Origin of the sequence: Mycobacterium sp. 1165196.3, from assembly GCF_001673415.1 — a bacterium.
GTDB classification, from domain to species: Bacteria; Actinomycetota; Actinomycetes; order Mycobacteriales; family Mycobacteriaceae; genus Mycobacterium; species Mycobacterium europaeum_A.
Genome location: NZ_LZLU01000110.1, coordinates 1 through 47,669, shown reverse-complemented (window position 1 = coordinate 47,669; position 47,669 = coordinate 1). Strand labels below are relative to the sequence as shown.

At 65.0% G+C, this 47,669-nt stretch carries 54 protein-coding genes, 4 tRNA genes and 1 pseudogene; 31 read left to right on the top strand and 28 right to left on the bottom strand.

Annotation, left to right across the window (positions count from 1 at the left end; genetic code table 11):
- The 3 genes from A5659_RS12170 to A5659_RS12160 form a co-directional block, all read right to left on the bottom strand.
- The coding region (locus tag A5659_RS12170; protein WP_156749162.1) for a sulfite exporter TauE/SafE family protein at nucleotides 1-743 on the bottom strand (743 nt) is incomplete at its 3' end.
- 79 nt (nucleotides 744-822) lie between these two features.
- The gene (locus A5659_RS12165; RefSeq protein ID WP_067181314.1) at nucleotides 823-1,764 is read right to left on the bottom strand and encodes a catalase family peroxidase; all 942 of its coding nucleotides are present in this window, start codon (nucleotides 1,762-1,764) and stop codon (nucleotides 823-825) included.
- An 18-nt stretch (nucleotides 1,765-1,782) separates the two neighbouring features.
- A complete protein-coding gene (locus A5659_RS12160; protein WP_067137509.1) occupies nucleotides 1,783-2,574 on the bottom strand; it encodes an SDR family NAD(P)-dependent oxidoreductase in 792 nt (263 codons plus the stop codon).
- Nucleotides 2,575-2,732: 158 nt separating this feature from the next.
- Between A5659_RS12160 and A5659_RS12155 the strand changes: the two genes are divergently transcribed.
- From A5659_RS12155 to A5659_RS12145, 3 genes are all read left to right on the top strand, one after another.
- The gene (locus tag A5659_RS12155; RefSeq protein WP_067137499.1) at nucleotides 2,733-3,335 is read left to right on the top strand and encodes a hypothetical protein; all 603 of its coding nucleotides are present in this window, start codon (nucleotides 2,733-2,735) and stop codon (nucleotides 3,333-3,335) included.
- A gap of 93 nt (nucleotides 3,336-3,428) precedes the next feature.
- A complete protein-coding gene (locus A5659_RS12150) occupies nucleotides 3,429-4,988 on the top strand; it encodes a long-chain-fatty-acid--CoA ligase (RefSeq protein WP_067181311.1) in 1,560 nt (519 codons plus the stop codon).
- Nucleotides 4,989-4,996: 8 nt separating this feature from the next.
- Nucleotides 4,997-5,782, top strand: a complete 786-nt coding sequence (locus tag A5659_RS12145) for an MBL fold metallo-hydrolase (RefSeq protein ID WP_067181332.1) — start codon at nucleotides 4,997-4,999, stop codon at nucleotides 5,780-5,782.
- On the opposite strand, the gene A5659_RS12140 is transcribed toward A5659_RS12145, so the two are convergent.
- The 3 genes from A5659_RS12140 to A5659_RS12130 form a co-directional block, all read right to left on the bottom strand.
- A complete protein-coding gene (locus A5659_RS12140) occupies nucleotides 5,777-6,607 on the bottom strand; it encodes an enoyl-CoA hydratase/isomerase family protein (protein ID WP_066862327.1) in 831 nt (276 codons plus the stop codon). The two genes, A5659_RS12145 and A5659_RS12140, sit on opposite strands and share 6 nt — an antisense overlap.
- 77 nt (nucleotides 6,608-6,684) lie before the next feature.
- Nucleotides 6,685-6,978, bottom strand: coding sequence for a hypothetical protein (locus A5659_RS12135; protein WP_066862324.1), 294 nt, complete (start codon nucleotides 6,976-6,978; stop codon nucleotides 6,685-6,687).
- A 30-nt stretch (nucleotides 6,979-7,008) separates the two neighbouring features.
- Complete coding sequence (locus tag A5659_RS12130; RefSeq protein WP_066862321.1) at nucleotides 7,009-7,455, bottom strand: hypothetical protein; 447 nt, start codon at nucleotides 7,453-7,455, stop codon at nucleotides 7,009-7,011.
- A 122-nt stretch (nucleotides 7,456-7,577) separates the two neighbouring features.
- Here A5659_RS12130 and A5659_RS12125 point away from each other — a divergent pair, with 122 nt between their 5' ends.
- A complete protein-coding gene (locus tag A5659_RS12125; RefSeq protein WP_082971993.1) occupies nucleotides 7,578-7,871 on the top strand; it encodes a hypothetical protein in 294 nt (97 codons plus the stop codon).
- Between the two features lie 96 nt (nucleotides 7,872-7,967).
- On the opposite strand, the gene A5659_RS28960 is transcribed toward A5659_RS12125, so the two are convergent.
- From A5659_RS28960 to A5659_RS12105, 4 genes are all read right to left on the bottom strand, one after another.
- Entirely contained in the window at nucleotides 7,968-9,029 is a 1,062-nt protein-coding gene (locus A5659_RS28960) for an MAP_0585 family protein (protein ID WP_369829376.1), read from the bottom strand.
- Nucleotides 9,030-9,044: 15 nt separating this feature from the next.
- Complete coding sequence (locus A5659_RS12115) at nucleotides 9,045-9,503, bottom strand: lipoprotein LpqH (RefSeq protein WP_197497985.1); 459 nt, start codon at nucleotides 9,501-9,503, stop codon at nucleotides 9,045-9,047.
- 40 nt (nucleotides 9,504-9,543) lie between these two features.
- Nucleotides 9,544-9,933, bottom strand: a complete 390-nt coding sequence (locus A5659_RS12110; RefSeq protein ID WP_156749160.1) for a hypothetical protein — start codon at nucleotides 9,931-9,933, stop codon at nucleotides 9,544-9,546.
- A 158-nt stretch (nucleotides 9,934-10,091) separates the two neighbouring features.
- Nucleotides 10,092-12,860 carry an AAA family ATPase gene (locus A5659_RS12105; protein ID WP_369829375.1) on the bottom strand — a complete coding sequence of 923 codons (2,769 nt, stop codon included), beginning with the start codon at nucleotides 12,858-12,860 and terminating at the stop codon, nucleotides 10,092-10,094.
- A 549-nt stretch (nucleotides 12,861-13,409) separates the two neighbouring features.
- On the opposite strand from A5659_RS12105, the gene A5659_RS12100 reads away from it, so the two are divergent.
- Nucleotides 13,410-14,582, top strand: a complete 1,173-nt coding sequence (locus A5659_RS12100) for a site-specific integrase (protein WP_067181328.1) — start codon at nucleotides 13,410-13,412, stop codon at nucleotides 14,580-14,582.
- Complete coding sequence (locus tag A5659_RS27720) at nucleotides 14,582-15,562, top strand: hypothetical protein (RefSeq protein ID WP_156749158.1); 981 nt, start codon at nucleotides 14,582-14,584, stop codon at nucleotides 15,560-15,562. Before A5659_RS12100 ends, A5659_RS27720 begins: the two co-directional genes overlap by 1 nt.
- Before the next feature lie 114 nt (nucleotides 15,563-15,676).
- Here A5659_RS27720 and A5659_RS27715 read toward each other — a convergent pair whose 3' ends face one another.
- The 5 genes from A5659_RS27715 to A5659_RS26940 all read right to left on the bottom strand — a co-directional run bounded on the left by A5659_RS27715 (nucleotide 15,677) and on the right by A5659_RS26940 (nucleotide 20,777).
- Entirely contained in the window at nucleotides 15,677-16,411 is a 735-nt protein-coding gene (locus tag A5659_RS27715; RefSeq protein ID WP_156749156.1) for a hypothetical protein, read from the bottom strand.
- Entirely contained in the window at nucleotides 16,383-16,754 is a 372-nt protein-coding gene (locus tag A5659_RS27710; protein WP_156749154.1) for a hypothetical protein, read from the bottom strand. Before A5659_RS27710 ends, A5659_RS27715 begins: the two co-directional genes overlap by 29 nt.
- Nucleotides 16,755-17,009: 255 nt before the next feature.
- Nucleotides 17,010-19,310 carry a bifunctional DNA primase/polymerase gene (locus A5659_RS12090; protein WP_082976038.1) on the bottom strand — a complete coding sequence of 767 codons (2,301 nt, stop codon included), beginning with the start codon at nucleotides 19,308-19,310 and terminating at the stop codon, nucleotides 17,010-17,012.
- A gap of 174 nt (nucleotides 19,311-19,484) precedes the next feature.
- Complete coding sequence (locus A5659_RS27705; RefSeq protein ID WP_156749152.1) at nucleotides 19,485-20,486, bottom strand: hypothetical protein; 1,002 nt, start codon at nucleotides 20,484-20,486, stop codon at nucleotides 19,485-19,487.
- Between the two features lie 48 nt (nucleotides 20,487-20,534).
- On the bottom strand, nucleotides 20,535-20,777 hold the full coding sequence (locus A5659_RS26940; RefSeq protein WP_082976037.1) for a helix-turn-helix domain-containing protein: 243 nt from the start codon (nucleotides 20,775-20,777) through the stop codon (nucleotides 20,535-20,537).
- 266 nt (nucleotides 20,778-21,043) lie between these two features.
- On the opposite strand from A5659_RS26940, the gene A5659_RS12080 reads away from it, so the two are divergent.
- A complete protein-coding gene (locus tag A5659_RS12080) occupies nucleotides 21,044-21,472 on the top strand; it encodes an LppP/LprE family lipoprotein (RefSeq protein WP_067181279.1) in 429 nt (142 codons plus the stop codon).
- A 173-nt stretch (nucleotides 21,473-21,645) separates the two neighbouring features.
- Nucleotides 21,646-21,960 carry a hypothetical protein gene (locus A5659_RS12075; protein ID WP_067181265.1) on the top strand — a complete coding sequence of 105 codons (315 nt, stop codon included), beginning with the start codon at nucleotides 21,646-21,648 and terminating at the stop codon, nucleotides 21,958-21,960.
- Between the two features lie 941 nt (nucleotides 21,961-22,901).
- Here the strand turns inward: A5659_RS12075 and A5659_RS12070 are convergent.
- From A5659_RS12070 to A5659_RS12065, 3 genes are all read right to left on the bottom strand, one after another.
- Nucleotides 22,902-24,122, bottom strand: coding sequence for a hypothetical protein (locus tag A5659_RS12070; protein ID WP_067181263.1), 1,221 nt, complete (start codon nucleotides 24,120-24,122; stop codon nucleotides 22,902-22,904).
- 252 nt (nucleotides 24,123-24,374) lie between these two features.
- Complete coding sequence (locus A5659_RS26935; protein ID WP_231997813.1) at nucleotides 24,375-24,788, bottom strand: NUDIX domain-containing protein; 414 nt, start codon at nucleotides 24,786-24,788, stop codon at nucleotides 24,375-24,377.
- A gap of 153 nt (nucleotides 24,789-24,941) precedes the next feature.
- Nucleotides 24,942-25,013: transfer RNA gene (locus A5659_RS12065), tRNA-Val, on the bottom strand.
- 180 nt (nucleotides 25,014-25,193) lie between these two features.
- Between A5659_RS12065 and A5659_RS12060 the strand changes: the two genes are divergently transcribed.
- The 5 genes from A5659_RS12060 to A5659_RS12045 all read left to right on the top strand — a co-directional run bounded on the left by A5659_RS12060 (nucleotide 25,194) and on the right by A5659_RS12045 (nucleotide 27,382).
- Nucleotides 25,194-25,266 (top strand) — tRNA-Gly (locus A5659_RS12060).
- A 28-nt stretch (nucleotides 25,267-25,294) separates the two neighbouring features.
- Nucleotides 25,295-25,368: transfer RNA gene (locus A5659_RS12055), tRNA-Cys, on the top strand.
- A 16-nt stretch (nucleotides 25,369-25,384) separates the two neighbouring features.
- Nucleotides 25,385-25,459, top strand: a tRNA-Val gene (locus A5659_RS12050).
- 489 nt (nucleotides 25,460-25,948) lie between these two features.
- On the top strand, nucleotides 25,949-26,635 hold the full coding sequence (locus A5659_RS26930) for a class I SAM-dependent methyltransferase (protein ID WP_082972070.1): 687 nt from the start codon (nucleotides 25,949-25,951) through the stop codon (nucleotides 26,633-26,635).
- 462 nt (nucleotides 26,636-27,097) lie between these two features.
- Nucleotides 27,098-27,382 carry a hypothetical protein gene (locus A5659_RS12045; protein ID WP_066870377.1) on the top strand — a complete coding sequence of 95 codons (285 nt, stop codon included), beginning with the start codon at nucleotides 27,098-27,100 and terminating at the stop codon, nucleotides 27,380-27,382.
- Between the two features lie 58 nt (nucleotides 27,383-27,440).
- Here the strand turns inward: A5659_RS12045 and A5659_RS12040 are convergent, their stop codons facing one another.
- Complete coding sequence (locus A5659_RS12040) at nucleotides 27,441-27,899, bottom strand: universal stress protein (protein WP_066870379.1); 459 nt, start codon at nucleotides 27,897-27,899, stop codon at nucleotides 27,441-27,443.
- Nucleotides 27,900-27,999: 100 nt separating this feature from the next.
- On the opposite strand from A5659_RS12040, the gene A5659_RS12035 reads away from it, so the two are divergent.
- Together A5659_RS12035 and A5659_RS12030 are read left to right on the top strand one after the other, a co-directional pair.
- Nucleotides 28,000-28,299, top strand: a complete 300-nt coding sequence (locus A5659_RS12035) for a hypothetical protein (RefSeq protein WP_066870382.1) — start codon at nucleotides 28,000-28,002, stop codon at nucleotides 28,297-28,299.
- Between the two features lie 140 nt (nucleotides 28,300-28,439).
- Nucleotides 28,440-28,961 (top strand): hypothetical protein, encoded by a 522-nt coding sequence (locus tag A5659_RS12030; RefSeq protein WP_066870387.1) that lies wholly within the window; start codon nucleotides 28,440-28,442, stop codon nucleotides 28,959-28,961.
- A 60-nt stretch (nucleotides 28,962-29,021) separates the two neighbouring features.
- On the opposite strand, the gene A5659_RS27700 is transcribed toward A5659_RS12030, so the two are convergent.
- The 3 genes from A5659_RS27700 to A5659_RS12015 all read right to left on the bottom strand — a co-directional run bounded on the left by A5659_RS27700 (nucleotide 29,022) and on the right by A5659_RS12015 (nucleotide 30,465).
- Entirely contained in the window at nucleotides 29,022-29,519 is a 498-nt protein-coding gene (locus A5659_RS27700) for a hypothetical protein (protein WP_156749149.1), read from the bottom strand.
- Nucleotides 29,520-29,615: 96 nt separating this feature from the next.
- Nucleotides 29,616-30,122: a hypothetical protein gene (locus tag A5659_RS12020; RefSeq protein ID WP_066870393.1), complete on the bottom strand. Its 507-nt coding sequence runs from the start codon at nucleotides 30,120-30,122 to the stop codon at nucleotides 29,616-29,618.
- An 88-nt stretch (nucleotides 30,123-30,210) separates the two neighbouring features.
- A complete protein-coding gene (locus tag A5659_RS12015) occupies nucleotides 30,211-30,465 on the bottom strand; it encodes a hypothetical protein (protein WP_067138514.1) in 255 nt (84 codons plus the stop codon).
- A 134-nt stretch (nucleotides 30,466-30,599) separates the two neighbouring features.
- Between A5659_RS12015 and A5659_RS12010 the strand changes: the two genes are divergently transcribed.
- The 3 genes from A5659_RS12010 (at nucleotide 30,600) to A5659_RS12000 (ending at nucleotide 31,679) form a co-directional block, all read left to right on the top strand.
- The gene (locus tag A5659_RS12010) at nucleotides 30,600-30,818 is read left to right on the top strand and encodes a hypothetical protein (protein ID WP_066870399.1); all 219 of its coding nucleotides are present in this window, start codon (nucleotides 30,600-30,602) and stop codon (nucleotides 30,816-30,818) included.
- Between the two features lie 19 nt (nucleotides 30,819-30,837).
- A complete protein-coding gene (locus tag A5659_RS12005) occupies nucleotides 30,838-31,212 on the top strand; it encodes a DUF4189 domain-containing protein (protein ID WP_066880439.1) in 375 nt (124 codons plus the stop codon).
- A gap of 101 nt (nucleotides 31,213-31,313) precedes the next feature.
- Nucleotides 31,314-31,679: a DUF732 domain-containing protein gene (locus A5659_RS12000; protein WP_067019824.1), complete on the top strand. Its 366-nt coding sequence runs from the start codon at nucleotides 31,314-31,316 to the stop codon at nucleotides 31,677-31,679.
- 33 nt (nucleotides 31,680-31,712) lie between these two features.
- On the opposite strand, the gene A5659_RS11995 is transcribed toward A5659_RS12000, so the two are convergent.
- Both A5659_RS11995 and A5659_RS11990 read right to left on the bottom strand, forming a co-directional pair.
- Nucleotides 31,713-32,063 carry a DUF732 domain-containing protein gene (locus A5659_RS11995; protein ID WP_082976035.1) on the bottom strand — a complete coding sequence of 117 codons (351 nt, stop codon included), beginning with the start codon at nucleotides 32,061-32,063 and terminating at the stop codon, nucleotides 31,713-31,715.
- A 134-nt stretch (nucleotides 32,064-32,197) separates the two neighbouring features.
- Entirely contained in the window at nucleotides 32,198-32,815 is a 618-nt protein-coding gene (locus A5659_RS11990) for a TetR family transcriptional regulator (RefSeq protein ID WP_067181257.1), read from the bottom strand.
- 82 nt (nucleotides 32,816-32,897) lie between these two features.
- Here A5659_RS11990 and A5659_RS11985 point away from each other — a divergent pair, with 82 nt between their 5' ends.
- From A5659_RS11985 to A5659_RS11960, 6 genes are all read left to right on the top strand, one after another.
- Nucleotides 32,898-33,728 (top strand): mycofactocin-coupled SDR family oxidoreductase, encoded by an 831-nt coding sequence (locus tag A5659_RS11985; protein WP_066880428.1) that lies wholly within the window; start codon nucleotides 32,898-32,900, stop codon nucleotides 33,726-33,728.
- Nucleotides 33,729-33,735: 7 nt separating this feature from the next.
- Nucleotides 33,736-34,557, top strand: coding sequence for a mycofactocin-coupled SDR family oxidoreductase (locus A5659_RS11980; protein ID WP_066870410.1), 822 nt, complete (start codon nucleotides 33,736-33,738; stop codon nucleotides 34,555-34,557).
- 37 nt (nucleotides 34,558-34,594) lie between these two features.
- Nucleotides 34,595-35,371: a carboxymuconolactone decarboxylase family protein gene (locus A5659_RS11975; RefSeq protein ID WP_067181321.1), complete on the top strand. Its 777-nt coding sequence runs from the start codon at nucleotides 34,595-34,597 to the stop codon at nucleotides 35,369-35,371.
- A gap of 24 nt (nucleotides 35,372-35,395) precedes the next feature.
- Complete coding sequence (locus tag A5659_RS11970) at nucleotides 35,396-36,859, top strand: aldehyde dehydrogenase (RefSeq protein ID WP_067181254.1); 1,464 nt, start codon at nucleotides 35,396-35,398, stop codon at nucleotides 36,857-36,859.
- Between the two features lie 126 nt (nucleotides 36,860-36,985).
- Nucleotides 36,986-37,198 carry a hypothetical protein gene (locus tag A5659_RS11965; RefSeq protein WP_066870416.1) on the top strand — a complete coding sequence of 71 codons (213 nt, stop codon included), beginning with the start codon at nucleotides 36,986-36,988 and terminating at the stop codon, nucleotides 37,196-37,198.
- Nucleotides 37,199-37,249: 51 nt separating this feature from the next.
- Nucleotides 37,250-38,170: a cation diffusion facilitator family transporter gene (locus tag A5659_RS11960; protein WP_067181250.1), complete on the top strand. Its 921-nt coding sequence runs from the start codon at nucleotides 37,250-37,252 to the stop codon at nucleotides 38,168-38,170.
- Nucleotides 38,171-38,182: 12 nt separating this feature from the next.
- On the opposite strand, the gene A5659_RS11955 is transcribed toward A5659_RS11960, so the two are convergent.
- From A5659_RS11955 to A5659_RS11945, 3 genes are all read right to left on the bottom strand, one after another.
- The gene (locus A5659_RS11955) at nucleotides 38,183-39,136 is read right to left on the bottom strand and encodes a cytochrome c oxidase assembly protein (RefSeq protein WP_067181318.1); all 954 of its coding nucleotides are present in this window, start codon (nucleotides 39,134-39,136) and stop codon (nucleotides 38,183-38,185) included.
- 30 nt (nucleotides 39,137-39,166) lie between these two features.
- Nucleotides 39,167-39,511, bottom strand: a complete 345-nt coding sequence (locus A5659_RS11950) for a DUF732 domain-containing protein (protein WP_066870422.1) — start codon at nucleotides 39,509-39,511, stop codon at nucleotides 39,167-39,169.
- A 306-nt stretch (nucleotides 39,512-39,817) separates the two neighbouring features.
- A complete protein-coding gene (locus tag A5659_RS11945; protein ID WP_066870425.1) occupies nucleotides 39,818-40,165 on the bottom strand; it encodes a DUF732 domain-containing protein in 348 nt (115 codons plus the stop codon).
- 153 nt (nucleotides 40,166-40,318) lie between these two features.
- On the opposite strand from A5659_RS11945, the gene A5659_RS11940 reads away from it, so the two are divergent.
- The 3 genes from A5659_RS11940 to A5659_RS11930 all read left to right on the top strand — a co-directional run bounded on the left by A5659_RS11940 (nucleotide 40,319) and on the right by A5659_RS11930 (nucleotide 42,191).
- The gene (locus A5659_RS11940) at nucleotides 40,319-41,065 is read left to right on the top strand and encodes a Clp protease N-terminal domain-containing protein (RefSeq protein ID WP_067138502.1); all 747 of its coding nucleotides are present in this window, start codon (nucleotides 40,319-40,321) and stop codon (nucleotides 41,063-41,065) included.
- A 92-nt stretch (nucleotides 41,066-41,157) separates the two neighbouring features.
- Complete coding sequence (locus A5659_RS11935) at nucleotides 41,158-41,688, top strand: hypothetical protein (RefSeq protein ID WP_231997812.1); 531 nt, start codon at nucleotides 41,158-41,160, stop codon at nucleotides 41,686-41,688.
- On the top strand, nucleotides 41,676-42,191 hold the full coding sequence (locus A5659_RS11930; RefSeq protein ID WP_067181246.1) for an N-acetyltransferase: 516 nt from the start codon (nucleotides 41,676-41,678) through the stop codon (nucleotides 42,189-42,191). Before A5659_RS11935 ends, A5659_RS11930 begins: the two co-directional genes overlap by 13 nt.
- On the opposite strand, the gene zapE is transcribed toward A5659_RS11930, so the two are convergent.
- Nucleotides 42,169-43,290 (bottom strand): cell division protein ZapE, encoded by a 1,122-nt coding sequence (gene zapE, locus A5659_RS11925; protein WP_156749109.1) that lies wholly within the window; start codon nucleotides 43,288-43,290, stop codon nucleotides 42,169-42,171. The genes A5659_RS11930 and zapE overlap by 23 nt on opposite strands.
- On the opposite strand from zapE, the gene A5659_RS11920 reads away from it, so the two are divergent.
- From A5659_RS11920 to msrB, 4 genes and pseudogenes are all read left to right on the top strand, one after another.
- Complete coding sequence (locus tag A5659_RS11920; RefSeq protein WP_066870440.1) at nucleotides 43,289-44,050, top strand: pyrimidine reductase family protein; 762 nt, start codon at nucleotides 43,289-43,291, stop codon at nucleotides 44,048-44,050. The genes zapE and A5659_RS11920 overlap by 2 nt on opposite strands.
- A gap of 14 nt (nucleotides 44,051-44,064) precedes the next feature.
- Nucleotides 44,065-45,630, top strand: a complete 1,566-nt coding sequence (locus A5659_RS11915) for an alpha/beta hydrolase (RefSeq protein ID WP_067181228.1) — start codon at nucleotides 44,065-44,067, stop codon at nucleotides 45,628-45,630.
- A gap of 28 nt (nucleotides 45,631-45,658) precedes the next feature.
- Nucleotides 45,659-47,010 (top strand): annotated as a pseudogene (gene aftC, locus A5659_RS11910) (arabinofuranan 3-O-arabinosyltransferase).
- Between the two features lie 9 nt (nucleotides 47,011-47,019).
- Nucleotides 47,020-47,442 (top strand): peptide-methionine (R)-S-oxide reductase MsrB, encoded by a 423-nt coding sequence (gene msrB, locus A5659_RS11905; protein ID WP_066870449.1) that lies wholly within the window; start codon nucleotides 47,020-47,022, stop codon nucleotides 47,440-47,442.
- Nucleotides 47,443-47,669 lie beyond the last annotated feature (227 nt).

Here is a 47,669-nt window from a genome sequence, read left to right as displayed (position 1 = left end):
CCGATCAGTCCCACGGCCACGATGATCGCCCGCAGCGCATTGCCCGACAACCGCCGCCCGTAGCGCGCGCCGAGCAGCCCGCCGACCAGTGAGCCCGCCGCGATCAGCCCGGCGGCCGGCCAGCTGATCCGATCGAACGCCACCGCCGTATAGGCAATGGCGGCAACCACATTCACCATCAACGCCAATAAGTTCTTGGCCGCGTTGGTGCGCTGCACCGATTCCGGAAGCAGGGCGCCCATCAGGCCGACCAGCAGAATCCCTTGCGCCGCTGTGAAATAGCCGCCGTAGACGCCGACGGCGAACGTGCCGAACACCAGCGTCGCCATCCGGCGCGGGCTGACGTGGTCGGGCGAGCGACCCGCCTGCTCGGCGCGCCGGGCCGTCCACGCCTGGATCCGCGGCCCGACGACCACCAACACCAGCGCCAGCACCAGCAGCACCGGCACGATGTCGGCGAACACCTTCTCGGGCAGATGCAGCAGCAGGTACGCGCCCAGCGCCGCGCCGGCCAACGATGCCGGGAGCTGCCACCGCAGCCGATCCCACTGGCCGCGCAGCTCGGCGCGATAGCCCCAGGTCCCCGAGACGCTGCCGGCGACCAGACCCGTTGCGTTCGACATGGTGGCCGTCACCGGCGGATAGCCGAGCGCGACCAGCGTCGGGAAGGTGATCAGGGTGCCGGACCCGACCAGCGCGTTGATCGCACCGGCACCCAGCCCGGCCAGGCATATGAGGAACATCTGAAATGGCGACACCGGAGAAAAACCTTAGCGTGCCGCCGATTTCGGCGCGAGGCGAGCGTCGGCCCGGGTCGGCCGGTCAGACGGGCGGGGCTTGCGCGCCGCGTTCCACGCCGGTCCGCAGCTTGACCGAGGCCGAATACGCCAGCGTCCGAAAGTGCAGCACCGGATCGTCGGACGGCTCGATGCCGTCGGTCACCCGCATCGGATCGAACACCACGATGTCGCCGCCGTGCTCGCGCTCGGTGTCCAGACCGGTGATGGCCAGGGTGCCCACGGTGACGATCTGGGTGCTCTGCCAGGCCGCCGACGGGTCCACGGTCGAGTCGGTGGGACCGGCGATCTGCACCCGGAAGTCGAACCGCACCGGCCCGCCGTCCAGCCGCGTCTGCAGTTCGTCGGTGAGGAAGTCCCGATCCTTGTCGTGGGCGTCCGACCCCGACAAGTACTCCTCGGCCGCGGTCGGAACCAGGTGGTAGCGAACGAATCTGGCGCTGCCGTCGGCGGCGATCCAGCGGAAGGCGTGCAGGCCGTGGTATTCGGTGGTGGCATAGCTGGCCGGGATCCGGTTCGCCTCACGCAGCAGGGGCAACGCGCCGAGCAGCCGCGGATGGGTGAGTAGGTGTTTGGCCATGCGCAGCGGCGTGGTGAGACCGGGCCGCATCGCCTTGAGCAGATCGATGAATCCGTCGGGCGTGCTGGAGACGAACAACCGGGCGGTCTGCGTCGAAACGTCGGTGGTGGAGCCGTCGGGCAGGGTGAATTTCACCGCCATCCCGCGCACCCCGGGTGCGCCGTCGCGCTGCTCAGGGTTGCCCGATCCGTTGGAGAAGCGGATCAGCGCCGGGACCGTAGAACCATCGAGATGCTGTGCGCGCGAGAGCATGAGCGCGTCGGGGGTCGCGGTGAACGTGCCGCGGTACAGGGTGCCCTTGGCGTGCAGCGCGCGGCATCCAGGCTGTGCTCCGCCGGCGCCCCGGATCGCCTCGATCGCCTGGTCAGGAGTAAGTGCACCGCTCATGGACGAATCTTAGTTGGATCAGTCGGGAAAGCCGAAGAGTTCGACCACACCGTGATCGCGTCCGGCGGTGTAGCCGCCGTCGACGGCGAGCGCCTGGCCGCTGACGAAGGAGGCGTCGGGCGAGAGCAGGAAGGCGGCCATGGCGGCGATCTCCTCGGGCTGCCCCAGGCGCTGCAGGGCGTGCTCCTTGGTGATGGAGGCCAGCGGTCCCTCCATGCCGGGAATGCTGAAGACGCTGTGTGCCATGGGTGTTTCGATGAAGCCGGGGCAGATGACGTTGGCCCGGATGCCGCTCGGCCCGTAGTCGAGGGCGATGTTCTTGGTGAGCAGCACGACGCCGCCCTTGGCCGCGTTGTACGAGCTGCCCCCGGCGGTGCCCTCCAGGCCTTCGACGCTAGCGACCGTCACGATCGAGCCGCGTTCGCCGTCGGCCCGGGGCTGGTCGATCATCTTCGCCAGGGCCGCCTTGGCCACCAGGAAGGTGCCGGTGAGGTTGATCCCGATCACCCGATCCCATTCGGCGCGCTCGAGCAGGTGCACCGGGCCTCCCCCGGCGACCCCGGCGGCGTGGAAGAGGCCGTCGAGGCGGCCCGGCACGGCGGCCAGCACCGCGGCGATCGCGGCTTCGTCGGTCACGTCGGCGGAGACGAAGGTGAACCGCGCGCCCAGGTCGTCGGGCGGGGCGGCCACGTCGGCGCCGATCACGGTGCCGCCCTCGGCCAACAACCGTCGCGCGGTGGCCAACCCGATTCCGGACGCGGCGCCGGTCACGACGAAGGTGCGGGAACGGGCGCGGTCGGGGTTCACCATGTCGCATCCTTCACGGGTGGTGGGCGGTTCGGCCCCGTCATGGTGACACACGTTCGCGCCGTTGGCTTTACCAATGCAGGCGTTCGATAGGCCGGCTGTATCGAGCCATAGCAAACCCGTCTTGGACATAGCCGTGCCAGCTGGAGGACGATAGGCCGATGTCAATACCTCAGCAGCGGGCGCGGTCGCGCCGGACCGGATGGCGTTTCGGGGCGATCGGCGCGGCCGCCGTCACCGCGGTGGTCTTGCTCGGCTCCCCCGTCGACCGGGCCGCGCCAACCGCCGCGGTCGCGCTGTTGTCCGATGACGCCGTCGCCATCGCGCCGGGCGTCTCGGTCACCCCGGCCCCCGGCTGGACCGTCGGAAACCGCGGCCCGAACTGGGTGGCGCTGAACAACGCCGACACCACCGCGCAGCTGCGGATCACGGTCAAAGCCGCGGGCGGCGCGGACGCCGCCGGGCTGCTGCAGGCCGACATCGACCAGTTCACCGGCGGCGCATCGGCCATCCTGACCGACGTGAACCGCCTGACCGCGCCCGAGACCAAGCCCCTGCCCGGCCCCAACTTCCAGCAGGAAGCCTCCGTCGACTACACCGCGACTGTGGTGAACCCGCAGGGCGCGATCCCGGTGATCGGCACGTTCACCGAGCTGCTGAACGCCTCGAACGGCCGATCGGCGTTCATCGACTTCCGCCAGGACAGCAGCGCGACCAGTCAGGCCGCCGGCGAGGGCGGAATGATGATCAGCTCCCTGCAATGAGCCGCTAGCGACCCGCGCGGGCGAAGGTCGGCGTCGCACGCGTGCAACCGACCGCGTATTACAAACTGGTACGAATCGACCGCGGAGGGGTTCATGCCATCAGCCGAGACGGCGACCAGCACGGCGGAGACGCTCGCCGGCATCGTCGAACGACACGCACAGCACCGGCCCGACGCGGTCGCCATCCGGTACGGCGAACGCCAGTGGTCCTGGGCCGAGTGGAGCTCGCGGATCCGTCGCGCCGCCGGTGCGCTGCGCGCCGCCGGCCTCGAGCGGGGCCAGTGCGTGGCCTTCCTGGACAAGAACCACCCCGCCTGTCTCGAGGTCCTCATCGCCGGCGCCTCGATCGGCGTCGTGACCACGGTCGTCAACTGGCGAGTGGTCGGCGACGAACTCGTCCACGTCCTCACCGACAGCGGCGCCCGCGTGCTGCTCGTCGGCGCCGAGCTGCGTGCGGCGGCCGTGTCCGCCGCCGAGCGGGTCCCGGGTGTGGAACGCATCATCGAGGTCGGTGAAGAATACGAATCGTTGCTCGCCGCGGCGCCCCCGACGCAGGCCGACGCGAGCGTCGACGAAAACGAGACGGCGTTGGTGATTTACAGCTCCGGCACCACCGGACGCCCCAAGGGCGTGCTGCTCAGCCAGCGCGCGCTGGTCAATCACGCGTCCAACCTGGCTCCGGCGTTTCCCTTCGACGAGGGCGACGCCAACTTGGTGGCGATGCCGTTGTTCCACGTCGGCGGGATCGGCTATGCGCTATTCGGAATCCGTTCGGGTGCACCGACATTCATGACCCGTGAGCCCGACGCGGCAACGCTTATCGGCGCGGTGCGGGCCGGCGCCACGCACGCGTTCTTCGTCCCGCCGGTGATCGCCCGGTTCCTGGACGCGGGTGAGGCGGCGACCGCGGCCCTCGCCGGCCTGCGCTACATCGTCTACGGCGCCGCACCGATGCCGCTACCGCTGCTGCATCGCGCGCTGTCCACCTGGCCCAACACGAAATTCGTGCAGGTGTACGGGCAGACGGAACTGTGCGGGGCGGTCACCGCGCTGTCCGACGACGATCACCGCGACGCGGCGCGGCCCGAGCTGCAACTGGCGGCCGGAAAGGCCGTGCTGGGTTGCGAGATTCGCATCGCCGACCCCGAGACCGGTAACCCGTTGGCGACCGGCGAGTCCGGTGAGGTCTGGGTGCGCAGCAACCAGAACATGACGGGCTACCTCAACCGGCCGGACGCGACGGCCGAGACGATTACCGCCGACGATTGGGTGCGCACCGGCGACATCGGTCGGCTGGACGCCGACGGCTACGTCTACATCGAGGACCGCATCAAGGACATGATCATCACCGGCGGCGAGAACGTGTACGGCCCAGAGGTGGAAAGCGTGCTCATCGAGCATCCCGCCGTCGAGGACGCCGCGGTGATCGGGGTGCCCGACGACTTCTGGGGCGAATCGGTCAAGGCGATCGTGGTGGCCGACGGCGAGGTCGACGAGAAAGGCATCATCGAATTCTGCCGCGAGCATCTGGCCGGCTTCAAATGTCCGCGCACGGTCGACTTCGTGCCCGAACTCCCCCGCAACGCGAGCGGGAAGATCCTGAAAACCGAGCTGCGGGAACCGTTTTGGCGCGATAGGGCGCGGGGCATATGAGCACCCGCCTGGATGCCGCGCGCCGCGACTGCGCGATCAGCGTGCTGGGCGGTCCCACGACAGTCATCGACATCGCCGGCCGCAGGATCGTCATGGACCCCACGTTCGACCCGCCGGGCGTACACGCCTACCTGACCAAGCTCACCGGTCCCGCGGTGAGCGTCGAGGCCCTCGGGCCGGTGGATGTGGTGCTGGTCAGCCACGACCAGCATCCCGACAACTTCGACGACGAGGGCCGCCGCATGGCGCTGGCCGCGCCCCTGCTGCTCACCCATCCCGGCGCCGCGGGCCGGTTGGGTCCGCCGGCGGTCGGCGTGGCGCCCTGGCAGTCCCACGAACTCAACGGCGCATCCACGTCGCTTACCGTGCAAGCGGTTCCGGCGGTCCACGGTCCGGCCGACGGCCGGCGCGACGCCGGCGGCCACATCAACTGCGAGGTGACGGGTTTCGTGCTGTCCGGGCCGGGCCTGCCGACGGTGTACCTCAGCGGCGACAACGCCTCCATGACCGCGGTCAAAGACGTCGCCGATCGCGTCGGTCGGGTCGACATCGCCGTGCTGTTCGCCGGTGCGGCGAGCGTGCCCACCAAGGAGCGTGGGCGACCGTTGACGCTGACCGCGGCGCGCGCGGCGGCCGCGGCCGAGTTGCTTGGCGCCAGGACGGTAATCCCCGCCCACGTCGACGGCTGGGCCCATTTCGCCGAGGGCGTCGACGAATTCGTCGCGGCGTTCGATCAGGCCGGCATCAGCGACGTGCTCAGGGTCGCCCCGCACGGCGAGTGGATCGACTTATAGGCGTCCCTGCACGCGCAGCTCTGGATGCACCCAGTCGGGCGAGCGGCGCTCCTTGAACGAGCGGAAGCCTTCGATGGCCTCGGCGTCGGACAGGCTGGCGGTCATGCCGATGCGGTCATAGAGGCCCAGGTAACCGTCGATGCTGGACTTGATGACGCCGCGGGCACGCGGTGCGGTTCGACAGCACTGCGCCAGTAGCTCGTTCGCCGCGTCAAGCAGGCCCTCGTGCGGCACCACCCTGGTGACCAGGCCCCAGTCGAGGGCTTCGACCGCGGTCAGCACCCGACCGGTGAACATCAGGTCGCGGGTGCGCACCGGCCCGATGACGCGGGTGAGCATCTGGCTGTAGTAGGTGTCGGCGTAGCCGCGGAACAACTCGGGCACCCGGAAGGTCGCCCGATCACTGACCACCGACAGGTCGCTGCACAACGCGATCTGGAACCCGCCGCCCTGGCACAGCCCGTTGACCGCGGAGACGATGGGCTTGGCCGAGGTGCGCACGGCGTCGAACGGCGTCACGTCCATGCCGAGCGCCGAACCGAAGGTGATCCAGTTGTCCTCGCCTCCCCCGCCGCCCATGTCGCCGCCGGGGGCGAAGACGTCGCCGGTTCCGGTGAGCACCAGCCCGGCCAGATCCGGGTCCTCGTTGAGACGTCCCACCGCATAACGGATTCCGAAGTACATGGCCGGGCTCAGCGCGTTGCGCGCTTCGGGCCGGTCGATGGTGCACACGGCGATCGGTCCGTGGCGCTCGAAGCGCAGGTACGGCGTGCCCAACCAGTCGCCGTCGGGCGGACGGGGGGTGTTCTGCGGTGTCTGCGCCACGGGACTCCTCTCGGGTCGGCTCCGCGGATGCGTCGCGCCGCTACTGTAGCTCTTACAGTATCCGGGCGACCCGCCGCCTACACGTAAGGCAGCGTCGCCGTCTCCGCCGTCGCGGACGCGTCGGCGATCACCGAGGAGAGCTTGGACTGCAGGGTCGACGTGGCGTCCCCCACCGGCTTGTCGCAGAACCTGCAGAGCGCCTTGAAGTTTGGTTGTTCGTCTTCGTCCGGCCAGAACCGCCGCGGCCCGACCTGAGCCCCGGGGTCGAACTGCACGGATTGATGCGGGGCGTCTTTGAGGATTCTGCCGACGGGATGGCGTTGCGGGCATTCGAGTTTCAGCATGCCGACGCCTTCTTGATTTCCGACCATGGTTCGCCGTCCTCTCTCGGGTGTGCGCTGTCAGTGCAGGATCCGCGCGAGCTTGCGCCATCGCCGATGCCGGTGTCGAAACATCACCCGGACGAAGGCGCGGGTGAGCAGCCCGTGCAGGCCGTCGTCGGTTTCGATCTCGTCGGTGTAACGGCAGCTGCGCTCGTCGATGGGTTCGAACGTCAGGCGGTGATTCCAGGTCCGGACGGGTCCGCCGTGCTCGTTGGTGTAGATCTCGGTCGGCTCGAGTCGCTTGATGGTGAGGTGATGCGTCCAGGCCGGGATCACGCCGAACCACCAGAACCGCGCCGATCCTTGGGTGCCCACCTCGATGCGCTCGGGGACGTCGAGCCGGTACACCCGCAGCACCGGGCTCAACACGTGCCGCATCAGCTCGGGCTTGCGCGCCAGTGCGGACGCCGTCTCGACCGGGATCGGCAGCTCGGTAGTTAGGGTTACCTTACTCATGCAGTTCATGGTCGCTCAGCGAGCACGATCAGGCAATAGCGCGCGAGCCTACGTTGGGGCGTCGTCGCGAGGGCCAAAGAGTAGGAATATCCCTGATATCGGCGGGCCGTGCAGCGCAATAGCGTGGGGCAATGGTGATCGCCGGCGCGGGCTTGGAACGCTTCCTGGTCGAGTGGTACGGCCCTGACGCGCACGCGCATTCCATCAATGAGACGGCCGGACATCTCAACGACAGCGCGACATCCATGGCGGCGAGCGGCAGCCAGATCCGACTGCTGATGGCGTTGGCGGTTCCCGCGGATGAGTATGCCTTCGGCATCTTCGCCGCCGAATCGGCGGAAACCGTCGCGCGGGTCTGCGTCGACGCGGGCGCACCCGCGGAACGGATCAGCGCCGTCATCGGATGGTCGCTCGCCTTCGACTGAAGTGGTCGCCGAATTCGCTTGGCCCAGTGAGTATCTAGCCGATTCTTCTTGAGAATGTCTGTGCCTGAGGCGAATTCGACAGCCACCCGCAGTGGCTCAGTACAACGGGGTCCAGATGCCGTCGAACCAGTAACCCCAACCGCCGTACTGCCAGTTGAAGATCGGCAGGACCGTGTAGGTGTTGTAGGTGAACGGCGCGAAATAGCGCTGCCCATAGGACGCGTCAACCGGTGGCCCGGTCCACGGGCGGTTCCAACCGCCGGCCGGCGGTGGCCCGTTCCAGCCACCGGCAGGCGGCGGACCCTCCCAGTTGGGTGGGGGCTGGCCCGGAGCGGGGCCATCATTCCAGCCGTAGCCGTTCGGCCGCGGCGGAGGCGGCGCCCCCTGACCCGGAATCCAGAAGCCGCCGGGCAGGTCGACGGGGCCGCCGACTTGCGGAGCGCCGCGCAAGATCGGACCACGCGGCGGGTAGTACGGCTCGTGTGGCGGCTGATAGTTCGGCGCGTTGAGGATCGGGCGGTTGGGGGTCGGTTGCGGCGAGCCGCCCCACGGCGCCGAGGGTGACGGCGGCGTCGAGCCGGCGCCCCCGTATCCGGGGCCGGCGCTGGGGCTGGGACCCGGGTTTTGGTTTGCAGGGGTGCAGTCCGGATGCCAGGCGGGGCACGAGAACGGTATCGAGGTCGTGGGCGCCGGAGTGCTCCACTGCGACGGTGTCGGTCCCGAAGTGCTCCACGGCGCAGACGTGGTCGGCGGCGGAGTGGTGCTCCACGGCGCAGACGTGGTCGGCGGCGGAGTGGTGCTCCACGGCTTCGAGGTGGTCGGCGGCGGAGTGGTACTCCACGGCTTCGAGGTGGTCGGCGGCGGAGTGGTACTCCACGGCTTCGAAGTGGTCGGGGGCGGGGTGCTGTTTCGCGGCGGCGTGGTCGTCGGCGTTGCGCCGCCGGCCCCGGGAACGTGTGACCCGGGAGCAGGCACCGTCCCCGTGCCCCCATACCCGGGGCCGGGGTTGGGGACACCGGAGCAGCCCTTTTGCCCGTTGGGGCACGGCGGCGGGTCCAACGGCGGGGCGGAGCCGGCGAGTCCCGCGTTGACCCCCGCGACGGACAAGCCCAGGCCCGCAGCGACTCCGGCTGCTGCGGCGAGACGTTTGATGGACATCGGTTGCGTTCCCTTCTAAGGGCAGGTCACGTCCAACTCGAAGGGCTTGGTTACCGGCTTCGGTTGGTGCGGGTCGCTGGTGTCGGCACCGGTCGCGGTGCCCTTGATCTGGTAGGACTTGCCGCTTGCCGCGGCCCCGGCGGATCCGCCCTGACCCGGTGCGGCGTCGGAATAGCCGAGCGTGATGCCGTCGACGATGCCGAGCCCGACCGCGTGAACGATGGGCGGGTTGTCGGTGCTGATCACCGCGCCCAGACCGTTGGCCGCGTCGCCGATGCCGATGGTGATCCTGTTCCCGGACGGGTTGCAGGTGACCGCGCCGGTCACGTTCTGGCTCTTGCCGTCGACGATGACCTGCGGTCCGGCGGGCGCCGGCGGGTTTGATGCGCCCGTGTTTGACTTACCGGAACAGCCAGCACAACTCGCGATGACGACGGCCATGCCGGCTGCGCCGACGACGATCCCATGCTTCACCGCTGCTCTCCTTCGTGTCGTTGTCGTCGCCGTCCGCGTATTACTGCGCGGGGCCGGGGATCTGGTACGCGCACCTACCGGTCGTGTGTTCGGTGAGCGGGACGGGCTGGCCGTCCACCTGAATCGCACAGTCGTGCGGGCCGCCGGTTTTATCGGTGTAGTTCAACGCCAGGTACGGATTACCGGTAACCTGCACGGTCTGCGACCAAGGCACCGAAACCCAGGTGGTCGTGCTCGCCGGATACACCGGTGTTCCGGGGTCGGGGATGACGGAGAAGACGTCACCACCGCCGAGGATCCGGTACACCACGGTGTGTTGGCCCGGGTGGGCCTGGGCCCTCGGCAACATCGCCTGCGGTGCGCTGCTAGCGGCGATGGCGACGGCCGCGAGCACAGCGGCCATGGTGTGCAAGCGCGGAGTCGTTGGCATGGCGTTCCTTTCGATATGCGCGACACACGGTCTCACCCGTATGTCTCTTGTTCGTCGATGAGGCAACCGCCGCCCGCGCGGTGGGTCCAGCAAACGCCCGCAGCACCCGCCGTATCAATTAGGGATTTCCCTACACTTTCCGGCGGCCGGACGCCGTGTCAGGAATCGACTTCCAGTTGGTCGAGGCGGCGGCCGAGTTCGGCGCGTGACCGGATGCCGAGCTTGCGGTAGATCCGTGAGAGATGAACCTCGACGGTCTTGGGGCTGATGAACAGCCCCGAGGCGATGTCGTGATTGGTCTTGCCCGCCGCCGCCAGATCGGCGATCCGGCGCTCGGCCGGCGTCAGCACCTGGGCGTCGGCTCGGCCGAAAGTGATGCGCTCCAACGAGCTTCGCGCGCGCCGCACCCACAGCGGCGTGCCCAGCTCCACGAACGTATCCACCGCCGCCCGCATCGCCGCGGCGGCATTCTCCCGGCTGCGCTGCCTGCGCAGGATCTCTCCGAGTAGCAACTGCGTGCGGGCGCGCTCAAATGGCATGGGCAACCGCTCGTGTTCGGCCATCGCCCGTTGCGCGGCCGCCAGCGCCGCACCGAGGTCTCGGCCCCCGGCCAGCAGCATTGCCCGGCAACGCGCACCCGACGCCAGCATCCACGGCCTGCCCAACCGATGTCCGTTGGCCTCCAAGACGTCGATGAGGGGCCGCGCCTCATCGAGCCGTCCGAGCTGAATCAGGGCTTCGGCGGCATCGGGCAGAAAAGGGGTGACGAAAATCTCTGTGGCGCGCGGGCTTCGCTCGAACTCGCTCAGCAGCGGTGAAAGTGCCTGCAGCGCGGCTTCGTAGTCGCCCAGCGAAACCTCGAGAAAGCCAAGCGTGCTGGTGGGCCAGACGGTGACCAGCGCGGGCGAGTCGCAGCGCTCGGCGGCCGCCAAGGCGGCGGTGGCATCGCGGCGTGCGACCGCCTCGTCGCCGGCATAGGCGGCCACCAGTGCCTGGATCATCAGCGCCACGGCCAGCGGCAGGTCCGCGTCGAGCTGGCGCGCGCGTTGTAGTGCGTCCTCCCCGATGAGCGAGGCCTCCGCGAAATCACCGCGCCACATCTCATTGAGCGCGCTGTGGAACGCGCCGACCATCATTTCGCTTTCGGCGCCGCGATCGATATAGCGTTGCCGAATTGCTCTGAGTTCCCGGCGCCCGTCGTCGAGTCTGCCTGTGCCGATGAGCAATTCGGCGCGATGTAGCGTCGGCCAGATCGTGGCCGAGGACGGATCGTCGCCGTCATCCAGGGTCAATGCGGTCCGTAATTCCTCTTCGTCGAAACCCTCGCCGACCAGGAATCGCACCAGCACACGCATGCTCAACGCCTGGCTCAGCAGCTGACGGTCGTCCAGCCGGGACGCCGTGACGACCGCCTCGTCAACCGCGTCGATGGCGGCGTCGAACTCGTGAATGTTGAGGCGTGCGAACGATAATGTCGTGAGTATGTGGCTTAGCAGCCTGTCGTCTCCGGCGGCCGCATCCGCGGCCCGTTGCAGCTTTCGGGCGCCGTCCCGTGAACTGCCGTCGAGCAACGCCCACATCCCCAGCAGGCTGAGCGCCTCGGCCTGTACATTCGCCGGCGCGGGCGTCCCGATGACTTCCTCGAGGATGCTCCGCGCGCGTGCGGCGTCGCCGGCGCTGAAATGGAATGCGGCGCAGCGAATCTGGCGTTCAGGACTGACGGCGCCGAGCTCGTTGGCCAACTCGATGAATTCCGCGGCGGCCGCCGGCGCCCCGCGCCTGTTGGCCAACTCGGCTGCGGCATCGAGGGCCGTCAGCGTCTCCGCATCACCGTGGGTGGCGGCCAGCGCCAGGTGGCGAGCCCGCAATTCCGGGTGGTCGACCACGGTCGCCAACCGCCTGTGCATGACGCGCCGCTGCGTGGGTGTGGCCATCGTATAGACCGCGGCGGTGAGCAGCGGGTGGGTGAACCGCACACGGTTGCGATCGATGGTCACGATGCCGCGCCGCTCGGCGTCCAACAGTCGGTCCACGCACTCCTGGACGTCCCGGGCGGTCGCCTGCGAGACGGCTTCCATGGTCGGCCTGGCCAGGCATGCGGCGGCGAGGAGGATGTCGCGAAGATCCTCATCCAGCACGCCGATCTTGGAGGCCATCAGCCCGGTCAAGGTGGTGGGCAGCGTCATCTCGATGCCCGTTTCGCCCTCGGGGATGGTGCGCGCTAACTCGATGGCGTAGAACGGGTTACCGCCGGACGCCTCGTGGATGCGCAGCATGGCGTGCCGGGAAAACGAGCGGCCCAACCGTGCGGTGATGACCTGGTGCAGCGCGCCGATGGCCAAGGGGTTGAGTGTCATTCGCCTTGTGGCGTTCGGCTTTTCGAGCTGCAGCCATGACACATCGTCACCGTCACCGGTGCGCACGGTCGCCAGCAGGCCGACCGGACCGGAAAACCGTCGTGCCGCGAATGCCACCACGCGAGCGCTCGAGGGGTCCAGCCACTGGAGGTCGTCGATGGCCACCAGCACCGGAGTGTTTTCGGCCAGGATGTCGACGACCGAGAGAAACGCCGCCGCGACCGCACGCTGATCGGTCGTCAGGCCGTCGTCGCTGACCTGCAACAGGATCCGGTCGATCGCCAGGCGCTGGGGTCCGGGTAGCGCGTCAAGCACCGCACGATCGACGGTCGACAGCAGGTCGGCCAGCGAGATGTAGGCCGTCACCGATTCCGTGATTGCCGCACGCGCGGTGAGAACACGCATCCCTTGCTCACGGGCCTGCTCCAGCGCGGCCAGCCACAACGTGGTCTTGCCGATACCGGCCTCACCCTCCACCAGCAGGCACGCGGGTTCGGCCCGGCAGGTATCGAGGAATTGGGAGACGGCCTCGGCCTCCGCGGCCCGCGTCCCCGTTAGCACCAACCCCACCACCATGAGCGTCGGCGTCAGGAGCCGTTGACGAACGAAGAGATTCCGGCCAGGCGCCCGGCGCGACGAGCAAACTCGCTAACTTGCCGGACGTGCACCTGGATGCGCATTGCAGCCCGGTTCACGACCCGGCGCACGTTCGCATACAGCGAACTTATCGGGGCTGGACGGCGCCTGCAATACGAAGCGGCGGCAGGGCCGGTCGGATTGGGGCCGGTCAGCCGCGTCGAGCCGTCACACTGGCGGCCGGCGCTCGGGTGGAGCGTTTTGACCTGCGGTGATTGGTGGTCCCGGCTGGGATCGAATTAGCCGACGCGGCTCGTTGTGCTGACCGCATGATCAGCATTTATGCCTTATGAGCTGGCGTTTCACGAACAACACGTCTGTAACTTCCGGTAACTTTCGGCAAGCATCTACAAGGCTGGATCGCACACTGATAGCATGGGATAGCAAAACGCACTGGTCAGGATGATTTACGGCTGGCTTTATAGCAAACCTATCTCGAATCAATGAAAACCGGGACAGAATCAAGGCCAAAGGAAAATGCAAATGAGCGCGACCAAGAACCACCGCGGATGGGGATATATCCGCCAGCTTCCCAACAAGTCAAAGCGCTGGCAGGCGTCCTACATCGGCCCTGACGGAAAGCGACACAACGCGCCCAAGACATTTGAATCGAAGATGAGCGCTGAGCTGTGGCTTGGCCGCGAACGTCGCATGATCGATGACGCGGTGCTCGGTATCGGGGTTTGGACATCACCAGCGGCGAGAGCCGAAGTCGAAACCGTCAACAAAGAAACGTTGAGCGTTTTCGCCTCGCGGTGGATCGAACAGCGAAATCTTAAGCCGCGCACCCGAATCCATTACAAATCAATCCTGACCAACCACATCGAACCGAAGCTAGGCAATGTGGCGGTATCGAGCCTGACCTCGCAGATGGTGCGAAGTTGGTATGCGGCAACCCTGACCGATCGGCCAACGCTTCGCAGTCACGCTTACGGATTGCTGAAGTCGATTTGCACGACAGCAGTCAAAGATGGGCTGATCGACCGCAATCCCTGCCAGATCGACGGCGCAGCCACGGTCAAATCCAAAACGCAAGCCAACGTTCCATCCGTTAGCGAATTGGCTCAGATTGCCGACACGATCAAACCACAACGGTTTAAAGCATACGTGCTGATCAGCGCGTGGTGCGGTTTGCGGTACGGAGAGGTATGCGAACTGAAACGCAAAGACATCGGCAAGGGTTGCGAAGTGATTTCGGTTGGCCGTGCTTTCACCCATCGTGAAGGATGCCGGATCGATACGCCAAAGAGCGGAAAACCCCGAATCGTGGTGGTACCACCGCATATTCGTGATGATATCGCTGCGCATCTAGCTAGCTACGTGGGTCCCGACACCGACGATCTGCTATTTAAGCCGGTTCGTGGTGGCTGCCACCTGAGCGACAAGGTTATCCGTGACGCTTTGCGACCTGCGTTGACATCGCTTGGTTTACACCACATTAGGATTCACGATTTGCGTCACTTCGCAGGCACTCAGGTTGCACGCGTCGGCAACCTGGTCGAGACGATGAACCATTTGGGTCATTCGACTGTGTCGGCGTCGCTCCGGTATCAACACCAGGTGTCCGGTCGTGATGCTGAGATTGCAGCGGCGTTGTCTGAGTTGGCAGCCAAGCCCAAGCTGGCGCTCGTAGCCGACGAAGCCGCGACGGCCTAATGAACCAACCGGACCCGATGGAATTACTCGCGGCGTTGATGAATCGAGCCCAGACTTTGGAAATCGTTGGACGCACAGAAGCAAAGGCCAAACGTGGTGCGGCACTCAATCCGTGGGCGATGGGCGTACGGCGACACCCGTATGACGCCGGTAGCAGCCTTGCCCTAGATGATGCCGAATTCATGACCGATTACGCAGGCGACATGGTTAGCGGCACAGCCCTTTTCCCAATCATGAATGGAATTGACAGCATCACATCGATTGCTGAATTGATCGCTGGACGCGCGCAATCCCGTGATAGTCACGCTACGTCACTATTGACGTTGAGCCGCATGGCGACCGAGACAGCAGCCACAACCATATGGCTGCTGTCGAGCGTGGACCGGAATGTGAGACGCAACCTTAGCGTTCGATTCACCGCGTCAGAACTTCGGGAGCAGAAGGGATATCACAGCTCCACGCGCAAGTGGTTCAAAGACGGACCTGGCAAAGAGCTACCCGATGAGCACAAGAAGTTTCTGGAACACGAGCGTCTGCACAAACAGCGCGAGGCGATATTAGAACGGGCACAACAAAAAACGACAAAAGTGCCCGTACTGGGGAAGAGCGCTGTTGTTGTTGCGGCTGCGCGGTGGCTCGACAAGCACCCGCCAGCCCACGACCAGGGCAATGGGCCGTACGGTCGTGTCGGGTATCCGTTCGAAGAAGTGGCGCGCTCGTTCTACAACGTAAGTTCCGCAATCGTTCACGGCCTCAAGTGGCCGCTGGACTACATGCCCAGCGGTGAAGTTGATATGTCGCGAATGATCTCGGAAAGCGTCAATAACGCGGTGTCGATGGCTGAGTGTGCGGTAGCGCTGTATGAGGCTCAGGCGCAGAATTGGCATGACGACACCGACAGGCCACGGCTGTATCCAGAGCATTTGCAACAGACCATCGAAACATGGGCGTGGCTCTACGAGGTTAAGCAATCCGGCTGATGCTTTACCAGCCGGTATTGCCTGGTCAACAGCTATTTTAACCTTCGCTGTGCTATCCACGTGCGATCCAGATCAGCGTGCGATTTGAAATATGTTGCGCTACAGCCGCTTTCGCTATGTGCTGCGGCCTGGTGGTAGCGCTCGCTGCTCGCGCATAGCCCGAGCAGCCTCAGTCTGCAACCTGCGTATTTCGGCGTTGGCATCCTCAAGGCTCATCAGGCCGTCAGTCGGTGGCGCTGAGGCTGGGCCGAATCGCTCTGAGTCGAACGCAGAGCCACTTTCGTAGCTCTCTGGTGTGATCGGTCGGGCGTAGTCGCCCAAATCAACTGCGTCGTCGTCATTCAAATCGTCAACGATCTGTGCGTCGATTGGCTGATGGTTCGCGGCGGGAAGCTCTTGTGTCCCCGCTGTGGGTTCGCCAGCACCAACAGCGGACCGATGTGCGTCACGTGATCCGCCCGTCAGTTGTTCGAAGATGCTTTCGTAAGGCTTTGCAGTGACTTCGATTTCCGCCTTGACACTGATACCGCCGCGGTCCAAAGCGTCACGGATAGCGGCCAGCTTCACCGAATCTGACACATTGTCGGCAGTTGCCATATTGAGCAGTTCGCGCGCCATGCGATCAGCGGCATTTGCAAGACGGACGCGGGCGGCGTTACGAACGTGTTTGGCTGCTCCACCATGAAATTTGCAGACCGTGCCACCGAGGATCGCAGCGTTTTTGCACCGTTCGCCACTCTTTTTATGTCCGGTGCATTGGCGATGCGGCACAGGCGATTTCGACCAGTCACGGCCTTCGATAGGTTGACCTTCCGATAGCTCACTCATCATCATATCCTTCATCTGCAATTTGCCATTTTAAATCGACTCGCCATCGTGGTCGCCGTTGCCCTTCTTCGCCGTAGTCCACGACAAGCAAAGGTTTGTCAAATTCGATAACTTCATCGAAGACCACCCCGACCAGTAGACTCAATCCATCTGCCAAATAGTCACCGGCCGAAACAATATCTTTGTCATTCGCACTCAAAGGGCGAATACCGTTAACAAATTCCAAAAGTGCATCCTGCACCTTCGTAGTCAGTTGAAACGCTCGACGGTGCAACACACATAAGCCACCACGGTCAGCTACGCCACGACACGATTGCGCTCCGCACATCGGCATCGGTGTTCGTGCGATGACCTCAACGCTCATGATGGAGACCCCGTTTCGGGCGCTTGCTCGTTTGCTAGTTTGCTGGCTTGGCCCCGTCCTGTCTGACGCACGGTGGACAGGGTGGACAGGGTGGACAAGTCCCGTGAAAACTCCGCGCTAGCCCCTATACAGCCAAACATATATTTCTATCTTTCCTGGTAGTTTGGATTTTGGTCCGAACCGCGTTTCGCACGTCGTGTCCACCGTGTCCACCGTGTCCACCGTGTGCGTGCGCGCTCGGGAACGCTTCTAGATTCATTTGCTAGAGCCCTTCACTAGCTGCAAAATGAAACCACCTGGCCCGTCATTCTTGCTTGAGTATTTCTTAATGCGGCCCGATTCGATCAACGAAGTTTCTACATCATCGAAATAAACTCGATCACGCGCGCTGAACTTCTTTCGGACCAGAGCCCGGGCCATTTCACCACCACCGGATTCCAGATGGTTCACGAAGTTGTTTGTAATGCGGTTGACGGCACGATCAAGTTTTACTTGCTCAGCGATGTCCGCTCGTTCACCTTCAAACCGGCCGCGACTCGCGTTCTGTTCGGATTTTCGCTCATTAAGCTGATTCATCACCGATTTACGAGTCTGATCGGACATCTTCATGACAGTTGCAGCTCTGAGCCAGTCGTTTTCGGTGATATTTTTTCGTCGTCCTTCTAGCGCCATTAGCGCTGCGGCGACTTTGAGTTGAACCAACAGACGGTGACCGTCGAGCGGTTCGGTGTTTCCGGCACGGATAGCGCGTTGCGTCGCTTTGATTTCGTCGCTGGCGATGTCGGGAACCTTCAACACCTCGTAGTCAGCCGGATCGGTGCGGTCTGCTAGCTGACGGTTACGGTCAGCGTCGATACTGAGCGGGAATGACTTCGGATTCGCTTCCCAGCGACCAAGATTCAGCGTAGGCGGCGTGGGAGGTTCTACATCAGGCATATCGTCATCGACGGCGGTGAACCAGACGAAGCGTTGTGGCGTGCCGCCATCAGCATCATCGAAAAGCGGAGCAGCGCGTAACGGCTGCACGCCGACTACCAAGCACAACCGATAACGGTTCTTCTGCAACACAATTCGCTTATCATCACCAGCGTAATCTTGGCCCAAGCGCTCACCGGACCAACCTTCGCGCAAGGTGCTCATGATGGTCGCACCGCCACGGCTGCCGGTTGCGGTCAGCGTGTCCACTTCGGGGATTTGAGCCAATACGGTCCATTGCTTACCGATCTGCGACCAGCCACCACCGTTAGGCAACTTGGTTTTGTAGGCAAAGCATTTGGCTAATCCTTCACCGCTACCGGGTTTAGACGCTTCGTAGTCGGGTTCGACCGTGAGCCAGTCAGCGCTGGCAAGCATCGACGCCGATTTAGACTCTCCGCTCTTACCGACAAGAGCCACAAACAAATTCAAGCTGGCGTATGACCCGACTATCGGCGGTAGAACCACATGCGGCGGGATGGCCGATACAACACGCGCCAGCGTTGCGCCCAGCATCGACCACGGGCCGACTAAGCGGGCCTGCGCGAACTGATGCAAATCCGAAAGCTGCGGCGACGACTTCCAGAACGCTGTGTAGAGCTGCGCTAGGTCATCGTTGTCGTAGTCGCGGTTGGCTTCGTCCAAGATGTCTCGTGGGCTGCGGCTCAATGCGTAACCGACACCGTTGGCCACCAGCCGGCCAAATTCGTGATCTGAGAACTTCTGCGGCTCGCCGCGTTGGGTGTAGCTGTCGAGCATGGCCGCGCGAGTGTTTTCGATCATGGTTTTGAGCGGGTAGAAGCCGACGCGGGCCTCACTGGCTGCAAACCGCAAAACATTGCGAGTCGTCGCGTAGGTCGCTGCTCGGGTTTGCCTGATGGATTTGACCGGGCCATCGAGTGCTTTCGGTCGGGTATTGGCAGTCCAGTCCGCAAGGGCTTGGGTGACCAGTTCGTCAGGCGCTTCAATTGAGGCCGACCACCGCGCCCTGGTGGTCCCATACGGCGTGAGGTATCCGTGTGCTTGATCGGGAAGCGCTGGTAGGTCACCTTTGGTGATCCAAAGGTACTGACCACCTTCGTCGGCTTTGGCGTGCTGCGACGGTTCGGCAATGATCACCGTATTGCCGGATCGAACATCTCCAACCTTCGTGCCATCGGTGAGCGTGAGGTCACCGGAGATGTAAATCTCATCGCTGGCGAACACGTAATGTCCGCGCGCACCCCCATGACGGCCGCGAGTGCTCTGAAATAGACCTGTCTTGAGCCAGTCGAGTTCGTCGGGAACGAGGTCGACATCGAGATCGAACGCGATCAGGTTTGACTTGCCCGTATGCAGGGCGATTCCACGCTGCTCGGGGCGATCCCAATAGCTTTCGATAACGTCAGGATCGCGGGTGCTCTGCTCGGGCCAACCATCACCCACAACGCTGCCGGGGTGTTTTCCGATTTTTACCGGCAATACATACAAGCCCGCATTTGCGTAAGCTAAAGCAGCTTGAAACAGGGACAGATCATCAACGTCGGGAATGTGCGGCGATTCGTCTTGGCTGCGCCGCTGAAAATGTGCTTGAATGGTCATGACAGCTTCTTCGTAGTAGTTGTCAACTTGGATCGCCCTTCGATCTGATCTGTTCGGCCCCCTGCCTGGGCTTCCTCATTCCCAGGCAGGGGCTTGCCCATTTATGGGACGTTACCGATGCGGCCATTCATTTCCACGGAGACCCGCCGCGCTATGCGGCGGCAACCCACCCAATCATGATTTCCTATGCTTTGCTCTTTTATCGGTGATCTTTTGCGGCTCTTCGCTTCCCTCGCCGACAAACTCCGCATCTTGTAATGCCGTTTGCAATTCAATAGTCGATGGCCAGCGACTATTACGCAGGTGCCACTCGCGCCTGACCTGCTTGACAACCTTTGGGTCCCACTTATATTCGCTCTTGGTGATCGGGCCACCGCCAACACTGCCAAAACCGTCGCTAATGGGTTCGATGATGCCGATTTTGGTCGTATCGACGTGATTTTGGTAAAGCCATGCGCCGTAGCACATTGTGCAAATACGTGCCAGAGCAATCACATTGCCCACCGCGAACGGCGCCGTTCCGAAATAGTTCGGTATAAACTCGCGCTGGTGCGGGTTAGGTAAACCGTCTTTATCTACACAGCCGTTTTCATCCTGCTTTTTTAGCTTTCGTAACCAGGAGTATTTATCGAGGCACGGTCCGATATCGGTGTTCCTCATCAGATCCAGATCGCAGTGGATGTCGAGCGAGAGCAGGTCCATGACCATGTGTAATGACTCGACGCTGGTGATTTTCCAATACTCACCGGGTCTCGACGGGGCGATCGCGATAATCTGATCGGGGGCCACGTCGATACCAGCGGGAAAATTTCGCATCACCTTCTCTGGGATGGAACGGATCAGGTTGTCAGCCGGTTCTAAATAGTGAAACGCTCGGTACTTGCGCGTGGGTTCACTCTCAAACGCTTGTGAAATGATAGATTCCACCCGCGAATCTAAATGTTCAAAGCGACCTTGCCAGTTTTTCGATACCGCTACAAAGTCGGTCATCTCTTCGTCATCACGATTAAGCGGCAGGGTAACGCCGGTCAGATGCCGTCGCTGATGCATTCGTTGTTTCGGATCAGAAATCGTCGCAATTTTTCGGTTGTCTATTACTGCGCGGACAGGATCAAGTTTTTGCTCTTGTGCGAGCTGATAGATACGTGTGTCCTCGTCAGATAATTGGTCGTCCATTATGAAATTCCTTTCAGGCTTCCCGGTTTTCGGGTTTTGGAGTGTTGCTTACACTCCGACTTTGCGAGCGAAATCGTCAAGGTCTGCAACTTCATACTTGTAAAGCTTGTCGCCAACCTTTTTGAACGGGATTCGCCCCATTTCGCGATAGCGGCGGAACGTTGGAATACTGATTCCGAGATACGTTGCGGCTTCCTGCGTAGAGAGAAGTCTTTTTTGCAACTTTTTGTTGAGGTCGGTTTTAAATTGCGGATTGGCGCTTGAAATTGGCGCGGTGTTACCTCGGCCCATGGACGTGGCCTTTCTGTTCCAATGCGGGTTTGCGGGTCAGGCCGACCCCGATAAATGCAACTTACCGAAACTGCATCCACCCGCCAAGCGTTCAGGCCGCAGATCGGGCGAATTCACAGGCGGTCCTTATGGATAAATAACTATTTCGCGTTAAAGTTCAAAGCCATCTGTCTTCTTAGCTTTTGAAGAGGCTCGGGACGGCCGATCACACGAGCGCACCCGCGTCGGTGGGGCGTGGGCGGCGCTGGGGCGTAGTGTGACCCGCCATGAGCGAGGTTCCACCCGAAGTGCGTCAGGCCGTCGAATCGTTCGCACCGCACCCACACGTTGATCGGAAGTGGCACCCTGTCCCCTCGGACGGCAATTACGACCCGACCGCGACGCTCTCCGCCACGTTGCACACCATCGAGATGGCGACTGTCAGCTCGCCTATGCACATCGCGCTCTATCACAAAGGGGAGTTCCGAGGGCAGGGCACTCCGAAGGCTGGCGCGTTCGTCTCTCTGCGTCACGACGCCTGCACAGATGACACCGTGGCTGTCCGGTTGAAAATCCCAGGTAGCTCGCACGTCGAAACGAAGTCGCTGCATGACGTGGAGTTCGTGTGGCGAAACGGGCGAATCTTCTGGCGCGGGGACTGGCCGCACGACGCCTATGCGCCACCGTTGCCAGGATGGTCCGAAGTTGACGACTAACCAGGCCGGTTCACCGTCACCGGACGCGGGGTAGTCGAGTTGCCATTTCGCGGTGGCCGGTTGGGTCTCTGCCGACGCGGCTCGGGCTGACCGCAATACGGCCACTCAGGCGGGTTGTACGGAGTCATCTAAATCCGCCCTCACGGCAGGCCGAAACCGTAGGCTCGCTTGCTATGACCAGGACCAAACCCCTCGGCGCAGCGCTGGCGGTACTCGGTGCCACGGCGCTTCTGTCCGCTGGCACAGCCCAGGCCGACCCGACCCACAAGCCCAACCTCTCCATCAGCGATTGTCCCGGTGGCAAGGGCGGCATTTTGGCGGTCGCCTGGTGCAACGGCGAGAAATTCCCTGACGGTAGCTACTGGCACAACGTCGCGATGACGGGCGGCACGTTCGCCACGCCGCGCTTCGAGATGAACTGCGTCATTGACGATGCGTTCCCCAGCGGGACACCTGCCCCGCCTGGTGGGTGCGGCGGGGGGGTCTAACGCGCTCATCGAGACCGCCTCGCACGCCGACGCACCTTCCGCGTTCGCTTCACCTGGCGGCGATACCCCTTGGTAAGCCGACGCGCCTCAGCGTGTGCGGCCTTGCGCGCGGGGGCCGGGAACGCGGCTCCGGCTGTCGAACGGTGCGGGATCGCCCGAGCACGCCGGGTGACCGACTTGCGGTGATCTGACGCCGCTCGGGCCACGTGCGCAGCGACCAGGCGACGCCGGGTGATCGCGGTGCGGGTATGGCTGGCCGGATGCGCCTGGCTGGCAGCGACCGCGGTGATCGCAGCACCGGCCAGCGCAACTCGACGGCGACGACGCACGCGCCGTTTCAGCGCAGCGGCTTCCGGCGACGTGGCGGCCGTCGCGCCACCGGGGGCGAAACGGCCACGCGCATCACGGTGAAACACCCGGTTGCTCTTGGCTGCAACCGATTTCGTCGCGTGAGATTTTGGCCGGCGTTTGGTCATCGGTTACTTTTTCTTTTGGCGCGCAGTCGATTTCGCGCGACGACCGATTTTGGTGTTGCTTTTAGCGCGGGCCTGTTTGGCGAACCGTGCGCGAGCGGACTTCTGAGCCTTCGTCAGCTTGGCCATGTTGTCTTACCTCTTCGTGACAGTCGTTATGCCCCGGCAAGGGTTGCGCGACTAGCGTCGCGGGCATTTCCGTCGCCTCTCCGCAGTGATGACGGGTTTTTGTGGCGGCGTCTTGGCGAAATACGGTGTTCCGTAACCATCGCTGGGCTCGGGATTGCGGTGTTGTGCCCGCGCACGAGATTCGACCCATGGCACTACGCGACCGGGGCCATGACTGAATTCGGTTGCGCTGCGTTGGCGTTCGACGTGCCCAGGATCGAAAACGTGCTTGCCAAACCAGTCTTCACCGTCACCGCTCATGATCTAGACCCCGATTCGTGGTCACCCGCTTTCGCTGACCTAAACCGGAATCTGGTCAGCGCTCGGCGGGGTGTAGCTGTTGCCGGTCGTCACCTGCACGGCCACCGCAGCCCCGCGCTGGCGCACACCGACCCCGAACGCCCTGGTGTGAAAACTTTCGACCAAGGGGTAGGCCCCAGCACCGGGGATATGGCGCAGCCCTTGATATGCGGGATTTGAATGCTGGCGAAAACCAATGGCGTTGTACGGGCTGTTCGGGCCATAGGACGCGGCAACAGCCACGTAACCGCTTGGAATAAAGTCAGATTGAATCAACAGCGCTGGGCCGTAAGAGCCTTCAACCTTGACTCCCCACAGTTGGCCGGGCACTTGGGTTCCCACCAGCTCGCCTGCGCTGGTGAGAAACGGCGGGGCATCATTGGCCGGGATGAAATCGTGCGAGGCAATCGGTCCAGAAATTTCGCCACCCTCTTTCGGGCGAGATTCCTCACCGGCCCGCCAGGTTTGGATCAGCTCACTTTCGTCAGGGTTAGCCAAAATCAAAAGCTTTGAATTGCTTTGCGTGCCATAGCCTTTACGGGTGATGAGCCGGATGGCGTCCTCGATGTCTTGATTATCAATCTGGCTTGCACCGCTGGCGATGTAGTGACTCTCGGTCTGAGGGAATGTACGGCCTAAATAGCTCGGCGGTCCCGGCGCAACGCCGTCATACAAATCGTAGACGGTCATCTGGTGTTCGTTGCGCTTGCGCGTATTGGAAAACAGTGCGCGCAAAATCGTTCCGGTAACCAACTTGTTGTCTGCGGCCAAAATGCCATCCATGACCGAATCCACCTGGCGGCGATCCGCGTCGCGAAGGAACCGCCACGAGAACGAGCCACGTAAATCTTTGTCCCGGAAAGTGTATCCGAGAGGCAAAGCAGCAGGCGAGCTAGCCGACTTTGAAACGCCCAATTCGGTTGCGTCCTCAAACGATGCGGTTTGCATGTCCTGCGGGACAGCTTCGCCGCTGACCGTCACGTTGAACTTCAGCAGATCGGTCAGGCTGGTTCGCTCGTTATTCCAGATGTTGAGCAGATCAGCGAATTCGGTGTACACCGCATTCAAATCGCTACCGTCCGCGAGCTGATTAACCAGCACATCGGCTTTGGTGTTAATCCCGTACTGGTGCGTCGGCTGCGTCCCACCGAAAAGCGGGCCAACCGGCACGCCATCAATCACAGCGATGACATCGCGGCCCAAAGTCGTTAGCGTGCTCATTTCCGTTACCTACCTAAAATCGCGGAAATCGGTATAACTCAATCCAAAACCGTTAGAACTCAATCTAATTGAAACGTGACTCTACGCCGCAGTAGGGCAGCAATAGCCGGTCGAACCGGCGTGTCGGATTTGCCAAGGGTCAATTGATGTCAAATTGCCGGTAATTTTCGCCGCGTCCCGCTGGTGTGGCTCCCACCAGGGCGGCGATGTGCGGCCAGCTCGCGGCCAGGCCGGGATGCTGCCGCAGATGAGTCACGTCGTCAACCGGCACCCAGGCCACAGCGCCCTCAAGGCCCGGTCTAGTCGGCAGCGGCTCGCCAGCGATTCGCAACGACGGTCGTGTAGGTCCACCATCCACCGTCGCGCAGCTCGGCTTTGCGCGGTCACCACAGCCGCGCGCAGCATGATGCCAGCCGGGTCTAGCCCGGTCTCCTCGACGGCTTCGCGGACCGCGGCCCCGCTCGGGCTGTTGTCGCGGTGCCCGGCCCCGCCAGGCAGACACCATGTGCCGCCGTGATCGGTCCACCACCCGCGACGCTGCAACAACGCCGCTGGCGTGCCATCGGCGATGGGGGTTACTAGCAACAGGCCAGCCACACCAAACCGGCCAAACAAACACTGTCCGGTTACCGAAATCAGGTGGCTATTTCCGTCACGTACCACCATAAATCGAAAGCGCAACGACATATATCGAGCCATTTTGGGATGGTCGGCGGCGCGTCGGCCAGCAAACTTGGTGCTGACAGCTGGATCTCACGTTAATCGCACGGCTCGCCGGGTGCGAGTACAGAAATAGCCTCTGAGCTGCGCATACTTGGGTGGTCCCGGCTGGGATCGAACCAGCGACCTTCCGCGTGTGAAGCGGACGCTCTCCCACTGAGCCACGGGACCGGCGCCGAGACGGCGAACGACGTCGAAGACTAGCACGCGCCGGCCCCGACAATACCGGCCGCATCGTGTGACGGGTCGACGCGATAGCCTAGACACGGCTCGTACCAAGAAATTTGTATGTGCCCGCTCACGTGGACTATCGTCGTGCTTCGCACCGGGCGACGATGTCGTCCGAGGCGCGCGGATGTAGCGCAGTTGGTAGCGCATCACCTTGCCAAGGTGAGGGTCGCGGGTTCGAATCCCGTCATCCGCTCGAAGGTGCAAGTGGCGTGGACCCCAACGGTGGAGTGGCCGAGTGGTGAGGCAACGGCCTGCAAAGCCGTGCACACGGGTTCGATTCCCGTCTCCACCTCCAAGCTTTTGGTTTCCCGGCGCGATTAGCTCAGCGGGAGAGCGCTTCCCTGACACGGAAGAGGTCACTGGTTCAATCCCAGTATCGCGCACCAGCATTCGTGCAGTTCAGATGTGATTTTGGGAATCTGAGCGGGCATCACGCCCGATACGTGCCCAACCGTTGGCAACTCCATTGCTTCGGGTGTTGCTTGCTGCACTGTCCGCCGGTGTGAAGCGCCCCTCAACGATCTATCTCGCCCGGCTAGCAGCTTCCAGGCGCTTGCGGCGGATGGCCGCGCGGCAGGCGTGGCTGCAGTGGCGTCCATCGGCACGGTGCGCAAGGAACGCTTGCGCAGTAGCCGCAAGGGCCGGGGCAGACGATTGGTTGCCAGGCCTCGGTGTGCTGAGGATAGCCCTGACCATGTCGGTCGCACCGACTCTCCCGAGGACGTAGCGCTGGCGCATCGCCGCGGGCGGACTAATTACTACAAGATAGAGGAGTCGTCAAGGGAATCCGAGAAACCCATATGAACCTCATCGCAAACATGGGACACTGTCCCAGTCAACCGTACGACGCACGGTGAACGGAGGTGCAGTCGGCAATGACGACCCCAGGACCCCTGCCCACGATCAGCGGGAAGTGGGTTCGGCTCTTCCGTTTCTTGTATGACCGCGTTATATCGAAGGTCTACAATATCATTCAATATCCGATGATTCCGCTGAAAAGCGCAGCGGTAAATGAGTTGGATCTTAAGCCTGGCGACCATGTGATCGTATTCTGCTGTGGGACCGGTCTCGAATTTTCCTTCATACAGTCGCGCATTGGCCCTGAAGGGGAGATCCTCGGCATCGACTGGTCAGATGGAATGTTGGAGCGGGCTCGCCACATGATCGCCGAAAAAGGTTGGACGAACGTCAAATTGGTCAAAGGCGACGTTACCGCTTTACCCTTAGGCGTCATTGACAAGGCGTCTTACGACGCGGGGATATGCACGTTAGGCCTGTCCATCATCAGTGACCCTGAAAAGGCATTCCAAGTACTCAAGAATGCTGTGAGAGCAGGAGGGAACATAGTAATCGGTGATGTCTGTTCGTTTTCCGGACTGAAATCAGTTCTGAATCCGATCCGTACCCTCGGAGACCTTCCAGCGGGCAACACGTACAGCAGCCTGGCGCACAGCCGCGTATTCGCTGAAAGTTTGCAATCGCGTTTGTTGGACGTACACGTTAAATGGCACCTTGGTGGGGGGTATTACATTGCGTCAGGCAGAGTTCCGGATCAGACATGAACGAAACACAACAGACCTCAGATACGTCCGCTCCTTAAGAAATCCATTCGTTTGTTGACGGCGGAGAATGGAGTGCACGGGCACCGACGAGCCTGGGCGGCCCCAAGATCATCCGGCTCCATGACGCAGCGTCAACGTCGTTGCGCAGCAAACGATCTCGATATTTCAGCCAGCCCCCGATATTCCGCGTTTCCCCGAAATCTCCGGGTTTTCCCTCGAATCTCTTCCGCCCTCCTGCCTCGGCGCGCCGCTGGCCCGGTTCGAGGCGTCGATCGCGTTGTCGGGGGTGACATCGCGCTTTCCGTGCGCACGTCTTGATGGCCCGGCGTTTTCCTTGCCCGCAGGGCCCGCCGCGCGGGGAGAAACGCGCGAACACTTCTGGGCGAAACTTTCGCCGCCTCAGCACAAGTGAAGTAGTGCACTACTCGTGCCCGCGCCCAAGATCGCGGACACGATCGAGCCATGAAAGACAACCTTGCACCGCCCAGCGGGGCGACCATGGTCGACGAATGGGACAACCTCGGACCGGCCTTCAGGGTGTTCGACGGCCCGGAGTGGAGCATCGACCACCCCGGCCACGGGCAACCGGCCGAGATCGTGGTCTCCGTCATCGGGCGGCAATACGTTGACGGGCACGCCGAGTGCCAGGTCGTCATCGACTGTCCCGACACCCCGATCATCGCGCCAGCCGCAGCCCGGCAGCTGGGCAGGGCGTTGATTGCCGCGGCGGACGCCGCGCACGGATGACTGTGTCCGCATGGCCGGCGCCGACCAGGGGGCGGCACCGACCGATTCTTGGCGACCCTCAGTCGCTGGTGTGCACGATCAAGACGTCGGTCTTGGCCCTGCGGGAAACGGCGGACGGGACCGAACCCAGCAGCCGCCCGGCGACGCTGCTCAGTCCGACATTCCCGACGACGAGCAGGTCGGCGTCGACCTCCTTAGCCAGGTCGACCAGCACGTTGATGGGGGCACCGACGACCGACTTCTCCTCCACGTCCTTGGCCCCGGCCTGGTGCGCGCGCTCCCTGGCGTCCCGCAGGATCCTGTAGTAGGGCGCCTCCCCCACCGTCCGGTAGTCCTGACCGTGGTCGCTACCCGGCGGGATGGCGTAGCGGCCGCGTTCCTCGGGAACGGGAAGATGTGCCGTCACAACGATCAATTTCGCGCCGTGATCCGCGGCGATCGCGGCCGCGCGCGCCACCGCGCGCAGCGACGAGTCCGAACCATCCGTGCCGACCACAACGGTCTGATAGGCGCTCATTCTCATGCAGTGTAAGGCCCACTGCGACCCGCGAGAGAGAAATCGGGCAGACCCCCAAATTCGTGGTTGTTAATCGCCGCGAACACGCAATAATGCCAGCATGCGTCTGATCTACGCCGCTGCGGCGGTCGGCATCGCTATTGCTGTGTCGATGGGGGCGCCGCCGGCTCACGCTGACTCCGGCGTCCCCGGTTACGTCCAGTGCGTGGGCGGCGATGCGAAGCCCCCACCACCGGGAGTAAGCGCCGAGACTTGGTTCCCCAGCCTGCACGTTATCGACAACGACATCGGCTCTGGCATTCCCTCCGAAGAAGTAGTTCGGCGGTTGATCAACATGGGGGTCAAGCCCGACGACGCCGCTACCCGAGTGCGGTGTTATCTGGCCAACCTGCCGCACTAAAGCGACTGCCCCTTCTTGAAATGGTTATGCGGCAACGCTTTTCACGCCTCTTGTTGTCGAAATGCGGGACGGGCGCCAGTACGAGCTCGCGGTCAAATCTGCGAATGCGTTATCTTCTGGCAGTGACCAGACCCGCTCACATGAGCGCACTCGCGGCGACGCTGGCGCTGACGGCCTATTTCACTGCGCCCCAGGGCACCGCCGACCCGACAACCCAACAGCCGCCGTTCCCGACGGGAAAATCCGGCACCAGCATCCACGTCACGGAGTACAGCACCGCAACCGCCGACGTCACGCTCAACAACGCGACGTGGATCTCGTCCGGCTGCTCCAGCGGCGGGGGCTGCACCGTCATCGAGGTAACCATCGAAGGCAAGTCCAACGCGCCGTTCAACTACAGCCAGTCCTCCCTGACCGCCTCCTCTTCCCCCTGGCGGCAGGACCCGAACCGCGATGTCGAGAGCGGCTCATCGCTCGTCGACTACCAGAAGATCAACAAGACGCCGCCGCTGCGCGCGGGCAGCGTCACCAACGGCCAGACCGCCCACGGATTCGTCGCCTACGACGGCAACGTCAAGCAGGGCGACGTTTACATCGAGTTCAACGATCCCAATGCTCCGGCGGCCCCGACCCCGTTGGCGGGCTGGAAAGTGCACACCTGAGCGGAGCCGTCACCGCCACGTCTTCGGGACCCTTGTCCCATAACAGGTTCGATCGCCTGACTAGCCGCCGGACGAAGACTTGGTGGGGTCCTCCGCCTCCGCCAACGCGACCGCGCTTTCCCGGTGATTGTTCGCTGCGGCCTGCCAATGCTCATCGGCCTTGTCCTGTAGTTGCTCAGGATCGCCGATTCCCTCCATGGCCGCGCGCTGCAGATTGTTTGCCGTCCGCTCATGCGCGCGTGCGGCTTCGTCGTGTCCGCGAGAGGCAGCCAGATGCGCTTTCTCGGCGCGCTCCATGGCGTCCTGCGCATACCGGCGCGCCCGGTCGACCGAATCCCCGGAAGAACCCTCGCCGGCGGCCAATTCGGCGCGCCGTTGCCGCAGCTGTTCAATCCGCTGTCCCGCCCTCGCTGCCCGCTCCCGCGGCTCGGGAATCCCTGCGTCTCGCCGTGCATCCATCAGCTGTTGATTCTCGTGGCACGCGACATGATTCGACTCCGTTATTTCGCGCGGAACTGGAAGCGCTGCCCGATGCCCTTGGCCATTCAACGTATCCATTTCGCGCGGTAGGTGTCGACGAATCCCGCCGATTTCACACCGCGATCCCGAGTTTCGAAACCGGTCGGCGCCACCGCCACCCTGAACCGAGGGCCGCTAGCTACCCACGCGCTCGGCGGTCATGTTCATGTCGATGGTCCCTTGGCACGCGCCGCTCAAGATGTCGGTGTGCATGACGCCGGCCAGCGTTCCGTCGGGTTGGGGCGTGTAGTGCACCTCGGCCCGGGCCGGATTCCACTGGATCGTGGTATCGGGCATCATGCAGTCCCACTGAAAGTCGTTGGCCTGCGACCACGACTTTCCATCCCAGGTGAACTGAACCGGCTGCGGCACCGTCGGGTTGGTGGGCGGCGGGCCGCTGACGATGGTGGCGACGCACTTGCCGTTCGTGCAGCTCGAACGGATACCGTAGGTCTCGGTGTGCTGCACCTCCGGGTCGCCGACGGCCATGCTGGTCCCGGCCTTCGGGCCGACCATGAACGTGATCGCGTACTGGCCATTCCAGGACGGATTGTCGGCGAAAGCCGTCGGGATAAACCACACGGAAATTGCGAACGGCACCGCCGATAAACCGACGACGGATTTCACACGGTGCGGCGTCATCGTTCCTCCTGCGGGTCCGTACTCAGTCAATAGTCGTATGCCGAGCCGTCGCCGACAAGATGCCGGCGATAACCCGAATTCCGGCGCCCTACCAGCCCCACTCGTCGTCGTCCAGAACATCAACGGTCAGGGCGTTGTCGGCGGGGCCCTTCGTCCCATAGGTAAAGGTCAGCAGGGTGCGGTCGTCGTCGAGGGGTTCGGTCGCGACGACGGTGGCGTGCCCGACCTTCATGCGGATCCGGTCGCCGGGCTTCAATTCGTCGACGCGTTTAAGCGTCACACCCGACCAATCGGTGAAGTGCTGGTGCTGCAGACACTTTGGCGATTCATCGCCCTCCTTCACGACCGAGTCTCCCGGCCTGAAAGCGCATTTGCGGACCGCCTGACCCTGCAATTTCGCGCGGCACAGCGGCGGGTTGCAATATACCCCGGTGTCGAATTGCGGTCCGGCGCCACGGCCGGAGCACAATGTGAGGCGTGAGTTGGACGAGGTATACCGGCAGAGCGCTCGCGGATATCACCCTGGACGGCGACGCGTTGCATGCCGAGCTCGAAGACTTTATCCGCGTGGACAATCCGCATCTGACCGATGTTCGCCTCGAGCGGGCCACGGCGACCGAGACGGACAGCGCCGGACCGTCCAAGCGGTGGTACGAAGTCACTTACCTGGCTGAAGACCCCGAAGGCAATTCGTAACATGCTCAGGAGCGCGCCGATGCGACCGGTCATTGCCGTCGTGGCTGCGGTCGGTTGCGCGATCGCCGCGCTGCCCGTGCCGATGGCCCGGGCCGACGACGGCTTCGTCGCCCTCGCCGTGTCGGTGGGGAGCGGACGAGCCGCCGGCTGGGGCACCGGGGCCAGTCAGGACCAGGCGAACCAAGTCGCGCTCGCGCACTGCACCGCCGAGGCCGGCGACGTCTGTGAAGTGGTGGCCGGCACCCGCAACGGCTGCGCATCGGTGGCGTTCGACCGCCTCTCCGGCCGGTTCCAGGGCGGTTCGGGGCCCGACGCCACCGCATCCACCGCCGACGCGCTGGCCAAGCTGGGTTCACCCAACGGGCACATCAAGGCCACCCACTGCTCGTCCTGAAATCCGTGCCTCGCCGCGAGAAGTACACCGCGATGTCGACTATCGTTCATGGAAGTCGTCCTTGCCTGCACGCCGACGGGTCCGCGCACTGAGGGGAGACCATGACTGTGACGAAGGCCGGGAAGTGGCCGGCGCTCTGCGCGGTTTTCCTGTCCGCTGCCTTGGCGTTCGCGGCGCCCGCCTCAGCGGATGACACCGACGACGCGTTCATCGCGGGCCTCTCCAAGGGCGGAATCACCATGCCCGACAACGACGATGCGATTGGAAAGGCCCGCACGGTGTGCACCAGCATCGCCACCAACCCGAACGCCTCGGTGCTGGCGATCCAGCTGGCCAGGCAAACGGACCTCTCGGTCAAGCAGTCCGCCTACTTCGTCGGCCTGTCGATAGCCACCTATTGTCCGCAGTACAAGGAGGACATCGACCCGTCGGTCACCTGGCTGCTGCCGGGACCCCCGCTCATGTGAGCACACCTGCTGCGGTGCAAGGGATTTCGCCGTTCAGCAGTGGTCGGTCCAGCACCGCTGCAGGGGGCAGTACGTCGAATGCGCAAGGCTCACCATGGATCCGACGTCTCCGAAGGTGACATTCCTGGGGTCCAGGATCTGGTGGATGCTCTGGGAGATCTGCTCATAGGTCCAACCCCAACCGATGTCATCACAGATCAGGCGCCCCATCCCGGTAAGGGCGGCGTCGTGATCGGGCGGCCAACTGAAGCCGGCGGCACGCAGTTGCGACAGGTACGCGTCGTCGAGGGGGTCGGCGGTGGCAACCGCGGCGCTGGTAATCAGAGCCGCGCCCAACATGACGGGGATGGCCAACGCGGCCAGCCGGCGAGCTGAGGACATCATGCGCTTCCTTTCTTCGGGGCGTTCACGATGCCGTCGACCCATAGCGGCATGAAGACGAAGAATAGGCACAATCGGGAAAAAGCGCCTTATGAACGGCTGAATAATCGGATTTTCAGGCCGTCAACGCAGTCGGTTCAGCCTCGCGCGGGCAGACCGTTCTCGTACGCCGTGGTCAACCAGAACAGGGTGCGCTCGATACCCGGCACGATTTCGGTGACGTCGATCTCCCCCTGAGCGAATCGGGTGAGCAGCCCGTAGACGACGCCGGTGAGGATGAGCTCGAGGTCTTTGGCGAATCCCGGATCCGCTTGCGCCAGAACGGCTTTGGCGACGGGAACGACGGCGTCGACGCCACGCTGGATGAGGCGCTTTCCGCCGGGCCCCGAGCGGGCCTGGAAGTAGGAGCGCAGCATTACCGGATGCCGTTCCCACGGCTCGAAGATGGTCCGCATCACGTGCATCAGGTCCACATAGATCGACTCACCGGGCAGATCGTCGATCAGCGACGGCAGGCGCGCATAGCGATTGGCGTCCATCCACCCGTCCAGGGCCGCGACGATCAGCTCGTCGCGCGTGCGATACCGCTTGTAGATGGTCGCCAGGGAAACCCGCGCCCGCCGGGCCACCTCGCGCAGCTGGACGGCCTCGTAGCCCTCGCTGTCGAGCATCTCGACCACGATGTCCAGGATCGGGTCGGTCCGCGGCCCGGACGCGCCGTTCTCGGCATCCACTGCCGCCCCTGTTGCCGTCATGAGTAACCATGTTACTGTGCGCAGGTGAGTAACGGCGTTACTCTGCCCTGATCTGGGTCGACGAACAGAGAGGACGCGCGCCGTGGGGTCAATAGATGGCAAGGTCGCCTTCATCACCGGGGTGGCGCGCGGCCAGGGTCGCAGTCACGCCGTGCGGCTCGCGCGCGAGGGCGCCAACATCATCGGCATCGACATCTGCGCCGACATTCCGGCCAACGGTTACCCGATGGCCTCCCACGAGGAGCTGGACGAGACCGTCGCGCTGGTCGAAGAAGCCGGCGGCAAGATGCTGGGCACGGTCGCCGACGTCCGCGACTTCGAGCAAGTCAAGGCCGCAATGGATGCCGGAGTCGAGCACTTCGGCCGCCTCGACATCGTGCTGGCCAATGCCGGGATCGCGCCGCTGGCGTTTCGCCAGTTGAGCATCGAGGAGGAGCTGGCGCAGTGGCGGGCGGTCACCGGCGTCAACCTCGACGGGGCCTATCACACGGCGTGGGCGGCCGTCCCGCACCTGTTGGCCGGCAACCGCGGCGGGGTCATCATCTTCACCAGCTCGACCGCCGGCATCAAGGGCTTCGGCGGCCTGCAGGGCGGCGGACTGGGCTACGCGGCGTCCAAACACGGGATCGTCGGGCTGATGCGCACCCTGGCCAATGCCCTTGCACCGCTGAGCATTCGGGTCAACACCGTGCACCCGACCGCGGTGAACACTATGATGGCCACCAACGACGACATGACCGAGTTCCTGGAGAAGAATCCCGGCGCGGGTCCCCATCTGCAAAACCCGATGCCCGTCGGCATGCTGGAACCCGAAGACGTCAGCGCCGCCATCGCCTACCTGGTCTCCGACGAGGCGAAGTACGTCACGGGCGTGACCTTCCCCGTCGACGCGGGCTTCTGCAACAAGGTTTGATACGCGGATGACGACGAACAACGCCGCCGGCCGGGTCGCGGGCAAACGGGTCTTGATCACCGGCGCCGCGCGCGGCATGGGACGCTCGCACGCGGTGCGGCTGGCCGAGGAAGGCGCCGACTGCGTCCTGGTGGACATCTGTTCCACCCCAGCGGGTTTGGAATACCCCCTGGCCACCGAAGACGACCTGCACGAGACCGCGCAACTGGTGGAGAAACACGGCCGGCGTGCGATCACCAAAGTCGTCGACGTCCGCGACGAGACCGCCATGAAATCGGCGGTCGACGACGCCGCCGGCGAACTCGGCGGACTCGACGGCGCGGTCGCCAACGCCGGCGTGCTCACCGTCGGCACCTGGGACACCACCACCGCCGAGCAGTGGCGACTGGTCGTCGATATCAATCTCATCGGCGCCTGGAACACCTGCGCGGCCGCACTCCCCCACCTGGTCGCCCGGGGCGGCGGGAGCGTGGTCAACATCAGCTCGTCGGCCGGCATCAAGGGCACGCCGCTGCACGTGCCCTACACCGCCTCCAAGCACGGCATCGTCGGCATGACCCTGGCGCTGGCCAACGAGCTTGCCGCACAGAATATTCGGGTCAACACCGTGCACCCCACCGGGGTGGCCACCGGGATGGCGCCCCCGAGCATGCACACCCTGATCGCCGAGCAACGGCCCGACCTGGTGCCCATCTTCCTCAACGCGCTGCCCGCGCCGCTGATCGAAGCGTCCGACGTGAGCAACGCGGTGTTGTATCTGATCTCCGACGAATCCCGCTACGTCACAGGGCTGGAACTGAAGGTCGACGCCGGTGTCACCATCCGATAGGGCTCCGATGAACGACGGTGCGCGACGCGAACGCGGGATGCGTACCTTCGCCGAGGTGATGACGATCGACCCGCCCGACGCCGACAGCCCGTATGCGGGCGGATTGATCGACTTCGTCTTCGGCGAGGTCTGGTCGCGACCGGGCCTGTCCCGCCGCGATCGACGGTTCGTCACGCTGGCCTGCGTCGCGGCCGCCGACGCGCAGGCGCCGCTGGAGCAGCACGTCTACGCCGCACTCAACAGCGGCGACCTGACCATCACCGAAATGCGGGAGAACGTCCTGCATTTCGCGGTCTACGCGGGCTGGCCGAAGGCGTCCCGATTCAACATCGCCGTGGATGTGCAATGGGCCAAGATCGCCGGGGAGCGCGGCGAGGCGGCCCCTCCCCCGGAACCGCTGCTGCCGCTGGTCACCGCCAGCGACCCCGAGCAGCGACTGCGGGGCGGCGAAGAGTCGTTCAAGGAGATCAACTGCCTGCCCTTCGCGCCGATGCGGGACAACCCCTACTCGGGAGCGGGCATTCTGAATTTCGTCTTCGGCGAGATGTGGTTGCGGCCCGGCCTGGGCATGAAGGAACGCCGCCTGATCACCGTGGCCTGTGTCGCGTTCCAGGACGCCGAAATCCCGATCATGTCCCACGTGTACGCGGCGCTCAAGAGTGGCGACGTGTCCTTCGAGGAGATGGACGAACTGGCGCTGCAGTTCGCCGCCTACTACGGCTGCGCCAAGGCCGACTACCTCAACCAGGTGATCGCCGAACAGAAGCAGCGGGTGACGGCCGAAAACCAGGCCGATCACACCACCGTCGGCTGACAGCACACCGGAAGGCATCCCGTATTGACAGCCACCGCGACCTCGCCGCCCCGCTCGGGCGCGTTACTCATTGGCACAGAACGCATTACCACCGCCTCGGGCGGCAGCTATGAGCACGCCTACCCCGGCACCGGCGCGCTCAACGCGACCATCCCGCTGGCCGGTCACGACGAGATCGACAGGGCCGTCGACAGCGCCTGGGACGCGCATCGCGAATGGGTCTCCTATCCCGTCGATCGCCGCCGCGACCTGCTGGTCGCGCTGGCCGACGTGGTGCGCGACCACTTCGCGGAGCTGACCGAGCTCAACGTGCACGATTACGGCGTCCCGGTGTCGGTCGCCGGCAACTCCGTACTGACCGAGCGGTTCCTGCGGTACTACGCCGGTTACGCCGACAAGACCCACGGCGCAAGCACTCCCGTGGCCGGCGCCTTCGACGTCAACCTCGTCGAACGCGAACCGTACGGCGTCGTCGGCGTCATCGCCCCCTGGAACGGGCCGCTGGTGGTGGCCGGCGCGGCCGTGGCGCCCGCACTGGCGGCGGGAAACGCGGTCGTCCTCAAGCCCTCCGAGCTGGCGTCGTTGGCGCCCTTGCGCTTTGGTGAACTCTGCCTCGAAGCGGGCCTGCCGCCGGGATTGGTCAACGTGTTGCCGGCCGGCCCCGCGGGCGGTGACGCGCTGGTGCGTCATCCCCGGATCGGCAAGATCCACTTCACCGGCGGCCAGGCCACCGCCCAGAAGGTGCTGCAGGCCGCGTCGCACCATCTCACCCCGGTCATAGCCGAATTGGGCGGCAAGTCAGCCTATCTCGTGTTCGCCGACGCCGACCTGGATACGGCCGCCGTCATCGCCGCCCATCAGGGGCCCATCACCCAGGCCGGCCAAAGTTGCGCCTGCGCCTCGCGCATTCTCGTCGAGGCGTCGGTGTACGCGAGCTTCGTGGACAAACTCGTGGCGACGGTGCGGGCCGCCAAGATCGGTGATCCGCTGCAACCCGACGTCATGCTCGGTCCCGTCATCACCGAAGCCGCCGCCGACCGCATCCTCGGCGTCATCGACCGGGCGGTCAGCGACAAGGCCGGTGAGCTGGTCACGGGCGGACGCAGGCTCGGTGGCGAGTTGGCGTCCGGTTATTTCATCGAGCCGACGATCTTCGGCAACGTCGACAATCGGTCGGCGCTGGCGCAGACCGAAACCTTCGGGCCGGTGGCGTCCGTCATCCCCTTCGCCGATGAGGCCGAGGCGGTCAGGATCGCCAACGATTCCCGCTACGGCCTCAATGCCTTCGTGGCGACGTCCAACCTGGAACGTGCACATCGGGTTGCGCGTCAGCTGCAGGCGGGTTCGGTGTGGGTGAACCGGCACAGCGACATCGAGCCGCAGGGCCCCTACGGCGGCTACAAGCAGAGCGGGTTCGGCCGCACCGGCGGCGTCGAAGGCCTGTATGAGTTTTTGCAGGTGAAGAACATTCGCATTGGCATGAGCTGACACCGCTAGTTTCGGCCCCGACGGCATTTGCTGTCACCCCGCGCGCCCCGGCCGGGCCGTCCTCCCCGCGCCGCGTGAAATATTGTGCAAATCAAGTATTTCCGCTAGAGGGGTAGAGTCGCGGGCATGAGTTTGGTCGAGTGGCTGAGGACGCCGCGCTACTTGCGGACGCGTTTCATGATGGAAACGCGTCCGCTGAACCGCCTGGAGATGGAGATCGTGTTCCTCGAGGTCGCCGCCCGTGACGCGTTGGTACGCCTGCCCGTGGCGTTCATGATCCTGCCCAAGGCCCCCCGGCCCTGGCGCGATGGCCCGTCCACCCCGGAACAGGGCAAGTAGAGGTTCCACGCGGGACTTGGGAGCCGCGACCGAGTCGGGCATGCTGACGGTATGCACGTGAGCAGCGGAGTACGCGACCCGGCGGCCAGTTTCCCCCTCGACACCGCGGCGGACGACGCCGGCGAGCGCCGGCAGGCCAACCGCGCCGTCGCCGTCAGCGCCGTCGGGCTGGCGCTGACCGGCCTGGTCGAATTGGTGATCGCGCTGGTGTCCGGTTCGGTGGCGTTGCTGGGCGATGCGCTGCACAACCTGTCGGACGTGTCCACCAGCGCCCTGGTGTTCATCGGCTTCCGCGCGTCGCGCAAGCTGCCCACCGAGCGGTATCCCTACGGCTACGAACGCGCCGAAGATCTCGCCGGTATCGGTGTGGTCGTGGTGATTTGGGGCAGCGCCGTGGTCGCCGGTTTCGAGAGCGTCACCAAGTTGCTCCGCCACGGCGGCACCGGCTACGTGAGCTGGGGCATCGGCGCGGCCGTCGTGGGCGTAATCGGCAATCAGCTGGTGGCCCGCTACAAACTGGTGGTGGGCAGGCGAATTCGGTCGGCGACCATGGTGGCCGACGCCAAGCATTCGTGGCTGGACGCGCTGTCGTCGGGCGGCGCGGTGCTCGGGCTGATCGGCGTGGCACTGGGGTGGGGCTGGGCCGACGCCGTCGCGGGGATCGTGGTCACCGGGTTCATCTGCCACGTCGGCTGGGAGGTGACCGCCGACATCGCCCATCGCCTGCTCGACGGCGTCGACCCCGACATCATCACCACCGCCGAGGCCGTAGCTGCGTCGGTCCCCGGTGTGACGCACGCGCACGCCCGGGCCAGATGGACCGGGCGGACGCTGCGCGTCGAGGTGGAGGGGTTCTTGAACGCCGACACCCCGCTGGCGGCCGCCGACCAGATCGGCCGCAGCGTCGCCGCGGCGCTGACGCCACGGATCCCGGAGATGCAGAGCTTCACGTGGACGGCCCGCGCCGCCTGAGGTGACCCGGCCTCAGCGGCGGAATCGCTCCCGCAGCTGCGGGTCGTTCTCCCACCAGAGTCCCGACGACGCCGGGATTTGACCCTCGGCGTCCTGCGTCTTGGGGGCCGCCTCGGCCTCGTCCAACTCGGCGTCGACCGCCACCGCATGCGCCTGCTCGTCGCGCGACAGCGCGCGCATCAGCAGCAGCACGAACGGCCACCCGACCAGATCGCCGAGGATCCACAACACGCCGGCCCCGATCGTCTGGTCGAGCCGCGGGTCGGGTCCCCAATTCCGTTGCAGCCCGCCGTAGTACGTCGCGCCGATCAACGATCCCTGCCAGATGACCAATCCCAGGACGCCATCGCCGAGCGCCTCGGCGACGGTGATCAGCAGCGAGATCGACTGCGGGTACCTGCGGGGTACCGGGTCTTCCTGCAGCCGGGCGTAGAAGTAACCGAATCCCAGCACCACCAACAGGATCCGCGTCGGCGCGCCGACCCACTCGGTCCGCAGGGCCGCGGTGTACCAGGGCGTCAGATAGAGCAACCACGGCGTGGCGAGCATCGCGACCGACGTGGTCGCGGGATGGACGAGCACGCGGGCGAACCCGGTGGCCAACAACCGGTCGATGCGGTCGCGGCCGGCCGGCCCCACGGCATCGCGAAAGACGGTGACCGGCTTGGCCTGCGCCATGAAGAACGGCACGACGTACAGCAGCAGCAACACCTGCAGCGCCCGCACCCAGAACAGGACGTGGGCGTAGGCCCCGATCGCGCTGATCGTGGCCAGCGCCCACGCGAGCAGGCTCAACCCGGAGCACGCGGCGTTCGTCGGGCCGACCGCACCCTGGGCGGCTCGGGCGCGCCGGTAGCACCACCCGTAGCCGGCGGCGAACACCGCCACGACGATCACCGCGACCGGGTCGAAATGCCAGGTCTGGACGGCCGCGTCCCACGTCAGCGGTGCGGGATCGACGCGCACGAACACCAGCCTATTGCGGCCGGGAAGGGCTCAGTTGCCGACTGCGCCCTCCGGCTTCGGACCGCGGTCCTCGCCGGTGATGTATTTCGGGCAGTAGTGCGCGGCCGCCAGATAGGTGAACTTGGCCGCGGCGGCGCCCTGGAAAGCGGGATTCTGATTGCGCAGGTCGGTCACGATCTTCGCGTCGGACTGGCCGTCGTCGAGCAGTTCGCACACCGACTTGCCGATGGTGATCGCGTTGCCGGCGTCCTGGTAGGTGAGGCCGGCGTCGCGGAGGTCCTTGAGGAAGTCCTGATCGTTGTCGATGTCCGCATGCGCCGGCGCGGCCAGGACGAGCATGGCGGCAAGGCTGGTCAGCCCCAGGAGAAGTCGCATAACGCTGTGATTGTCGCAAACCCGCGGACGATTGGCATCTCGTCGGGCGAACGGGAGGTGAACTGTCACGGTTCCGCCTCGCCTGGATGCCAGCCGTTGCGCACCGAGAAATGGCCCCCAATTCACCGGCTCAGCAAACCCACGGAAATGTGCCGTGCAATTGGTCGACGCAATCGCTTTCGCCCCCGACCGCGTGCGGCACATTAACGCGGAAATGTTGACAACAGGTTTCGTTTACAATGCGGCGAGCGCGCAATTGTAAAATTCGGATTACCTGCCCGCGCATGCCTGCCGTCGGGCGGTCCGCTAAGACGAGGAGCTGGTGGCCGTCACGCTGGGCGCGGGCGAGCTCTTGTTCGAAATCACATATGGGCAATAGGCATTGACTGCTATGGCAGCGAACTTGTTGGCCTTGTCATCGCTCAGGTCGGAGTTCTTGGATTCCAGCGTCGAGACGACGTCGGACATCCCGGTACCGTTCACGAGCGTCTTACACACCCAATGGCCCGCGCCGACCACCGTATCGCTGTCGGAATAGGTGATTCCCGCGGAGTCGAGAGACGCGACGAATGCATCGTCGGTGTCGTCGGCGTGCGCGGGCACTGCCATGCCGATTACTGCGGCAAAGCTCGCCGCAACAAGAAGAAGTTTCATATACCACAGATTGGCAGAGAAGCGAACGCTCCGCATCTCCTGAGGCAAAACCTTGCCGCTTTCCTACCGGAGACGCCCTCTGGGGTGGCAACCCCCGGCCGCGTCGTCAACCGCTGGTTGACACTTCCCGGCCGTCAACCTACCGTTGACGGTATGTCCGATCCCGTCCGCATCTCCTACCCGATCCGCCTCGACGAGCTGATCGACGCCATCAAGTCGACGCGCTCCGACGTGCTGGATCAGCTGGCCGACGCCGTGCTGGCCGCCGAACACATGGGCGAGATCGCCGACCATTTGATCGGTCACTTCGTGGACCAGGCCCGCCGCTCTGGGGCGTCCTGGACCGACATCGGCAAGAGCATGGGCGTCACCAAGCAGGCCGCCCAGAAGCGCTTCGTCCCGCGTGCCGAGCCCGCCACCCTCGACCTCGACCAGGGGTTCGCGCGCTTCACCCCGCGGGCGCGGGGCGCGGTGGTGGCGGCCCAGAACGCCGCGCACGACGCCGGCAACAGCGAGATCACCCCGGATCACCTGTTGCTCGGCGTGCTCGGCGACGCGGCCGCACTGGCGACCGTGTTGCTGCGCCTGCAGAATGTCGACACCGAGGCGCTGCGCGCCGCCGCGACGGAGGCGATCGCCGCGCTGCGCGTGGAAGCCCAACCGCCGCAACTCATTCCGTTCAGCGGACCGGCGCGCAAGGCGCTCGAGCTGAGTGTGCGCGAGGCGCTGCGGCTCGGCCACAACTACGTCGGCACCGAACACCAGCTGCTGGCGCTGCTGGAGCTGGAAGCCGGCGCATCGGCCCAGGGGCCGCTGCACCGCTGCGGTGTCGACAAGGACCGGGTCGAGGCGGATCTGGTCAAGGCGCTGCAATCCCTGTCCGGCGGCAAGGACGGGTGAGCGGTGCGGCCGACCCCTCCCTTCGCGTCCCCGCGTGTGCGATCATGCGTGGGTCCCCTGCAACGGCGCCAAGGAGGCACGACATGGCGAAGATGCACCGCTGGCTGATGGTCGCCGCCGCCTTGCTGCTCGCGGTCGCCGGCCTCACCGCCGTCGGCGTCGGCGCGGTTCCGTTGCCCCGCGCGTGGGCCGGTGACGCGCCGATCGGCCACATCGGTGACACGCTGCGGGTGGACGGCGACACGTTCATCGCCGACGTCACCGTGAGCGGCGTGGCGCCCTGCGACCCGCCGCCCGGATTCGGCTACACGCGCGAAGGCACCTACAAAGGCTTCCCGGGCAGCACCGTCGAGCGCGCCGACGTGACCATCCGCGCGATCCGGGTGCCCAACCCTTATGTCATGGCGACCGTGCTGAGCTTCAACGGGGTGACCCCGAACGCCGACGCCTACAAGCCGCGGGCCTCCGATGCGCCCGACGCGCTGGACAACGTGCTCGTCAACGCGCCCAACGGGGCGATCGTGCGCGGCGGCGTGTACTGGGACGCCTACCGCGACCCCGTCACCACCGTCGTGCTGCTGGACAAGAAGACGGGTTATCACCTCGCGCAGTGGAACCTCTGACCGCAACGTTCCAGACCGCGCCGGCGAGTTCCGGCGACGCCGTAGAGCTGGCCGCCGTTGCGGCCCTTACCTTTCCGTTGGCGTGCCCACCCTCGGTGACCGCCGAGAACATCGCCGCGTTCGTCGGCGCCAACCTGTCGGCGGCCCGCTTCGCCGAGTACCTGAGCGATCCGGACCGCGCCGTCATCACAGCGCGCCAGGACGGCCGAATCGTCGGCTACGCCATGCTGCTTCGCGGCGACTCCGACGACTCCGCCGAGCTGTCCAAGATGTATGTCCTGCCCGAGCGCCACTCCAGCGGGGCCGCGGCGGCGCTGATGGCACGCACGCTGGCGGTCGCGGCCGACTGGGGCGTGCGCCGGGTGTGGCTGGGCGTGAACCGGGCAAACGAACGCGCACAACGCTTTTACCGCAAGAGCGGATTCACCATCCACGGCACCCGCACGTTTCGGCTGGGCGCCGGCGTCGAGAACGACTACGTCATGACCCGCGAGCTGGATTAGCCGCCGCGGTCAGCGCCAAGAGCCGGGAAGTGGCCCGCAAATATTTCTTTCGGTATCCCCCCGCCAGCATCTCCTCGCTGAAGATGGTGTCCAGCTTGGTCCCCGAGGCCACCACGGGAATGCCCGCGTCATAGAGCCGATCGGTGAGCGACACCAGCCGCAGCGCGACGTTCTGGTCGTCGATGCCGTGCACGCCGGTCACGAACACCGCGCTCACACCCTCGATCAGCGCCAGGTAGCGCGACGGGTGCATGGTGGCCAGGTGCGCGCACAGCGCATCGAAGTCGTCGAGCGTCGCGCCGTCGACCTGCGCGGCGCGCGCGGCCACCTCGCCGTCGGACAGCGGCTGCGGCGCCGGCGGCAGGCCGCGGTGCCGGTAGTCGGGCCCCTCGATCCGCACGGTCGTGAAAATGCTTGCCAGCGTGTTGATTTCGCGCAGAAAATCCTGAGCGGCGAAGCGGCCCGCACCGAGCTGCTCGGGCAGCGTGTTGGAGGTGGCCGCCACCGAGACCCCACGCTCGACCAGCGAGGAGAGCAGCCGCGAGATCAGCGTGGTGTTGCCCGGATCGTCGAGTTCGAATTCGTCGATGCAGACCGCCGTGTAGCCGGCCAGCAGGTCGACGCACTCGGCGAAGCCGAACACCCCGGCCAACTGGGTCAGCTCCCCGAACGTCGCAAACGCCTTGGGGGCTTGGCCATCCGGCGACGCACCCGGCCCGTCACCGGGGAGCTCGTAGTAGGCCGACGCCAGCAGGTGCGTCTTGCCCACGCCGAACCCGCCGTCCAGGTACAACCCGACACCGGGCAGGGTTTCGCGCCGCCCCAACAGCTTTCGGCGACCGGCGCGACGCTCGACGGCCTGGCGACAGAAGTCGCGGCAGGCCACCACCGCGGCGGCCTGCGTCGGCTCCGCCGGATCGGGCCGATATGTCGCGAAGCTCACGTCGGCGAACGTCGGGGGCGGCCTCAATTGGGCGATCAGCCGCTCCGGCGACACCGTCGGATGCCGATCCACCAGGTGAGCCACGCCGCCCGCGACGCCCGCGGAGGTGGACCCGTGCATGCAGGCACTGTAGCGGCGTGCTGCAATCAGACCCATGCCCGACTCTGGCGCCGCGCTGTCGCTGCTCGGGTCGGTGCGCGGCCTCGACGAGGGCGACCTCCCCGGACTCTATGGCTATCCCGCACACGACGGGACGTGGGTGCGGGCGAACTTCATCGCCAGCGTCGACGGCGGGGCCACCTCCGGTGGCAGCAGCGGCGCCATGGGCGGCCCGGGCGACCGGTTGATCTTCAACCTGTTGCGTGAACTCGCCGACGTCATCGTGGTCGGTGCGGGCACCGTGCGGATCGAGGGTTACTCCGGGGCGCAGCTGTCCGTAGCCCAGCGTCAGCACCGGCAGGCCCGCGGGCAAAGCGAGGTCCCCCAGCTGGCGATCGTGACCGGATCGGGCCACCTCAACCGGGACATGGCGGTGTTCACCCGCACCGAGGTGCAGCCGCTGGTGCTCACCTGCACCGCGGCGGTCGAGCAGACACGCCGGGCGCTCAGCGGCCTGTGCGAGGTGCTCGACTGCTCGGGCCACGATCCCGAGAAGGTGGACGAGGCCGCCCTGTTGGCTGCCCTCGGCGCGCGCGGCATGCGCCGCGTCCTCACCGAGGGCGGGCCGACGCTGCTGGACTCGCTGATCCGGCGCGACCTGCTCGACGAGCTGTGCCTGACGATCGCGCCCTGCCTCGTCGGCGGCCAGGCACGACGCATCGCCGCCGGCTCGGGGCAGCTGCTCACCCGGATGCGATGTGCCCACGTCCTGACCGACGACGCCGGCTACCTTTACACCCGCTACGTCAAGGCCTAGCTACTGTGGTCGGCATGAGTCGGCCGTACACGTGCGCCACGATCCTGGTTGCGGTGACCGCGTTGCTGGCCGGCTGCGTCCCGGGGCTGGCCGCCGACCCGCGGTTCGCCACCAATTCCGGTGCGCGACCCCAGGGAGCGGCGACCTCCAAGCCGCCGCCCAGCGGGCCGCCGCCGATTGCGGCACCCAAGAACGACCTGGCGTGGCACGACTGCACCTCGCGGGTGTTCGCCGACGCGGCCGTTCCCGCCGCCGCCGGTGTCCAGTTGGACTGCGCGACCTACGACGCCGACCTGGACCCGGTCAACGGCGGGGGCGGCACACTGAGCATCGGTGTGGTGCGCGCCCGCTCCAGCCAGACACCCCAGGACGCCGGCCCGCTGGTCTTCACCACCGGCTCCGATCTGCCGTCCTCGGCGCAGTTGCCGGTCTGGTTGTCCCGGTCGGGCGCCGACGTGCTGGCCAGCCACCCCATCGTCTCCGTCGACCGCCGCGGTATCGGCATGTCGAGTCCCATCGACTGCCGGGACAAGTTCGACCGCCAACAGATGCGCGACCAGTCGCAGTTCCAGACCGGCGACGACCCGGTGGCCAACCTGTCCGAGGTGTCCAACACCGCCACCACCAACTGCGGCGACGCCGTCGGCATCGGGCCGAACGCCTCCTCGTACGACAACGCGCACGCCGCCTCGGACATCGAGCGGCTGCGCGCCCTGTGGGACGTGCCCGCCCTGGCGCTGGTCGGCATCGGCAACGGCGCGCAGGTGGCGCTGGCCTACGCCGGATCGCGGCCGGACAAGGTGGCCCGGCTGATCCTCGACTCACCGGTTGCGTTGGGCACCAACGCCGAAGCCTCCGCCGAGCAACAGGTCAAGGGACAGCAGGCCGCGCTCGACGCGTTCGCCGCCCAGTGCATCGCGGTGAGCTGCGCGCTGGGCGCGGACCCCAAGGGCGCCGTCAGCGCCCTGCTGGCCGACGCCCGCGCCGGTCATGGCCCCGGCGGCGCGTCGGTGGCACAGGTGGCCAACGCCATCACCGTCGCACTCGGTTATCCCTCCGACGGCCGCGTCAACGCCACCACCAACCTGGCCAACGCGCTGGCCGGCGCGCGCTCCGGCGACACCAACGCGCTGAACAATCTGATCAACCACGCCAACGCCGTCCAGGACTCCGACGGCCAGTTCGTCAACGTGTGCAGCGACGCGGTCAACCGCCCCACCCCGGACCGGGTGCGCGAACTCGTCGTCGCCTGGGGCAAGCTCTACCCCGAATTCGGCACCGTCGCCGCGCTCAACATGGTCAAGTGCGTGCACTGGCCCACCGGCTCCCCGCCGCCCACGCCGAAGACCCTCAAGGTCGACGTGCTGCTGCTCGGCGTGCAGAACGACCCGATCGTCGGCACCGACGGCGTCGCGGCCACCGCGGCCAGCATCATCAACGCCAACGCCGCCAGCAAGCGGGTGATGTGGCAGGGCATCGGGCACGGCGCCGGCATCTTCTCCGGCTGCGCGGTGCCGCCGCTGATCGGCTACCTCAACAGCGGCAAATTGCCCAACACCGACACCTACTGCCCGGCCTGACGCTGCTTTCCGGCGCCCGCGGGCGCCGGTGTACGGTGCGCTGGTGACGGCAGCTGAATCGACCCGAACCGGCCTGCGTGACCGGACCCTGGCCGCCTTTGGTCCCCGCACCGGCGCACCGAGCGTCGGGCCGTGCTGCGGATGGCGTTGTGGCCGCTGGCCATCCTCTCGGTCCTGCACCGCAGCATCGTGCTCACCCTCAACGGGAACATCACCGACGACTTCAAACCCGTCTACCGCGCGGTCCTGAACTTCCGGCACGGCTGGGACATCTACAACGAGCACTTCGACTACGTCGACCCGCACTACCTGTACCCGCCGGGCGGCACGCTGCTGATGGCCCCGTTCGGGTACCTGCCGTTCACGCCGTCGCGGTTCCTGTTCATCGGAATCAACACCGTCGCGATTCTGATCGCCTGGTACCTGCTGCTGCGGATGTTCAAGTTCACGCTGGCCTCGGTGGCCGCGCCCGCCCTGCTGCTGGCGATGTTCTGCACCGAAAGCGTGACCAGCACGCTGGTGTTCACCAACATCAACGGCTGCGTGCTGCTGGCCGAGCTGCTGTTCCTGCGCTGGCTGTTGGACGGGCGGATCAGCCGGCAGTGGTGGGCCGGCATCGCGATCGGGCTGACGCTCACGCTCAAACCCGTGCTGGGACCGCTGCTGTTGCTGCCGCTGCTGAACCGCCAGTGGCGAACGCTGATCCCCGCGATCGTCGTGCCCGTGGTGATCAACATCGTCGCCTGGCCGCTGGTCAGCGATCCGATGGACTTCGTCACCAAGACGCTGCCCTACATTGGCGGCACCCGGGACTACTTCAACAGCTCCATCGAGGGCAACGGCGTCTACTTCGGCCTGCCCACCTGGCTGATCGTGTTCCTGCGAATCCTGTTCGTGCTGATCACGATCGGCGCGCTGTGGCTGCTGTACCGCTACTACCGCACCCGCGACCCGCTGTTCTGGTTCACCGGCTCCTCGGGCGTGCTGCTGCTCTGTTCCTGGCTGGTGCTCCCGTTGGCCCAGGGCTACTACTCGATGATGCTGTTCCCGTTCTTGATGACGGTGGTGCTGCGCAACTCGCTGATCCGCAATTGGCCGGCCTGGCTGGGGATCTACGGATTCATGACGCTGGACGACTGGCTGATCTACCGGGCGATGAGGTACGGCCGCGCACTGCATTACCTCAAGATCACCTACGGTTGGTCGCTGCTGCTGATCGTCGCCTTCACCGTGCTGCTCTACCGGTACCTGGACGCCAAGGCCGAAAACCGGCTGGACGAGGGCATCGATCCGGTGTGGCTGACAGACGAGCGCGAGCGAGACGCGCTGACCGCAAGCGCGGCGGAGCCGGGCACAGCGGGTCAGCGCCTTGCGCGCTAGCGTGGAGGCATGACCTCTCCCGACGTGTCGCCGCCCAAGGTGCAGCTGACCGATGACGAATGGCGCAAGAAACTTTCCCCGGAAGAGTTCTATGTGCTGCGCCAGGCCGGCACCGAGCGGCCCTTCACCGGTGAATACACCGACACCAAAACCGAAGGCGTATACCAGTGCCGGGCCTGCGGTGCCGAATTGTTCCGCAGCACAGAGAAATTCGAGTCGCACTGCGGCTGGCCGTCGTTTTTCGACCCGGCGAAGTCCGACGCGGTGATTTTGCGGCCCGACCATTCGATGGGCACCACGCGCACCGAGGTGCTGTGCGCCAACTGCCACAGCCACCTGGGTCACGTGTTCGCCGGCGAGGGCTACCCGACGCCGACGGATCAGCGCTACTGCATCAACTCGGTGTGCCTGCGGTTGGTGCCGGCGGGCTAGCTTCCCGCGGGTTCGCTGCGCAGGTGCCGCGACACTTAAACGGTTGCGACGACGCGCCGCGGCGGATCGCAACCATTTAAGTTTCGCGGGACCTCATCGACACGTCGTGACGTCTTTGACGTTGTGGACGACGTATTCGTGGGCAGCGAGGCAGTGCGACTCGGGCTGGTGAGCCCGTATCAGCTGCGGACGAGCTTCCGCGCGATTTATCCGGACATCTATCTGTC

What these genes read in the sequence shown, in the direction of transcription:
- A5659_RS11945 (WP_066870425.1), bottom strand. Translation starts at nt 40,165, where the DNA reads ATGAAACTTCTTCTTGTTGCGGCGAGCTTTGCCGCAGTAATCGGCATG.
- A5659_RS12030 (WP_066870387.1), top strand. Translation starts at nt 28,440, where the DNA reads ATGAGCGCACTCGCGGCGACGCTGGCGCTGACGGCCTATTTCACTGCG.
- A5659_RS12160 (WP_067137509.1), bottom strand. Translation starts at nt 2,574, where the DNA reads ATGGTGAACCCCGACCGCGCCCGTTCCCGCACCTTCGTCGTGACCGGC.
- A5659_RS11920 (WP_066870440.1), top strand. Translation starts at nt 43,289, where the DNA reads ATGCCCGACTCTGGCGCCGCGCTGTCGCTGCTCGGGTCGGTGCGCGGC.
- A5659_RS11950 (WP_066870422.1), bottom strand. Translation starts at nt 39,511, where the DNA reads ATGCGACTTCTCCTGGGGCTGACCAGCCTTGCCGCCATGCTCGTCCTG.
- A5659_RS27705 (WP_156749152.1), bottom strand. Translation starts at nt 20,486, where the DNA reads ATGGACGACCAATTATCTGACGAGGACACACGTATCTATCAGCTCGCA.
- A5659_RS11980 (WP_066870410.1), top strand. Translation starts at nt 33,736, where the DNA reads ATGACGACGAACAACGCCGCCGGCCGGGTCGCGGGCAAACGGGTCTTG.
- zapE (WP_156749109.1), bottom strand. Translation starts at nt 43,290, where the DNA reads ATGGGTCTGATTGCAGCACGCCGCTACAGTGCCTGCATGCACGGGTCC.
- A5659_RS11915 (WP_067181228.1), top strand. Translation starts at nt 44,065, where the DNA reads ATGAGTCGGCCGTACACGTGCGCCACGATCCTGGTTGCGGTGACCGCG.
- A5659_RS12110 (WP_156749160.1), bottom strand. Translation starts at nt 9,933, where the DNA reads ATGCCAACGACTCCGCGCTTGCACACCATGGCCGCTGTGCTCGCGGCC.
- A5659_RS26935 (WP_231997813.1), bottom strand. Translation starts at nt 24,788, where the DNA reads ATGGTGGTACGTGACGGAAATAGCCACCTGATTTCGGTAACCGGACAG.
- A5659_RS12165 (WP_067181314.1), bottom strand. Translation starts at nt 1,764, where the DNA reads ATGAGCGGTGCACTTACTCCTGACCAGGCGATCGAGGCGATCCGGGGC.
- A5659_RS12080 (WP_067181279.1), top strand. Translation starts at nt 21,044, where the DNA reads ATGAGCGAGGTTCCACCCGAAGTGCGTCAGGCCGTCGAATCGTTCGCA.
- A5659_RS12070 (WP_067181263.1), bottom strand. Translation starts at nt 24,122, where the DNA reads ATGAGCACGCTAACGACTTTGGGCCGCGATGTCATCGCTGTGATTGAT.
- A5659_RS27710 (WP_156749154.1), bottom strand. Translation starts at nt 16,754, where the DNA reads ATGAGCGTTGAGGTCATCGCACGAACACCGATGCCGATGTGCGGAGCG.
- A5659_RS12090 (WP_082976038.1), bottom strand. Translation starts at nt 19,310, where the DNA reads ATGACCATTCAAGCACATTTTCAGCGGCGCAGCCAAGACGAATCGCCG.
- A5659_RS11940 (WP_067138502.1), top strand. Translation starts at nt 40,319, where the DNA reads ATGTCCGATCCCGTCCGCATCTCCTACCCGATCCGCCTCGACGAGCTG.
- A5659_RS11935 (WP_231997812.1), top strand. Translation starts at nt 41,158, where the DNA reads ATGCACCGCTGGCTGATGGTCGCCGCCGCCTTGCTGCTCGCGGTCGCC.
- A5659_RS26930 (WP_082972070.1), top strand. Translation starts at nt 25,949, where the DNA reads ATGACGACCCCAGGACCCCTGCCCACGATCAGCGGGAAGTGGGTTCGG.
- A5659_RS12020 (WP_066870393.1), bottom strand. Translation starts at nt 30,122, where the DNA reads ATGACGCCGCACCGTGTGAAATCCGTCGTCGGTTTATCGGCGGTGCCG.
- A5659_RS12045 (WP_066870377.1), top strand. Translation starts at nt 27,098, where the DNA reads ATGAAAGACAACCTTGCACCGCCCAGCGGGGCGACCATGGTCGACGAA.
- A5659_RS28960 (WP_369829376.1), bottom strand. Translation starts at nt 9,029, where the DNA reads ATGTCCATCAAACGTCTCGCCGCAGCAGCCGGAGTCGCTGCGGGCCTG.
- A5659_RS11995 (WP_082976035.1), bottom strand. Translation starts at nt 32,063, where the DNA reads ATGATGTCCTCAGCTCGCCGGCTGGCCGCGTTGGCCATCCCCGTCATG.
- A5659_RS12135 (WP_066862324.1), bottom strand. Translation starts at nt 6,978, where the DNA reads ATGGTCGGAAATCAAGAAGGCGTCGGCATGCTGAAACTCGAATGCCCG.
- A5659_RS12130 (WP_066862321.1), bottom strand. Translation starts at nt 7,455, where the DNA reads ATGAACTGCATGAGTAAGGTAACCCTAACTACCGAGCTGCCGATCCCG.
- A5659_RS12100 (WP_067181328.1), top strand. Translation starts at nt 13,410, where the DNA reads ATGAGCGCGACCAAGAACCACCGCGGATGGGGATATATCCGCCAGCTT.
- A5659_RS12040 (WP_066870379.1), bottom strand. Translation starts at nt 27,899, where the DNA reads ATGAGCGCCTATCAGACCGTTGTGGTCGGCACGGATGGTTCGGACTCG.
- A5659_RS11990 (WP_067181257.1), bottom strand. Translation starts at nt 32,815, where the DNA reads ATGACGGCAACAGGGGCGGCAGTGGATGCCGAGAACGGCGCGTCCGGG.
- A5659_RS27700 (WP_156749149.1), bottom strand. Translation starts at nt 29,519, where the DNA reads ATGGATACGTTGAATGGCCAAGGGCATCGGGCAGCGCTTCCAGTTCCG.
- A5659_RS12150 (WP_067181311.1), top strand. Translation starts at nt 3,429, where the DNA reads ATGCCATCAGCCGAGACGGCGACCAGCACGGCGGAGACGCTCGCCGGC.
- A5659_RS27720 (WP_156749158.1), top strand. Translation starts at nt 14,582, where the DNA reads ATGAACCAACCGGACCCGATGGAATTACTCGCGGCGTTGATGAATCGA.
- A5659_RS12005 (WP_066880439.1), top strand. Translation starts at nt 30,838, where the DNA reads ATGCGACCGGTCATTGCCGTCGTGGCTGCGGTCGGTTGCGCGATCGCC.
- A5659_RS26940 (WP_082976037.1), bottom strand. Translation starts at nt 20,777, where the DNA reads ATGGGCCGAGGTAACACCGCGCCAATTTCAAGCGCCAATCCGCAATTT.
- A5659_RS11960 (WP_067181250.1), top strand. Translation starts at nt 37,250, where the DNA reads ATGCACGTGAGCAGCGGAGTACGCGACCCGGCGGCCAGTTTCCCCCTC.
- A5659_RS12125 (WP_082971993.1), top strand. Translation starts at nt 7,578, where the DNA reads ATGGTGATCGCCGGCGCGGGCTTGGAACGCTTCCTGGTCGAGTGGTAC.
- A5659_RS12155 (WP_067137499.1), top strand. Translation starts at nt 2,733, where the DNA reads ATGTCAATACCTCAGCAGCGGGCGCGGTCGCGCCGGACCGGATGGCGT.
- A5659_RS11965 (WP_066870416.1), top strand. Translation starts at nt 36,986, where the DNA reads ATGAGTTTGGTCGAGTGGCTGAGGACGCCGCGCTACTTGCGGACGCGT.
- A5659_RS11975 (WP_067181321.1), top strand. Translation starts at nt 34,595, where the DNA reads ATGCGTACCTTCGCCGAGGTGATGACGATCGACCCGCCCGACGCCGAC.
- A5659_RS12035 (WP_066870382.1), top strand. Translation starts at nt 28,000, where the DNA reads ATGCGTCTGATCTACGCCGCTGCGGCGGTCGGCATCGCTATTGCTGTG.
- A5659_RS12075 (WP_067181265.1), top strand. Translation starts at nt 21,646, where the DNA reads ATGACCAGGACCAAACCCCTCGGCGCAGCGCTGGCGGTACTCGGTGCC.
- msrB (WP_066870449.1), top strand. Translation starts at nt 47,020, where the DNA reads ATGACCTCTCCCGACGTGTCGCCGCCCAAGGTGCAGCTGACCGATGAC.
- A5659_RS12000 (WP_067019824.1), top strand. Translation starts at nt 31,314, where the DNA reads ATGACTGTGACGAAGGCCGGGAAGTGGCCGGCGCTCTGCGCGGTTTTC.